At 45.4% G+C, this 57,671-nt stretch carries 36 protein-coding genes and 4 pseudogenes (1 of these 40 running past the window's edge); 30 read left to right on the top strand and 10 right to left on the bottom strand.

Going from position 1 to position 57,671, the window contains the following annotated elements; translation table 11 throughout:
- The 6 genes from JSQ80_RS29550 to JSQ80_RS21865 all read left to right on the top strand — a co-directional run.
- On the top strand, positions 1-15,748 hold the 3' portion of the coding sequence (locus JSQ80_RS29550; protein WP_418888879.1) for an SDR family NAD(P)-dependent oxidoreductase. The gene continues 8,687 nt to the left of window position 1, outside the view; the window shows 15,748 of its 24,435 coding nt (coding positions 8,688-24,435); the start codon falls outside the window, past its left edge; it ends in the stop codon at positions 15,746-15,748.
- 31 nt (positions 15,749-15,779) lie between these two features.
- Positions 15,780-20,750, top strand: a complete 4,971-nt coding sequence (locus tag JSQ80_RS21845) for a type I polyketide synthase (protein WP_206096664.1) — start codon at positions 15,780-15,782, stop codon at positions 20,748-20,750.
- Between the two features lie 610 nt (positions 20,751-21,360).
- Positions 21,361-21,591, top strand: a complete 231-nt coding sequence (locus tag JSQ80_RS21850) for an AbrB/MazE/SpoVT family DNA-binding domain-containing protein (protein WP_206096665.1) — start codon at positions 21,361-21,363, stop codon at positions 21,589-21,591.
- Positions 21,592-22,332, top strand: a complete 741-nt coding sequence (locus tag JSQ80_RS21855; protein WP_206096666.1) for an ATP-binding cassette domain-containing protein — start codon at positions 21,592-21,594, stop codon at positions 22,330-22,332.
- A complete protein-coding gene (locus JSQ80_RS21860) occupies positions 22,319-23,047 on the top strand; it encodes an ABC transporter permease (RefSeq protein WP_240463747.1) in 729 nt (242 codons plus the stop codon). Before JSQ80_RS21855 ends, JSQ80_RS21860 begins: the two co-directional genes overlap by 14 nt.
- Before the next feature lie 800 nt (positions 23,048-23,847).
- Entirely contained in the window at positions 23,848-24,399 is a 552-nt protein-coding gene (locus tag JSQ80_RS21865) for a hypothetical protein (protein ID WP_206096667.1), read from the top strand.
- Positions 24,400-24,697: 298 nt separating this feature from the next.
- Here JSQ80_RS21865 and JSQ80_RS30045 read toward each other — a convergent pair.
- A pseudogene (locus JSQ80_RS30045) lies at positions 24,698-25,054 on the bottom strand (transposase); the annotation flags it as partial.
- 397 nt (positions 25,055-25,451) lie between these two features.
- Here JSQ80_RS30045 and JSQ80_RS21880 point away from each other — a divergent pair.
- A complete protein-coding gene (locus JSQ80_RS21880) occupies positions 25,452-25,667 on the top strand; it encodes a hypothetical protein (RefSeq protein WP_206096670.1) in 216 nt (71 codons plus the stop codon).
- Positions 25,668-26,096: 429 nt separating this feature from the next.
- Here JSQ80_RS21880 and JSQ80_RS30050 read toward each other — a convergent pair whose 3' ends face one another.
- On the bottom strand, positions 26,097-26,249 hold the full coding sequence (locus JSQ80_RS30050) for a hypothetical protein (protein ID WP_418888907.1): 153 nt from the start codon (positions 26,247-26,249) through the stop codon (positions 26,097-26,099).
- A gap of 90 nt (positions 26,250-26,339) precedes the next feature.
- On the opposite strand from JSQ80_RS30050, the gene JSQ80_RS21890 reads away from it, so the two are divergent.
- The gene (locus tag JSQ80_RS21890) at positions 26,340-26,492 is read left to right on the top strand and encodes a hypothetical protein (protein WP_206096672.1); all 153 of its coding nucleotides are present in this window, start codon (positions 26,340-26,342) and stop codon (positions 26,490-26,492) included.
- 391 nt (positions 26,493-26,883) lie between these two features.
- Here JSQ80_RS21890 and JSQ80_RS21895 read toward each other — a convergent pair whose 3' ends face one another.
- Complete coding sequence (locus JSQ80_RS21895; protein WP_206096673.1) at positions 26,884-30,708, bottom strand: serine-rich family protein; 3,825 nt, start codon at positions 30,706-30,708, stop codon at positions 26,884-26,886.
- Positions 30,709-30,961: 253 nt separating this feature from the next.
- On the opposite strand from JSQ80_RS21895, the gene JSQ80_RS21900 reads away from it, so the two are divergent.
- The 7 genes and pseudogenes from JSQ80_RS21900 (at position 30,962) to JSQ80_RS21925 (ending at position 37,586) form a co-directional block, all read left to right on the top strand.
- Positions 30,962-31,303 (top strand): hypothetical protein, encoded by a 342-nt coding sequence (locus tag JSQ80_RS21900; protein WP_206096674.1) that lies wholly within the window; start codon positions 30,962-30,964, stop codon positions 31,301-31,303.
- A 450-nt stretch (positions 31,304-31,753) separates the two neighbouring features.
- Positions 31,754-32,446, top strand: coding sequence for a hypothetical protein (locus tag JSQ80_RS29205; protein WP_240463748.1), 693 nt, complete (start codon positions 31,754-31,756; stop codon positions 32,444-32,446).
- An 82-nt stretch (positions 32,447-32,528) separates the two neighbouring features.
- Positions 32,529-33,212, top strand: coding sequence for a response regulator transcription factor (locus tag JSQ80_RS21910; protein ID WP_206096675.1), 684 nt, complete (start codon positions 32,529-32,531; stop codon positions 33,210-33,212).
- A gap of 291 nt (positions 33,213-33,503) precedes the next feature.
- Positions 33,504-33,731: pseudogene (locus tag JSQ80_RS30055) on the top strand (histidine kinase dimerization/phospho-acceptor domain-containing protein); the annotation flags it as partial.
- A 168-nt stretch (positions 33,732-33,899) separates the two neighbouring features.
- Positions 33,900-34,214 (top strand): annotated as a pseudogene (locus tag JSQ80_RS30060) (sensor histidine kinase); the annotation flags it as partial.
- Positions 34,215-34,308: 94 nt separating this feature from the next.
- Positions 34,309-34,992 (top strand): ABC transporter ATP-binding protein, encoded by a 684-nt coding sequence (locus tag JSQ80_RS21920; RefSeq protein WP_206096677.1) that lies wholly within the window; start codon positions 34,309-34,311, stop codon positions 34,990-34,992.
- Entirely contained in the window at positions 34,989-37,586 is a 2,598-nt protein-coding gene (locus JSQ80_RS21925; protein WP_206096678.1) for an ABC transporter permease, read from the top strand. The genes JSQ80_RS21920 and JSQ80_RS21925 overlap by 4 nt, the downstream gene beginning before the upstream one ends.
- Positions 37,587-37,657: 71 nt before the next feature.
- Here the strand turns inward: JSQ80_RS21925 and JSQ80_RS21930 are convergent, their stop codons facing one another.
- Together JSQ80_RS21930 and JSQ80_RS21935 are read right to left on the bottom strand one after the other, a co-directional pair.
- On the bottom strand, positions 37,658-37,810 hold the full coding sequence (locus JSQ80_RS21930; RefSeq protein WP_206096679.1) for a hypothetical protein: 153 nt from the start codon (positions 37,808-37,810) through the stop codon (positions 37,658-37,660).
- Positions 37,801-38,145, bottom strand: coding sequence for an MFS transporter (locus JSQ80_RS21935; RefSeq protein WP_206096680.1), 345 nt, complete (start codon positions 38,143-38,145; stop codon positions 37,801-37,803). The genes JSQ80_RS21930 and JSQ80_RS21935 overlap by 10 nt, the downstream gene beginning before the upstream one ends.
- A 51-nt stretch (positions 38,146-38,196) precedes the next feature.
- On the opposite strand from JSQ80_RS21935, the gene JSQ80_RS29795 reads away from it, so the two are divergent.
- Entirely contained in the window at positions 38,197-38,844 is a 648-nt protein-coding gene (locus tag JSQ80_RS29795; RefSeq protein WP_336245798.1) for an ABC transporter substrate-binding protein, read from the top strand.
- A gap of 118 nt (positions 38,845-38,962) precedes the next feature.
- On the opposite strand, the gene gltS is transcribed toward JSQ80_RS29795, so the two are convergent.
- Together gltS and hutG are read right to left on the bottom strand one after the other, a co-directional pair.
- Positions 38,963-40,150: a sodium/glutamate symporter gene (gltS, locus tag JSQ80_RS21945; RefSeq protein ID WP_206097688.1), complete on the bottom strand. Its 1,188-nt coding sequence runs from the start codon at positions 40,148-40,150 to the stop codon at positions 38,963-38,965.
- Positions 40,134-41,114, bottom strand: coding sequence for a formimidoylglutamase (hutG, locus tag JSQ80_RS21950; protein ID WP_206096681.1), 981 nt, complete (start codon positions 41,112-41,114; stop codon positions 40,134-40,136). Before hutG ends, gltS begins: the two co-directional genes overlap by 17 nt.
- Positions 41,115-41,233: 119 nt before the next feature.
- On the opposite strand from hutG, the gene JSQ80_RS21955 reads away from it, so the two are divergent.
- From JSQ80_RS21955 to JSQ80_RS22020, 14 genes and pseudogenes are all read left to right on the top strand, one after another.
- A complete protein-coding gene (locus JSQ80_RS21955; protein ID WP_206096682.1) occupies positions 41,234-42,151 on the top strand; it encodes a LysR family transcriptional regulator in 918 nt (305 codons plus the stop codon).
- 417 nt (positions 42,152-42,568) lie between these two features.
- Positions 42,569-43,210, top strand: a complete 642-nt coding sequence (locus JSQ80_RS21960; RefSeq protein WP_240463749.1) for a uridine kinase family protein — start codon at positions 42,569-42,571, stop codon at positions 43,208-43,210.
- Positions 43,211-43,408: 198 nt separating this feature from the next.
- On the top strand, positions 43,409-43,858 hold the full coding sequence (locus JSQ80_RS21965) for a GNAT family N-acetyltransferase (RefSeq protein ID WP_206096683.1): 450 nt from the start codon (positions 43,409-43,411) through the stop codon (positions 43,856-43,858).
- Between the two features lie 317 nt (positions 43,859-44,175).
- Positions 44,176-44,946, top strand: a complete 771-nt coding sequence (locus JSQ80_RS21970) for an HAD family hydrolase (RefSeq protein ID WP_206096684.1) — start codon at positions 44,176-44,178, stop codon at positions 44,944-44,946.
- 209 nt (positions 44,947-45,155) lie between these two features.
- Entirely contained in the window at positions 45,156-45,755 is a 600-nt protein-coding gene (locus JSQ80_RS21975) for a hypothetical protein (RefSeq protein WP_206096685.1), read from the top strand.
- Positions 45,756-46,179: 424 nt separating this feature from the next.
- The gene (locus JSQ80_RS21980; protein ID WP_206096686.1) at positions 46,180-47,061 is read left to right on the top strand and encodes a tyrosine-type recombinase/integrase; all 882 of its coding nucleotides are present in this window, start codon (positions 46,180-46,182) and stop codon (positions 47,059-47,061) included.
- Positions 47,062-47,254: 193 nt separating this feature from the next.
- Positions 47,255-47,515: a hypothetical protein gene (locus JSQ80_RS21985; protein ID WP_206096687.1), complete on the top strand. Its 261-nt coding sequence runs from the start codon at positions 47,255-47,257 to the stop codon at positions 47,513-47,515.
- A gap of 434 nt (positions 47,516-47,949) precedes the next feature.
- Positions 47,950-49,017: an IS21 family transposase gene (gene istA / locus JSQ80_RS21990; protein ID WP_206096688.1), complete on the top strand. Its 1,068-nt coding sequence runs from the start codon at positions 47,950-47,952 to the stop codon at positions 49,015-49,017.
- 26 nt (positions 49,018-49,043) lie between these two features.
- On the top strand, positions 49,044-49,352 hold the full coding sequence (locus JSQ80_RS21995; protein ID WP_206096689.1) for a hypothetical protein: 309 nt from the start codon (positions 49,044-49,046) through the stop codon (positions 49,350-49,352).
- Between the two features lie 84 nt (positions 49,353-49,436).
- A pseudogene (gene istB, locus JSQ80_RS22000) lies at positions 49,437-50,163 on the top strand (IS21-like element helper ATPase IstB).
- A gap of 183 nt (positions 50,164-50,346) precedes the next feature.
- Positions 50,347-51,531: an HNH endonuclease gene (locus tag JSQ80_RS22005; protein ID WP_206096690.1), complete on the top strand. Its 1,185-nt coding sequence runs from the start codon at positions 50,347-50,349 to the stop codon at positions 51,529-51,531.
- Between the two features lie 246 nt (positions 51,532-51,777).
- Entirely contained in the window at positions 51,778-52,827 is a 1,050-nt protein-coding gene (locus JSQ80_RS22010) for a hypothetical protein (RefSeq protein WP_206096691.1), read from the top strand.
- A 419-nt stretch (positions 52,828-53,246) separates the two neighbouring features.
- Positions 53,247-55,175 carry a DUF262 domain-containing protein gene (locus tag JSQ80_RS22015; protein WP_206096692.1) on the top strand — a complete coding sequence of 643 codons (1,929 nt, stop codon included), beginning with the start codon at positions 53,247-53,249 and terminating at the stop codon, positions 55,173-55,175.
- 408 nt (positions 55,176-55,583) lie between these two features.
- Positions 55,584-56,153, top strand: a complete 570-nt coding sequence (locus JSQ80_RS22020; protein ID WP_336245851.1) for a metallophosphoesterase — start codon at positions 55,584-55,586, stop codon at positions 56,151-56,153.
- On the opposite strand, the gene JSQ80_RS29560 is transcribed toward JSQ80_RS22020, so the two are convergent.
- From JSQ80_RS29560 to JSQ80_RS22030, 3 genes are all read right to left on the bottom strand, one after another.
- Entirely contained in the window at positions 56,134-56,670 is a 537-nt protein-coding gene (locus tag JSQ80_RS29560) for a phosphotransferase enzyme family protein (RefSeq protein ID WP_272491146.1), read from the bottom strand. The two genes, JSQ80_RS22020 and JSQ80_RS29560, sit on opposite strands and share 20 nt — an antisense overlap.
- Complete coding sequence (locus JSQ80_RS29565) at positions 56,667-57,185, bottom strand: phosphotransferase enzyme family protein (protein ID WP_272491147.1); 519 nt, start codon at positions 57,183-57,185, stop codon at positions 56,667-56,669. Before JSQ80_RS29565 ends, JSQ80_RS29560 begins: the two co-directional genes overlap by 4 nt.
- Before the next feature lie 175 nt (positions 57,186-57,360).
- Entirely contained in the window at positions 57,361-57,627 is a 267-nt protein-coding gene (locus tag JSQ80_RS22030) for a CD3324 family protein (protein WP_206096694.1), read from the bottom strand.
- Positions 57,628-57,671 lie beyond the last annotated feature (44 nt).

Below are 57,671 nucleotides of genomic sequence, written 5' to 3' on the forward strand. Positions count from 1 at the left end.
AACCAAGAATCCGGTCCTGATCTTGGCGAGCCGGTCAGCACTAAAGGAAAATGTTGCGGCTCATTTGCGAGAGCTGGAAGCGGGCGGCGCTACGGTTCGATACAAAGAAGCCGATGTGACGGATGAACGCTCGGTCAATGACCTTGTTCAAGGAATCATACAAGAGTTTGGAAGCATTCAAGGTATTATTTATTGTTCGGGTGTCATTCGCGATAGTGTGATCTTAAAGAAGAACGAGAGGGAGCTGCGTGAGGTTCTGGCTCCAAAAGTTATGGGACTCGTCAACTTGGATCAAGCAACAAGAGAACTGCCCTTGGATTTCTTGATCCTCTTCTCCTCCATGGCAGGCGTTACAGGCAATATCGGTCAATCCGACTATGCTGCCGCAAATGCTTTTATGGACCATTTTGCCGTTCGCAGAAATCAGTTGGCAGCGATGAGCAAGCGTTCCGGGCATACGCTATCGATCAACTGGCCGCTATGGCGCGACGGGGGAATGAGGATGGCCGTTGAAATGGAAAAGCTGATCCGGGAAGGCACTGGCCTTGTTCCGATGCGCAGCACAACAGGAATGGAGCTGTTGTATGCGAGTGTTGCATCCGGCCAGACCCAAGTAATAGCGCTTGAAGGCCATGCTGAGAAGATCCGCAGTTATATGTTCAACCGTTTGCCTGATTCCGCAGACACAGGGAATCAATCGTTGATTGCGGAACAAACTTCTTACACGCCCTACGATGAAGAGAGCATTCAGGAACAGTGTGTCAACGTATTGAAGCGTATGCTTTCCTCTGAGCTCAAGCTTCAAGCTGAACGAATCGACGCCCGTGTTCCATTGGAAACATACGGAATCAATTCTGTGTTGATCATGCAATTGACCAGCCAACTAGAAAAGACCTTCGGTTCCCTGCCCAAAACATTATTTTTCGAGTACCAGAGCCTGACGGAATTATCGAGGTATTTTTATGAATCCTATCCCGAACGCGTGAGGACGCTGTTAGGCATTAACCCAGATCCGGCTTCATCTCAGCCGATGCAGCCTAACGCAATCGTGGCGGCAAAACAGGCTGAACCAGGACATAACATGAAAATCCCGCTATGGAAGGTTAGAAAATTCTCTCCGTTTCTTTCCGGTAGTACAGAGGAGAGAGAATCCACAGGGTTGGATCTGGCCATTATCGGATTGGCGGGACAATATCCCCAAGCGGCAAACCTTGAGGAATTCTGGAACAACCTGAAGGAGGGCAGAGATTGCATCACCGAGATTCCCAAAGAACGCTGGGATCACAGTCACTACTACGACGAAGATAAGAAAAAGCAGGACAAGACCTATGCGAAATGGGGCGGTTTCGTCGATGGTGTCGATTATTTCGATCCCCTCTTTTTTAATATCTCGCCGCGTGAAGCGGAAATCATGGATCCTCAGGAACGATTGTTCTTGCAGTGTGTGTACCATGCGATAGAGGATGCCGGCTATACCCGCCATACGCTTGGGAGGAATATGGAGTTCGAACTCACGGGTAATGTCGGCGTTTTCGTGGGTGTCATGTATGAAGAATACCAGCTTTATGGGGCGCAGGCTCAACTGCAAGGCAACATGTTCACGCTTAATGGCAGTCCGGCATCGATTGCCAACCGTGTTTCCTATCTCTGCGGTTTCCATGGGCCGAGTATGGCGATTGATACGATGTGCTCCTCGTCGTTGGTCGCGATTCATCTTGCCTGCCAGAGCATCATGAACGGAGAGTGTGAAGTGGCGGTTGCAGGCGGGGTCAACCTATCCCTTCATCCCAACAAATTTCTGATGCTTGGCCAAAGCCGATTCATGTCACGCAAGGGAAGGTGTGAAAGCTTTGGGAAGGGAGGAGACGGCTATACACCGGGAGAAGGTGTTGGGGCAATCCTTTTGAAACCCAAGGAAGAGGCGATTGCCGATGGAGACCATATTTACGGCATCATAAGAGGATCGGCAATTAATCACGGGGGCAAAACAAACGGGTACACGGTTCCTAATCCTGGGGCCCAAGCCAGTGTTATCAAAAGAGCGTTGAAGCAGTCCGGCATAAATCCAAGAACCATTAGCTACATTGAAGCTCATGGCACCGGTACCTCGCTGGGCGATCCGATAGAGATCTCCGGCCTGAAAAAGGCTTTTGAAGACCAAACTGAAGATCAACAGTTCTGCCGGATCGGTTCCGTAAAATCCAATATCGGCCATTGTGAAAGCGCCGCAGGACTTGCCGGGGTGACCAAGGTGCTCTTGCAGATGAAGCATCGGCAGATTGCTCCTTCTTTACATTCAACGGAGCTCAATCCCCATATCGATTTTATCCATAGTCCGTTTACCGTTCCCCAAGAACTGACGGAATGGAAACGTCCCTTGATCAGCCATAATGGCGAGAACAAGGAATATCCGCGAATCGCTGGGATCTCATCCTTCGGGGCAGGTGGCGCCAATGCGCATCTCATCATCGAGGAATATATTCCACAAGAATCATCACTGCCCGAGGTTGTTGTTTCTAGTCGACAACTCGTCATCATTGTTCTCTCTGCTAGAAAAGAAGATCAGCTTAAGGAACAAGCAGAGCAATTGCTAACATGGATTCGCAAAGAGCTACCGGCAGCTGCAGACTTGCGCAACCTGGCATATACGCTTCAGGTCGGACGGGAGGCAATGGAGGAGCGTCTTGCGTTTACCGTAACTTCGGTTGCCGATCTGGAGGGGAAATTGAACGAATACCTGGAAGGAACAAACGGAGCAGGAGTTATTTATAGGGATCAGGCAAATAGCTTCAACAATGTGCTGAGCGTGTTTGATTCGGACAAGGAACTTCAGGATGCATTGGGAAAATGGTTCAAGCAGGGCAAGTATGGGAAATTGCTTGAGCTTTGGGTCAAGGGCCTGTCTCTCGACTGGAACGAACTGTACGGAGAGAACAAGGCCAAGCGCCTCAGCCTGCCGACCTATCCTTTTGCCAAAGAGCGGTATTGGATGCCTGATGATGTGCTCTCTCAAGGCACGTTCGTGGTTCAGAACAATTCATCCTGGATTCATCCATTTTTACAGCAGAATACCTCTGATTTTACCGAACAAAGGTATAGCTCTTTGTTCACCGGCACGGAATCCTTTTTCTCAGACCATCTGATCAATGGGAACAAGATCTTGCCTGCAGTGGTCTGCATCGAAATGGCTCATGCAGCGCTTATGAATGCGGTAAATAACGGATCTCGGGAACTTCCGAATGTGCGGTTTAAGGAGGTTGTCTGGATTAGGCCTTTAATGGTTGCCGATCAACCGATTCAAGTTCATATCGGACTCACCCCGGAAAAGAATGGGGAGGTAGCCTTCCGGATTTACAGTATGCCTGAGGGAGTCCAATCAGAACCGTTCATATATTGTCAAGGCCATGCTTGTTTAGAAATCGGAAGTACTATGCCGAAGGTTGACCTTAGCGATCTGCACGCTCAATGTGTTCAAGGAAATCTTGATTCTGGTACGGTTTACGATAACTTCAAGTACATGGGGATGGATTATGGCGCCAGTCAGCGAGGCATTGCATCCATCTGTCTGGGAGAGAGTCAGCTTTTAGCTCATCTGATGCTGCCGGATTCCTTGGCAAATACCATCTCTCAGTTCACTCTGCATCCCTGCATGATGGATTCAGCCCTGCAGGCCTCCATCGGGATTACGGCGGATGCCAGCCAACCGGGTTTACCCGCCGGAACGGTTGCGGCAACGCCGAAAATTCCTTTCTCGATACGGCAAATGACCGTATATAGAGGCTGCTCTTCCAAGATGTGGACCTGTATACGGCCAAGCAAGGATCATGGACATGGGATGACCGGAGGGGAAACCCTGGATATCGATCTCTGTGACGAAGCGGGGAATGTCTGCGTTCGGATCGAGAATATGCATTTCCGTCCATTGAAAATGGATGAACCGGTAAACAGTGCGAGTCTGACCGGAGACGATCGAAATGATAAAAAAACAGTCGATTCCTTAATGTTCAGTCCGGTCTGGAAAGATCAGTCCGTTCCCCCTGGGAGCAGTTTCCCTCCATACGCCAAGCGGATGGTAATTTTGTGCGAACTGAACGGGAATATAAACAATAAATTACAGGCCGGGTTGAATCATGCGCAATGCATTGTCTTGCAAGCGGGATCCGGCGGAACTGTGGCCGATCGTTTCCAGGCTTGTACGGCCAATGTATTTGAACTGATTCAAAAGGAGATGGCTGATAAGCCGCAAGGGGATCTGTTGATCCAGGTCGTGGTTCCCGTGACGGCTGACCGCTGTCTGTTCCTGGGATTGGCAGGGTTGCTGAAAACCGCGCACTTGGAAAATCCGCATCTGTGGGGCCAATTGATCGGTGTGGACAATGAAGTAAATGCCGGCCAAATGATCGCGAGACTTGATGAGAATGCCTGCCGTTCCACCGACAGCCCGGTGCTCTACCGGAACGGAAAGCGCTCGGTATTGAGGTTCGAGGAAGTCAGCCTTCCCCCTACAGTAGCGAAGCTGGTTCCATGGAAAGACGGGGGAGTTTATCTCATTACCGGAGGCATGGGTGGACTGGGCCTGATATTTGCCCGGGATATCGCTAGCAAAGTAAAGAATGGTGTACTGATTTTGACGGGACGGTCCGCGTTGTCCGGGGATCATGAGACTCGGTTGCAGGAATTGATTCGCCCTGGATTAGAGGTCGTGTACCAGCAAGTGGATGTCTGTGAGCCGGAAGACGTGGAAACGCTGTTCCAGACAATTCGGCATGAGTTTGGCGGCTTGAATGGGATCATCCATTGTGCTGGCCTGACGCGGGACAATCTTATTTACAAAAAGACACGGGATGAAGTACGTGAGGTGCTTTCTCCCAAGGTTCAGGGCGTCATGAACCTGGATCAGGCAAGCAAAGAGATGGATCTCGACTTGTTTGTGCTCTGTTCCTCCCTGTCGGGAATTACGGGCAATATGGGTCAGGGCGATTACGCAGCGGCCAATGCATTTATGGATGTTTTCTCCACCTATCGGGAAGAACTGGTTCAGGCGAATCAACGCAAGGGCCAAACCCTTTCGGTGAATTGGCCATTGTGGCGGGATGGTGGAATACAACTGGATGAAGAGTTGGAAAGAGCGATGACCAAACGTTCCGGAATTACGGCCATGTCTACGGATACGGGCTTGAACCTCCTCTATTATTCGTTAGCTCTAAAACTAGCCCAAGCCATACCGCTCGAGGGAGATGCGGAAAAGATCCGCACCCTGTTCACCGAAGTGCCGGATGCTCCAGAGCAATTGGCCGGCAAATCCATAAGTACGACAGAAGAGGACAGGAGCAAGATCTTTGATTTCCAAGCGAGCTCGCTACGTGAAAAAGCGGTGTTGGCGTTGAAGCAGATTTTCGCCGCCGAGCTCAAACTGCCGGCTCAGCAAATTGGTGAGAAGGTTCCAATGGAGAAGTATGGAATAGATTCTATCCTAATCATGAAATTGACCGAGCAACTGGAAAAGACTTTCGGCCCCTTGCCCAAAACTTTGCTCTTTGAATATCAGAATATCTCTGCGGTCACCCATTATTTTTCTAAAAATTTTCCGAATGAGCTTGCCAAACTGACGGGCGTAACCGGGGAGGCGGCATTAACAAGACCAGTGCACCAAACTTTACAGGCCGAAGATCCGAGGAAATTCCGGAACGAGCCGGTGAATAAGGCTAAAATGCCCGTTCCCGGTATGTTGCCCTCCCGCTTCTTGCCGGCGCATGTGGAATCCGAAACGGGGCGGGAATCATCGGCAACAGAAATCGCCATCATTGGACTGTCCGGCGCTTTCCCCGAAGCGGAAAATTTGGAAGAGTTCTGGGAGAATCTGCGGCAGGGAATGGATTGCATTACCGAAATTCCAGCATCACGTTGGGAGCATAGCAGCTATTATCACCAGGATAAGAATCATCCGGGAACTACCTATACAAAGTGGGGCGGTTTCCTGAAAAACGTCGACCTTTTTGATTCCATGTTCTTCAATATATCGCCACGGGAAGCAGAGATTATGGATCCCCAAGAGCGGCTATTCCTGCAATGCGCATATGCAGCCATCGAAGACGCCGGATATACCCGGCAGGAGTTCGGTTATGAGCCTGGTTCAGCCGTGCGGCGGAACGTGGGTGTTTACGTTGGCGTGATGAATGAGGAATACCAGTTTTATGGTGTTCAGGAGCAGATGCTCGGCCGACCTATTGTACTTTCGGGCAATCCGTCATCGATCGCCAACCGAGTTTCCTATTTCTGTGACTTCCACGGTCCGAGTCTGGCCATCGACACCATGTGTTCTTCTTCCCTGGTTGCCATCCACCTGGCTTGTCAGGCGATCAAAAACGGGGAATGCGAGATCGCCCTGGCAGGCGGAGTGAATGTGTCGATTCATCCTAACAAATACCTAATCCTCGGCCAATCGAGATTCGCATCGTCCAATGGCAGATGCGTAAGCTTTGGACGCGGGGGCGACGGGTATGTTCCGGGAGAAGGTGTGGGAGCAGTGATTCTCAAGCCCAAGGGAAAGGCCATTGCGGACGGGGATCATATCTATGGGGTCATCCGGGGAACATCCATTAATCATGGCGGCAAAACAAATGGGTATACCGTGCCCAACCCCGCGGCACAGACTGAGGTTATCGCCACAGCCTTGAAAGAAGCCGGAATCAATGCCCGGACCATCAGTTATGTGGAAGCACATGGAACCGGAACGGCACTTGGGGACCCGATCGAAATTGCCGCTCTGAACAAAGTATTCGAAGAGTATTCGGCGGACACCCAGTTCTGCGCCATTGGATCGGTCAAGTCGAATATCGGCCATTGCGAGAGCGCCTCGGGTGTTGCTGGACTCGCAAAAGTTCTGCTCCAGATGAAGCATCGGCAGATTGTCCCATCCTTGCATTCCCGGGAACTGAATCCGAATATCGATTTTATTCACAGTCCCTTTTCCGTACCGCAGGAGTTAATGGAATGGAGACGGCCCGTAGTAGACATCGACGGTGAAGTCAAGGAATACCCAAGAATCGCCGGCATCTCTTCTTTCGGCGCTGGCGGATCTAACGCCCACATCTTAGTGGAGGAATATATCAACGAGGGCGATCACGAGCCGACAACCACACCTGATCTGTCAAGACCGGCGGTGGTGGTGTTATCTGCTAAAACCGGGGAGCGTCTCTATGAAGCGGCAGAGCGTTTATTAGCTGCGGTTAGCAGCCAGAAACACTCGGATCTGAATATCATCGATATCGCCTACACACTTCAGGTTGGGCGAGAGGCTATGGAGGAGCGTTTGGCGTTCCTGGCAACATCTCCGGAAATGCTCGCAGATAAGTTGCGGGCTTTCATCAGCCAGAAAGCGACCGGAGACCTCTACCGCGGACAGGTTCAAGGGGTTGACAACCTCATACAAGCCTTGGAAACAAGTGAAGAACTGTTGGAAGCGGTAAATAAATGGATAGAGCGAGGAAACTATGAGAAACTGTGTGAACTCTGGGTCAAGGGATTAAAGTTCGATTGGAGCAGTCTCTATGGTGAAAATAAGGCTCGGCGCGTGAGCCTGCCGACCTATCCTTTTGAGCGCGAAAGACACTGGGTATCGCTCAGTTCGACACCGGCATTACATGGTCAAAGTGAAACCAGACAGGGGAATAAAATCCATCCGCTCGTGCATCAAAATATCTCGAGCTTCTATGAACAGCGTTTTTGTTCCAGCTTCTCAGGACATGAGTTTTTCCTGACGGATCACTGCCTGGGAGAGCGGAAGATATTGCCCGGTGCAGCGATTCTGGAAATGGCGCGGGCAGCCGGTGAGTTGAGTGCCGAAAAGAAGATACCCGTAATCAAGGATGTCCTCTGGCTCAACCAGATCGAAGCGAAGAACGATAACTGTAACGTGTATATTCATCTTTATCCGAGTGGCAGTACTGCTGATTTTGAGGTGAGTGTTGTTGACGAAACCGCACAGATGCGTGCTCTTGCGGAGAGTGAGCGGATCATCTGTACGCAGGGGAGACTGGAGTATGAGGACGTCCCGCTGGCCGAAGCCGGTCCGGTGCCCCTTGATACGGCGGCGATTAGGGAACGTTGTCCCTTCCTAATCAAGGGCGCTGAATGTTACGATTCCATGAAGGCTAACGGTCTGATTAATGGGCCGCAATTTCAAGTGATACAGGAGCTGTATCATAACAAATCCGAGGCGTTATCTTTCTTAAAATTGCCGCCTGACCAGCAGGATAACATGATTGGGCATGCGCTTCACCCGGGCCTATTGAACGGGGCATTCCAAACTGTGCTCGGTCTGATGAAACAAGAAGATCATTCCGCTCCTACTGTCTTTATACCATTTGCGCTGTCTGAGATCCGGATATTCGCACCATTGACAGAAGAATGCATCGCGCACGCAACATGGTCAGGCAACCCGAATCCAGCGCAATCCTCAATCCAGAAATTCAACATCACCATCACGGATGGTTCAGGCAAGATATTGACCGTCTTGCGTGATTTTACGTTGAAGTCTTTTATGGTAGACGATTCATCCTTGGACGATAAAATCAATCAAACTGGTCTTGCGGATGCCGTCTCTAATATAGAAAACGGGGCTGAAATCGGGATCCAGTACTATACGGCCGTGTGGAGTGAATTGCAGAATGACAGAGCCTCTGACCGGTTAAAACAGCGTGCAGGTGGTACGGTTCTGGTGTTCGACACAGATGAAGAGCTTTTCAATTTAATAGAGACGCGGCTTAAAGACGAGAGCGATGAGTCCTCTGTCGTTCTGGTGAAGCCAGGACAAGCCTACCGTGAACTGGGCAATGGCGTTTTCGAGATGAATCCCTCGCTACAAGAGGATTACCAAAAACTGCTGCATGGACTCAGCCGCCAGGGCTTGCGGCCAGAGAGAATTATCCTCTTCAGGAATAGCAGGCACATGGCAGAAACGGAGAAGGAGCTGGATATCCATCTTGAACAGGGGGTTTATTCCCTCTTTTACCTGAGCCGGGCGCTGATGGATCAAAAGCCTGATTTCCAGATTCGGTTACTCTTTGCGTTCGTCAATGACAAGGAAGATGGCATACCTGAATACAGCGCCATGAGCGGATTCTCCAGAATCATTCGTATGGAATACCCCTCCTTCCTCTATAAAACGATCGAAATACAGCGGCCGCGAACTTCAGCCGAGGGACTGCTCGGGTGTTTAGACGCTGATCTGCTCTTAGACGAGTTCAATAAGATGGATGCAGCGATCGAGATACGATATGAGGGCAGCACCAGACTGGTTAAAGAAATGAAGGAGATTGTATCGAACCTCGAGCCTGTATCAAGCAGCCTGATCAAAGATGGAGGCGTATATGTTATCACAGGCGGACTGGGTGAGCTGGGCATGATATTTGCCCGTTATCTCGTCCGGAAGGCAAGAGCACGTCTGGTGCTGACCGGCCGAAGCGACCTGGACGAGGAAAACCGCGCTAAGCTTAAAGAGCTGGAGGCGGCAGGGTCGGAGATTTTATATGTAAAGGCCGATGTGTCCAAGCGGAAGGATGTTGAGGAGCTTGTATCCAAAGCCAAAATCAGGTTCAAAAGAATTGATGGGGTTATCCATTCCGCTGGGGTGATCAGGGATGCCTTTGTGCTGAAAAAACGGGCGGAAGAGATTGGCGAGGTACTGGCCGCCAAAGTATACGGGACGAAGCACCTCGATGAAGCGCTCCGGGATGAGCCCCTCGATTTCATGGTGCTCTTTTCGTCGGCGGCAGCAGTGCTGGGCAATATAGGGCAGAGTGATTACGGCTATGCGAATAGTTATATGGACCATTTCGCGCAGTGGCGGGAAGCTCGGCGTGCAGCCGGCAAGCGGTTCGGCAAGACTCTCTCCATCAACTGGCCGTTATGGGAAGGAGAGGGAATGACCGTTCACGAGGAATCGCTAAGGTTAATGAAAGAGTGGATGGGGATGCTGCCCCTGTCCAGTGAAGATGGCATTCCGGTCTTTGAACGGGGGTTGCAGCTGCCGGTTGCGCAGATCTTGGCGATTAAGGGGGATGGAAACAGGATCCGGACAATATTGAAGGCACCTTCGAACCTGGGAATGGCAGCAACCGGGGAAGAGTGTGTAGCTCAATCTGAAGCGAAGACCAGCCTCCCTAGGGCCAATCTAGAGATTCTGCTTAATCAGACCGAAAACTACCTGAAAGATCTGGTGTCCCGAACGACCAAAATCGCCAAGGGGAAAATACGAATTGACGAATCCTTTGGCAAGTATGGGATTGATTCCATTTTAATCATCGGGATGAACAGATCCCTGGAAGCGGACTTGGGCGAGCTTTCCAAAACACTCTTCTTTGAATATGGCAATATCAAAGAACTAGCCCACTACCTGCTGGAAAATAAACAAGAGAGCCTGCTGAAGCTCTTCGGTAAAAATTCCGGAAGCCGTCCGGCAAAATTGGAAGATGAGGGCATTGTCCGGATTCGGGAACAGGAGCAGGTTCGCGCATCCCGGTTATCGTTGCTGCAGCCCGAGCGGTTTGCTCCACGAGAAGGAACGCTCCCCGCGGAAGAGATTGCGATTATCGGGGTGAGCGGACGTTATCCTATGGCCCGAACGCTCGATGAGTTTTGGGAAAATCTGAAAGCAGGAAGGGATTGTGTTACAGAAATACCTGATGAGAGGTGGGATCACAGGCGTTACTATGATCCTGAGAAGGGGAAGCCGGGCAAAACTTATAGTAAGTGGGGAGGATTCATTGGAGATGTGGAGATGTTCGATTCCCTCTTCTTCAATATCCCGCCCGTCGAAGCTGAATCTATCGATCCTCAGGAGCGGTTGTTCCTGGAGACGACCTGGCATGCCCTTGAGGATGCCGGTTACCCAAGGAGTACGCTGGAAAAGGAGAAGGTTGGGGTATTTGTCGGAGTCATGTACGGGTTGTACCAGTTGCTGGAAACCGAAGCCAACGGGAACCGGATTTTTGCCCGCTCCTCTTACGCATCCATTGCCAACCGCGTTTCCTATTTCTTTAATTTTCACGGTCCGAGCATCGCCTTGGACACCATGTGCTCATCATCGTTGACTGCCATACACCTGGGTTGCGATAGCATCCGCAAGGGTGAATCCGATGTGGTCATCGCCGGAGGGGTCAACTTGGCGCTTCATCCCAATAAATACCTCCAGTTGAGTATGGGGAATTTCGTTTCCAGTGACGGGCGGTGCAGAAGCTTCGGTGAAGGCGGAGACGGATATGTTCCGGGTGAAGGTGTAGGCGCAGTTGTATTGAAGTCACTCGCCAGAGCCATTGCAGACGGGGACCACATCTATGCGGTCATTAAGGGAAGCTCGATCAATTCAGGCGGTAAAACCAGCGGTTACACGGTCCCGAATCCTAACGCTCAGGGAGATCTGATCAAAGATGTGCTTCAGAAGACCAACATCCATCCAACTACGATCAGCTATGTAGAGACTCACGGGACAGGCACTTCGCTGGGCGATCCGATCGAGATTGCCGGCCTTTCGAAGGCCTTTGGCGAGAATACGGACGTTCGCCAGTATTGCTCCATCGGATCGGTAAAATCGAATATCGGTCATCTGGAATCAGCATCCGGGATTGCGGCATTAACCAAAGTCTTGCTCCAGATGAAGCATAAGCAGCTGGTTCCTTCCATCCACTCGGAAGCGCTGAATCCTTATATCGCTTTCAAGGATACGCCATTTTATGTTCAGCAAACACTCCAAAAGTGGGAACCGCCTGTTGTCTCGACGAATAACGGGGAACATCGCTATCCTCGAAGGGCTGGCATCAGCTCCTTTGGAGCGGGGGGCGCCAATGCCCATATTATTCTTGAGGAATATGAAGAACCCGTATCGCCTTTACCGAACAGGGACGATTTTCCCCAGCTTTTTGTGCTCTCTGCCCGAAATGAAGACAGGTTAAAGGCCTATGCCGAACAAATGCGCTCTTTCCTTAATCGATCGGTGTCTCCTAATTCTGCCGGTCCATTATCGGAAGCAAACTCTGCAGCATTATTTGACCGGATCGGATCGATTAGGCAACAGGTCATCCAAGAGATAGCTGAGATGCTCAGTATCGACCACACAGAGGTGAATGCCGACGAACTATTTACCGACTATGGATTTGACCAATATAGCCTGACGGTTTTCAGTGAATGGCTGCAGCAAAAATGGGGAGCTGAAATTCCCCGGGATGTAACGCTTGAGCATTCCACCGTCAATCGGTTGGCCCAATATCTGGCCTCGCATTATGCTGATGAAGCGCCGGACGAGCCGGTGGCTGAGCATCAACCTGAAGCTGCGGATGCGGATGCGATTTCCCTTTCAGATTTGGCCTATACGCTTCAGGCCGGGCGCGAGAGTATGGAAGAACGGCTTGCCATTATCGCATCCAACCTGAATGATTTACGGAAGGGATTGGCTGATTACTGCAATGGCAAGCTGGATAATCCAAACCTGAAGCATGGAAATACCACCGAATTCAGGGAAAAACTCGATGTTCTCTTAAATGGCGAGGTGGCGAAAGAGCATCTGAAAAAGCTTATGAAAGAGGGTGACCTCGCGGCAATTTCCGAACTTTGGGTCATGGGAGCTGATGTTGCTTGGGAAATACTGCATGGCAACCGGAAAACTAGAAGGCTCTCTCTCCCTAATTATCCTTTTGTGCGGGAGCGCCATTGGATTATTCCAGCCGGAGGAGATGGAAGGCTTGTCCCAGATGATCGGTATCCCGAAGCAGTTGCAGTATCGCCGCCGGATCGGAGCGAGGCGCCTGCTTTAGGCCAAGGCCAAGTATTCTTGGCGGATGGCGACACGAACGATGACCGGATATTGAGCGAGGCCGTGCTCGATTATTTGAAACAGGCCTTCTCTACGATACTGAAAATCCCGGTTAGCCAACTTTCAGCCACGGCAGATTTTGATGCTTATGGAATTGATTCGATCCATATCAATCAGATCAATAAATATTTTGAAACGGTCTTTGGCAAACTGCCATCTACCCTGCTCTTTACCTATAAGAACCTGAAAGCCCTCAGCCGGTATTTTGTGGAGCAGCAGCGGGAGAAATCAATGTTAGCCATCAAATTTCCTGACAACCACCGGTTGAAGGATCCGCCTGGTAATGAGACTGGGAATGTGTCTCCGGCTTCTGCAGCCGCTGCTGCGCCATCACCCGAAGAATGGGACATTCCCGAGTCTGAACAGGGAATCGCGATTATCGGCGTGAGCGGCATGTTTCCCCAGGCCGGGAACCTAGAAGAGTTCATGCAAAATCTAATGGCAGGTAAAGATTGTATTACCGAGATTCCCAGGGAGAGATGGGATTACCGGCAATATCCGAACATTGCTTGTAAATGGGGCGGTTTTGTTAAAGATGCCGATAAATTCGACCCTCAGTTTTTCAATATTGCGCCCATCAATGCCGCGTTTATGGATCCGCAAGAACGCTTGTTCCTTCAGGCTGTCTGGAGTTGCCTGGAGGATGCGGGGTATACGCCCAAGGCGTTGGAAGATCCGGATGCCGGCGACAATAGGGGCAATGTGGCAGTGTACGCCGGGGTCACCTTTAATGGATATGGGCTGTTTGGCGCAACCGAGATGGCCAAAGGCAATGCCTTGCCGCTCAATTCGCAGATTTTTTCAGTGGCCAACCGCGTTTCTTATCTTCTGAACCTGCGCGGTCCGAGCCTCTCGGTTGATACGGCCTGCTCCTCGTCCCTTTATGCCATCCACCTCGGATGCGAAAGCCTGCTTAAGAATGAATGTGACATGGCTATAGCAGGGGGGGTTAACCTATCACTGCACCCGAGCAAGTATATCACCTTGGACTGGGCGAAATTCTTGGCCTCGGACGGCCACTGCAGGAGTTTTGGCGAAGGGGGGGACGGATATGTTCCGGGTGAAGGCGCCGGAGCCGTATTATTGAAGCCATTGTGGAAAGCCAAAAGAGATCGGGACCATATTTATGGCGTAATCAAGGGCTCGGCGGTCAATCACGGCGGAAGGACCCACGGATATACCGTGCCAAATCCCGTTGCGCAGGCCGAGGTTGTCAAGAAAGCGCTGGAACAGGCAAGCATCGATCCCCGGACCATCAGCTATATCGAGGCGCACGGTACAGGAACTTCTCTTGGCGACCCCATTGAGATATCGGCATTGACCGATGCGTTCGGTGCTTATTCGTCCGATAAGCAGTATTGTTCGATTGGCTCGGTCAAATCGAATATCGGCCATCTTGAGGCAGCGGCGGGGATTGCCCAGGTTGCCAAGGTGCTGCTCCAGTTCAAGCATAAAGTGCTGGTGCCAACCTTGCTCAATGCCGAGCGAACGAATCCGAATATTGATTTTGCCAATACTCCTTTTCGGGTTCAGCTGACAGCCGAGGAATGGAAAAAACCGGTGCTGGACCAGAACAACCAAATCGAGACGCCAAGACGCGCAGGTGTTAGCTCGTTCGGAGTCGGAGGGGTCAATGTCCACCTGATTATCGAGGAATATGAAGCGGAAGCCGAACGTCCACAGCGGAAGAGTGCTGCGCCGGTACTTGTTCCTCTGTCGGCCAAAAGCGACAAAATTCTAAAAGAATACGTCATCAATTTGAAAAATTACCTGACAAGCAGCTTGCCTGAAATGAGCGGGACCCCAGCAGGAGAAAGGGAAAACGATGCAGCGCCGGCTGATCTCAGAGATATAGCGTTTACACTGCAGACAGGCCGTATTGCCTTGCCGTACAGGGTTGCTTTTGTTGCCTTCGGATACGAGCAGCTTATCCAGTTACTCGATCTCTATCTGAGAACGGATGGAAATCCAAATCCGGAGAAGATGAAAGGACTCTATACCGGAAAGACAGCGTTGGCGGCAAACAGGGCACAACCGGAGAATCCTGCCGGGGAGAATGAGCATCTGACGCCGGAAGACAGGATTGTCGGTCTTGCTGAACAATGGGTACAGCGATCGGATATTCATTTGGCCGACCATTTGACCGAACTTTATGCCGGTTATCTTCCTTATCGCATCTCCTTGCCCGTGTATCCCTTTGAAAAAGAGAGACACTGGCTCTATGGTACTCATGGAGAGCCTTCATCCCCGGTTGACGTGACAAAGGCTGTGGAAGAAGTTGCTGTATCCTGGATCGATGAGTCTCAGACAATACCGCCAGCCATCTCCGATATCACAACCGACACGAGGCTGGAATCTTCCAGCCCGGCCAATACCAACGAGGCTGATGGCGCTGATATGGAATTTCTATATCAACTTGCCGATTCACCTGATGGCGAGCACCAGGGATTGATGGTCACCTATGTCCAGAAAATGGTCGCTTCATTACTGGTCTTTACGGAAGGCAGACTCCCTGATATCGAACAGGGATTTTTTGAGCTGGGCCTGGAGTCCATCGTCTCCGCACAGTTCAAAACCCTTCTCGAAGAGCGATTTCGTCTGGAGCTGGATAACCAGGTGCTGTTCAACTACCCGAATATCATCGAGTTATCGGGCCATATTCTCTCGCTGATTCAATGGGATGAGCTGGAAATATTCCTTGAAGCAGAGCAAACAGCGGGCTTGCCTGGGTTCGAAAATGTGGGACAAGAGGACAATAATGAGCTCTCCGCGGATGAACTGGATTGCCTGAGCCAGGATGTTCTGCCGGAAGAGATTGAAAATATGGGGGAAGCTGAACTGATCGCCCGGTTGCTCCAAGTGATTAGCGAGGAAGTATAAAAAAGTGAACGGAGAGGAGTTTTGAGTTCTGATGACAGTGACCAATATTGATCCAAATAAATTGCTAAAACAATCGCTTTATACCATTCAAAATTTACGCAAACAGCTTGACGACAGCCAACAGACGAGCAAGGAGCCAATCGCCGTGATTGGCATGGCTTGCCGGTTTCCCGGGGGATGCAATTCCCCCGAGGAATACTGGGAATTTTTAAAGGCAGGAGGTGAAAGTGTCATCGATGTCCCGCAGGAACGATGGAATGCCGCGGAGCATTATGATCCGGTTCCGGGGAATTTCGGCAAGAGCTATGTCCGCCAGAGTAATTTCCTCAAACGTAACGTGGCTGAATTTGATGCTAAGTTTTTTAAGATATCTCCGGCGGAAGCCAATGCAATGGATCCCCAGCAGCGCCAATTGCTTGAGGTCTGCTGGGAGGCGTTAGAAAATGCCGGTCAGAATCCAAACGCCCTGAGGGGAAGTCAAACGGGTGTCTTTATCGGAATCTTAAGTAACTGCGAGTACACCTTGCTGCCGCGGGACATTTCAAAAGTGAACCAGTACGTCGGGACCGGAACAACTTCCAGTATCGCTTCCGGCCGGATTTCCTATGTCTTTGGATGGAATGGGCCCTCGCTATCGATAGATACGGCCTGTTCGTCCTCCCTTGTCAGTACGCATCTGGCAATAGAAGCCCTGCGCAGGGGGGAATGTGACATGGCGGTTGCCGGCGGAGTCAACCTGATGCTTTCGCCCATTGCAATGTCTTCCCTCTGTATGATGAACGCCGTTGCTGCAGACGGGCGATGCAAGCCCTTCGACGCTACCGGCAGCGGTTACGGAAGGGGCGAGGGATGCGGCATTCTGGTCCTGAAGCGGCTTTCAGACGCCGAACGGGACGGGGATACGATCTATGCCTTGCTTCGGGGCGGAGCCGTCAATAATGACGGAGCGAGCAGCGGTCTGACGGTTCCCAACGGCAAGGCGCAGAGGATGGTTATCAATACGGCGCTGGAAGCCTGTTCCCTGAAACCGGAGGATGTCAGTTACCTCGAAGCCCATGGCACCGGAACCCCTTTGGGTGATCCTATCGAGATCGATGCCTTATCAAAGATCTTTGGCCAAGAAAATGGTGTAACCAAAGAGCAACCCTTGGTCATCGGTGCAGTTAAGGGCAATATCGGGCATCTTGAAAGTGCAGCCGGTATCGCGAGTCTTATCAAAGTGGTGCTCTGTCTTCATCACAAGGAAATACCGCGGATTGTCAACTCAGACACACCCAATCCCAGAATCAATTTTGAGAAGATCCCTGCAATGGTTCCACGCGAGCATATGCCGTGGAACATTGCTGACGGAATAGAAAGAGTCGCCGGGGTAAGCTCTTTCGGATTCAGCGGCACCAATGCCCACATCATTTTGTCCGAAGCTCCGGCAAAGGCACTGCCGGAGAATAAAGCCGGCCTTCCTTCCTCTATCTTATTCCTGAGCGCAAAGGACGAAAAGACACTGATCGAGTTAATCAGGCGCTATGACAGTCATTTTGAAACACATCCGGACACGGATATGGAAGACGCCTGTTATGTCACGAACGCCTGCCGGCCGGATTATATGCACCGGGCTGTGTTTCTGGGCACTTCTCTGGAGGATTTCCGTTTCGGGTTCAAGCAGGTCCTGCGTGAGGCGGAAAAAGAACAAACGATCTACTCTAACAAAAACCGCTTGCTTGGCAACAGCCAGGGGAATTTCCGCACCGGCGCCACCCGAGCCCTGTTCGCTGAACTGAATGACAGTACGGTCTATACCTCAAAAACCGACGATCAGATACAGCCTAAAATGGTCTTTTTGTTTAACGGCGATGCCGCTGAAATTCTAGAAAGCGCCAGTGACCTGTATGAACTATTTCCCATATTTAAGCAGGAACTCACCGCATGCTTACAACAGTTCGATCCGTATTATGGTCCGGCGCTCATCGATAAGCTTCTTAATATCCGGACGGCTGTCCCGGCTCAGGATATCCGGCAAGCCTGTCTTTTTTCGATCGAATATGCCTTGATGCGGCTTTTTGAATCATTCGGGATTAAGCCAGAAATCATTTTCGGTGAAAGAACGGGCAATTATATCGCCGCAGTGACAGCCGGGATTATCAGTATTGAGTCGGCAGTAAGACATTTCATCCAAGCTCAACGCGTGATGAAACAGGGGGGAAATGTAATATACGCAAGAGTTTTTCAAAAGAAAGAGGAAGCTGAGAAGATCGTAAAAGAGTTTGAAGGAGAAATTTTTCTGTCAGCGGTGTATTCCCCCTCGGAGATCGTGATATCAGGTCGAGGTACGGTGATGGAGAGCGTAATGCAAAGGTTAAGCCGAGAGGGTGTCAAGGTCACCAAGGAAGAGGGGGAGGGCTGGCCGTCCGGCTTGTACCAAGAACGAGCCAGAGATTTTAGGGGGAAATTGGAGGCGGAGGTGTATGCAAGGCCTAAATATCGCTATGTATCCGGCTTGTCCGGGGAATCGATCCGGAATTCCGAAAAAATAACCGGTGATTTCTGGGAAGAAAATCTGGTTTCGCCTATCCAATATGACAAGGCCGTGGAATTCCTTTATCAACAAGGCTACCGTTTTTTTGTGGAGGTGGGATCTTCCCCCTGCCGCGGTGAGAACGGGTTTCCCGTTTATGCAAAGGATGATCTGGTCCGTATTCCATTGCTTCAGAAGGAAAACAGCTTGCGGGGGATTCTCCAGGCCATGGCCAAACTCATTTGCCTCGGTTCCAGCATTCAATGGGAAAACTTTTATAAAGGATATGCATACCGCAAAATCATTCTGCCCAATTATCCCTTTGACCAAACACGGTATTGGATAACGCCACCATCTGTCGATTCTACAACTCCGGGATCGGATAATGATTTATTGGTAACACATCACGGCGACAGTCTTAAAGGCCGGGAGATTAACCTGCCGATAAGGCAGAAACAGTATGAGTTTGTCTTTACTCGCAATAATCTTCCTGAATTAAGGGATAACTCCGGGGTCGTCCATGTGGGATACTTTCTGGAGATGTTGGCGGGTACGATCATGAATCTTCACGGTGAGATTCAATATGCCGTGAAAGAGATGGAATTTATGAGTCCGATTATTATCCTCGAAGAAGAGATTAAGGCCATCCTGCTTGTTCTGGAGCCGGGTGATGATAACGATGTCAAGTTCCAGTTCCATAGCAGGAACCGGAATCAAAAAAACTGGAATCTTCATGTGCAGGGGGGGATTCACCTACAAGGCAACCAAACGCCATCAAAGCAAATATTCAGCTCCATCGACGGTATCAGGGATACCTGTAAGGAAAACAGGTCGGGCGAGGCTTTTTACAAGACTCTGGAAGAGCGTGGATTCCATTTTGGACCGAGTGTATGTTGGATCGATGAGATATGGTTTAATGAGAGTGAAGCCATAGTTCGCTTTAGGAATAAAACGAATAGTGAAGGCAATCGGGAGTATGCCCTGGGATGGCATCCGGGAATCATGGACAGCTGCGCGCAAGTTTTTAATTTTCTGTCGCAAGGCTGTACCGAGAAACAAAAAAAATATATGGTTGTCAATCTGGATGAATCAGCATTCGACTTTGCCAGCCATAGTGTTCCGCTTTACGCCCATATCCAACTTTCCCAACACAATGAGGCAGAAAAAGAGATCAGAGGGAGTATTCAGGTTGTAGATGGAAATGGTAATTCCGTTACTATCATTGGCGGCATCAGTCTAAAGGAATTCGATGAGGAAAAGATCGGAGCCCTGAGGGCGATTATGGAATCGGTATCCTCCTTGAAAGAGGGAAGAGACAGGGATTTCTTGAAGATATATAGCGAAACGAATCCGGAGCAGAAGTTGGCGCTTTTAACGGAGTATGTGCGGAATATCATGGCAAAGGCAATGGAGATCGAGCAACAGGATTTAAATGTCGATGAACCGTTGGCCAATCTGGGGATAGATTCTCTGATTGGATTACAGTTCCATAATAAAATCGTACAGTTGCTCTCAGTGGAGATCTCGATGTTTGAACTGATTCAATGCGGAACCGTAGCAAAGACAGCCCAAATGCTGTTAAAGCTCTTGCCTGGCGGAGAGGTGTTTGCCGGACAAATGGATGAAAGCCTTGAGTTGGCCGAATCCAAGCAGGGGGCTGATCTGTGGATCTATAATTTCAAACCCAAGAGCGAAGCAAAGATAAGGATTTTTTGTTTCCCGAATGGATATAGAAGTGCAGATATGTATGGGGAATGGCAAGATAAGCTTGGGCCTGAAATAGATGTTTGCCCGATTAAGTTGCCTGGCCTAGATTTCGAGCGTATGAAAGAAAAGACTCCCACTGATATCGATGAGCTCATGTGTTCGATTGAGGGTGTATTATCAGAATCGCTGTTTGATATTCCATGTGTATCTTTCGGCCATAGCTGGGGGTCCTTGTTTGCCTACCGGCTTGCATACAGACTCTCGAAAAACCCATCTGCCAATTTTATCAAGCTGTTCGTATCCGGTTATACGGCCCCTATTTTGCCAAATTCGGCGCTGATAAAAATTCTTGAAGAATTAAACCTGCTCGGATTTAACGGAATACCTAATTACGAAGAAATTAAGGCTAAACCTTCCTCCCATGAAATGGTCATCAAGGCTATTTCAAAAGCATGGGAATATGAGGAGGAGGGAGTCAAAGTGACCTTGCATTTATTGCTTGAGGCATGTGGTCTCATTGATAGATTTAAATACAACGATGATGAGGACTTCAATATTCCGATTGTTGGTTTTCACGGGATAGACGATTACGTAGTAACGTTGGATGAGATGAATGCATGGGAACACGTTACATCTGAATCATTTAGGCTTCATACAATGGCAGGGGATCATCAGTTCATTAACAAAAGCCAATCTGAGGACAGACTTTTGAAACTGTTGAAAGAGAATTTATTCCATTGTATAAATGATATGGAAATAAATCATGAAAAATATACAAAATGATTATACTGATGTGGTGGCGAAGCTAGCATTTCGGAAGAAAGGGAGCTGCTTTCACCGGTTTGAATTCTTGTATTACATGCATTCGAAAGATGCTATATTCAGGATAATATTGTGCTTGTCAACATTAAATGTAATAAAATATAAAAAAAGAGACATTATTGGATTCCTGTGTAAAATAGAAGTGCGGCCAACCACTCTATGCAGAGGAGAACAAGAAATGTCTCTTCGTGTACGTTAGCACAGCATTCCACTTGCTCGTGTAATGATTAAGCAAGTACCTACATATTCTAGACAGAAGACCTATATGCTGTTGTCCTTCTTAGTTAAGAGACGGAGATGGCTTCGACCCCCAAAGTGATTATTGGAAAGTACAGTATAATCTTAAAGCATTTCATAAGTTCTGTTTTTCAAAATAATGTAAAATGAAGATTAAGATTAATTTAATGAAAATGGTAGTTATTATAATTGAATTGAGCCAACAAATGGAGTCCTTTTTATTTTGTTCCTATTGATTTTTTAAATGAATAAAAGTATATTGAAAATGGAAAGTATAACTAATCATACTAGTAATACAAATCATACAAATTATACTTTTGTGAGAGGGGATAAAATGAAAGGACCAGATGGCAAATATATTTTCGGGACAGTAAAAGTAGGGGAAAAAGGACAAATCGTGATTCCTAAAGAAGCAAGAAAGATTTTTGATATTAACCCTGGAGATTCATTGCTCATATTAGGCGATGAAGCACAAGGAATTGCGATTGTAAAAAAAGACGCATTTTTTAAATTCGCGCAGAATATTTTAAGTGGACAAGAAATACGGGAGGATGGTGAAGAATAAGTGCTAGCTATTAAATTAAATAATCTCACGAAACAATATAAAGACCGTACTGTTGTGAATTCCCTTGATTTTTCCATTGAGAAAGGTGAATTTTTTGCTTTGCTTGGAGAAAATGGCGCTGGGAAAACAACCTTGATAAAAATGCTTTGCTGCCTTTTAGCTCCTACAAATGGAGACGCTCTTGTGTTGGGAAATAGTATTCGTACAAATGCTGAAGCCGTTAAACGAAAAATAAATATTTCTCCGCAAGAAACAGCCGTTGCACCGAATTTGACGATTCGAGAAAATCTAGAGTTAATCGCCGGAATTTATGGCAGCTCTAGAGGGGAAGCCAAAAAACTTGCAACGAAAATGCTTGAAACATTCAATCTGACGGAAAGACAAAAAGATAAAGCAAAAGCGTTGTCGGGCGGTATGCAGCGACGCTTAAGCATTGCAATGGGGCTTATTACGAATCCGCAAATTTTGTTTCTTGATGAACCGACACTTGGGCTTGATGTTCGTTCAAGACGTGAATTATGGGCAACGCTTTCCAAATTAAAAGGGAAAATGACGATTGTTTTAACGACGCATTATTTAGAAGAAGCTGAGGCACTTGCAGACCGTATTTGTATTTTACAAAAGGGCACGGTAAAAGATCTTGGTACAGCAGAAGGTTTGAAAAGTAAGACGAATACGACTTCGTTTGAAGAGGCATTCCTTGCTATTTGTGATCAAGAGGTGAAATATGAAAATGCTTAATTTTGCAGAGAGAAATCGAAAAGAAATTTTTCGAGATCCATTATCCATCGTTCTAGGTACGGCGTTACCATTAATTCTGTTAATTGTATTTACAAGGATTGAAAAAAACGCGCCTCTCGATATGTTTAAAGCCGAAAATTTAACACCAGGTTTGATTGTATTCAGCTTTTCATTTTTAACGATGTTTTCTGCCATTTTAATTGCGAAAGACAAAAATAGCGCGTTTTTAACAAGACTATTTGCTTCACCATTAACAATCATGGATTATGTATTAGGCTATGCGTTACCGATGATTCCACTTGCCTTATTACAAAGTATTGCTTGTTTTGTATTGGCAGTGTTTCTTGGTTTATCTTCAGGTCTAGTTAATATACTGCTCTGTATTTTAACGCTTGTGCCAATTGCAATTATGTCTATACTTCTTGGCCTATTTTCTGGTGCAATATTTACGGAAAAACAAATTTCAGGAATAGGTACAATTTATATTGCAGCAGTGTCCTTCTTAGGCGGTGCATGGATGGATATTAGCTTAATGGGTGGCACGTTTGAAAAAGTAAGTAATGCGCTTCCTTTTATTCATTCGATTCAATTAGCACGTGATGTTTTAGCGGGGAATTATGACACGTTTAATTCTCATATTTGGTGGAGTGTTGGCTATATGGTTCTTGCTTTAGTATTAGCAGGTTTTGCATTTATACGTATGTGTAGGAAATAATGTATTTTAAAGATTCATCCACCGAAATAATCAGCCTTTTTTATAAATTGAAAAGAAAATTCAAAACAAAGCAACCATTCTGATCAATATTTTTATACATGGTTGCTTTTTTCGTATGCTACTGCATAACTCTTACGGTTGCAACGTTTAGTGAAAGCAGAAACCGCAAGAACGTTATCTGCAATAGCTGCAATTCATAATTCAATGAGGTAAGAGGAGACATGGATGATTAAAACTAACAAATATTACTCTTACTTCCCATTCGGTGGAGAGGTTGGTTTTGGCAGTGAGACATGATCATCGATCATCAGAATAAAGACCTATTTGAAGATAGAATTTGAATCATTTATTTACCAGGAAGATATGGAGAGTAGATGGAATGAATAAACAGGTAAACTACATATATAAAGGCGATGATGAGAGTTGAGTCGAAGAAGGCAGCTACAGCAGATCCCGCCTGGTGATTAACCACTGTAGAAAGAGAGCCGCCAACTAGGGAAAATGTTCGTACCCCTACAAACAAACCGAAAGGTGACGTCTCCATGAAAAAGTCTATTGAGGCATATATAATATTTGGAGCGTTATTAACGAATTTATGAAAGATAAAGGACTAATTGTCGAAATATGCTTGTTTTATAAAGAAAAGTTTCATAACCCTTCCTCCTCTCCTGTGGACTTGGGGATAGTTGTATTCCAAAAACTGTATGCAGGTTGTTTTAAATATCGAATACAATAATACAAATGAAACTACTCTTTCATATGATTGACTGCTTACAAATAATTTGCCTCGTGACTATCATTTGAATAGTGAACATAACGATGATGCCAAAGTTGCCCCGTTAGACTTAACAGATTCAGACATCACACTTTATGCCGATGCATATGAAGTGACAAGTGATGTTTCCGGTAGTAAGAAAATCTTTATTTATGGGACATATAATTGGAAAGTCAAACCTAATTTCGCTTTTACAGATAAGATGTCAATTGGATATCCAGTAACAAATGAATGGTACTTGAAAACCTCAGGAGGGAGCATCTTAGAGCATTACAGTCAAAATTGCAACTATAGTGGAAAATGGTATTGCGATGAATCAAGAACGCCATCTGATCATGATATTGGTCAAGGAGTCGCAGCAGCATATGATATATGGCTAGACTCAAGTTTGAAATCTGGTGAAACTCAGCAGTCTGTATACACCACTAAGATGAGTGGTAAATCAAACATCTTATTGAGATACGGTCACAGGTATCTGACCGGAACTCCTTCTATAGGGGTGTATCCTAGTGGATTAAGTGTAACGCCGGAGTTTGGCACCGAAACATTAGACTACAAAATTACAATATCGTGGTAATATAATTTAATATACGGGGGGGATTCCCCTCGTATATTATCATGAGGAGCTGAATTATGAAGATATTTGGATACACTTTATTATCTGCTGTAGTCTCGTTTGTTGTATTTCATATTATACTTGCACTTTTGAAGGCATCGACTACTCAAGACGTAATTATTTCAATAGTAACTACCATTTCATTGCAACTTTCTGTGATATTAGGAATATTATTAACAAAAAAGAAATAGATTTAATTTTGAAAAGCATGAAACCAACAATCGACTTAAGTTACAAAATAAAATATAAATAAAATGTATTTGTCGCTGTATGTTTCTAACGTCTTTTCTACCAACAGACGAGCCGTTTCCAAATCTGGGGCATCCAGAATTATGGATAAAGTGCTGAAGAATAGCCCGCACAAGGCCTCCAAGCTGGTCAGAGACCATGTAATCTACACCCCGTAATCCACGCTGTTTGAGTTGTTGGAAGAACGCTCCCCAAGTCTCTTCATATTCCGAGTCACCGAGCATATGACCGAGCACTTCACGTATCCGTCGTTATTTACTCCTATCGCGATTAAGAGCCCACGAGAACGCACACGACCGTCTTCTTGCACCTTCAAGTACATGGCATCTATCAGCATTAACGGAAATTGGCTGTCACCCAGCGGACGTTTCCTCACTTGAATTCTTGTCTCATGTCATTCATTTTCTAAACGTACATTTTAAAGTTCAGAATTTTCAGTTGGTTGTTGCGACTTTTAATGAAAGAGCAAAAAAAAGATATGAGCGCTGCTGGATTTATGAAAGGAGTATCTTTTACAAGCAAGGTAGGTGATCAAGAAATTGAGTTCCTATCGATGAAATATTCCTTGAAAGATGAATAAGGCAATATGGTTAGAGTCCATGATCCGAAAGGTATGGATATGTTTCTGATCGAAATAGGACATCCATCCTTATCGATCAAAGATGAAATGGAAGGATTTTGAACTAAATTTACTCATTCCTGGTCTTATTTTATTTGTTCAACATATAATGATGGCAGATTGCATGGAAAGGAGTGAAATTTCTATGGGTAATGAACATAACACCGACGATGAATTGGAGAAGAAAAAGCGTGACGAAGAAGCTTTGGAGAAAAAGCAAAAACGTGACGAAGAAGCTTTAGAGAAGAAGAAAAAACGTGACGAAGAAGCTTTGGCTAAGAAGCAAAATCGCGCTGATACTGACGAAAAAACTGACGATGATACTGACGAAAAAACTGACGATGATAGTGATGATGATTAGATCGATAAATAAAACGCGCTTGGTCCTTTGAACTTCGACTCTAAATGCAGAATACCGAATTAAATACCTACGCAGTGAAGAGATGGCTCCTGAATTCATCAGGAGTCCTCTTATTTATGTCCACAGGTATCTTTCTGAGTTGGAGTACTTGATGTGCTCGTTTATTATGGTTTCGGTTCGTTTCGTTGATTAGCTCGAAACGCTCTGATGGTGTCAATGTTTTCCAGCTTCGCTAGCTCTCCAGTGCGTTGAGCTTTTTTAGGAGATCATTTTCCGCTTCTTGGAGTTTGATTCTTACCCTCGTTTTAACTTTTCCTCCCGCGGCTATAGAGGCTCACGCCAGCAGCCATAGACGTTCTCCTGACCGCCAACGTAGTAGCAGAGAGTCTGGCGGTGTCCTTCCTCGTCGATGCCCGTGGCAAAACACCGCTACCGTGCCGCGTTAACTTTGCTTACAGACCGTCCAGGTAAGTGAGGCATACCGTTTCTGCATGGGACTTGCCAGTTCTTGAAAACTTCAAACACAGTAGCGCTGATACTGACGGTGGTGGGGGAGTAGTGGCTGCCAAATATATTCTCGATGAATCGGGCGACATCGCGGGTCCCCATGCCGCTTTTATAGATCTGGATGACGGGTCCCTCCAGCCATCCGCCTTGTAGGGCTCATAATCCTTGCGTTTGGAACTGACCGTTACGGTCAAGTGGAACTTCGAGCTTCTTGATATTGACGTATTTGATGTGCAGGCCACGGTATCCTTTGCGGTTGTTACGCTGCTCTTCCTGTTTGCCCTCCATGAATTGCTTATGTACAACTTTAACAAATAATTACAGGTAATATTCAACAATATACTATACAACATTTTTTACATAGATTGGATAGCATGTTTCCGAATAAAGTAGTTATCGAGTAGAGTCCTCTCTTGGTGATCTCGCAATCCAGAGTATACCCTACTTTTTTTGTGCCTTACTAGGCTCCAATTCATGGTACAAAAACTACTATCAGAACCTTGATTCACCACTACGAATGAAACACGAATTTCATTCGAACGAGCTCGTCAATCATAGCTGCACCATAGTGCAACATAATCAGCTATACTTTGATGACTTCGCCCTGAACAAGCAGAGACATCGCTTAATATAATAATCTTGTAGTAGAGAGGAGGAGAATGTTTTGGGGAGAAAAGACGATAAATGTGACTTGAATAAGGATATATCATTATATAACGGTAATGACGCTGACGCTGATGCAGATGCAGATGCAGATGCGGACGCTGACGCCGACGCCGATGTGAAGACCTATGCGAAAGCTGATGCGGATGCTAATGCAAAAGCGATAGCCGATGCAGATGCCAAAGCTGATGCAGATGCGGATGCCGACGCCGATGCCGATGCGGATGCCGACGCCGACGCGAAAGCTGACGCTGATGCCGATGCCGATGCCGATGCGGATGCTGAATCTGATGCCGACGCTGATGCCGATGCCGATGCTGACGCGGATGCGGATGCGGATGCCGACGCGAAAGCTGAATCTGATGCTGACGCTGATGCCGATGCGGATGCTGAATCTGATGCCGACGCCGACGCCGACGCCGACGCCGATGCGGATGCGGACGCCGATGCCGATGCGGATGCTGAATCTGATGCTGACGCTGATGCCGATGCGGATGCTGAATCTGATGCCGACGCCGATGCTGATGCGGATGCCGATGCGGATGCGGATGCGGATGCGGATGCCGATGCGGATGCGGATGCGGATGCGGATGCGGATGCCGATGCGGATGCTGATGCGGATGCGGATGCGGATGCTGACGCCGATGCCGACGCGGATGCTGACGCGGATGCCGACGCGGATGCGGATGCTGACGCCGATGCCGACGCTGATGCGGATGCGGATGCTGACGCTGATGCGGATGCTGACGCTGACGCCGATGCGGATGCTGACGCCGATGCGGATGCGGATGCCGATGCTGACGCTGATGCGGATGCGGATGCGGATGCGGATGCTGACGCCGATGCGGATGCGGATGCGGATGCGGATGCTGACGCTGATGCCGACGCCGACGCCGACGCGGATGCGGATGCTGACGCCGACGCGGATGCTGACGCTGATGCGGATGCGGATGCTGACGCCGACGCGGATGCTGACGCTGATGCCGACGCTGATGCGGATGCTGACGCCGACGCTGATGCGGATGCGGATGCGGATGCTGACGCTGATGCTGACGCCGATGCGGATGCTGATGCTGACGCAGATGCCGACGCGGATGCGGATGCGGATGCTGACGCCGACGCTGATGCTGACGCCGATGCCGACGCCGATGCGGATGCGGATGCTGACGCTGATGCCGACGCTGATGCGGATGCTGACGCCGACGCGGATGCTGACGCAGATGCCGACGCCGACGCCGATGCGGATGCTGACGCCGACGCGGATGCTGACGCCGATGCTGACGCTGATGCGGATGCTGACGCTGACGCAGATGCCGACGCCGACGCTGATGCTGACGCCGATTCGACAGCTTGTGCGGATGCGAAAGCCGACGCAGATGCCGACGCGGATGCTGACGCAGATGCTGACGCCGATGCTGACGCCGACGCGGATGCTGACGCCGATGCCGACGCCGACGCCGATGCTGACGCCGACGCGGATGCTGACGCCGATGCCGACGCCGACGCCGATGCGGATGCGGACGCGGATGCTGACGCCGATGCGGATGCTGACGCCGACGCTGATGCTGACGCCGACGCGGATGCGGACGCGGATGCTGACGCCGATGCTGATGCTGACGCTGATGCTGATGCTGATGCGGATGCGGATGCTGACGCCGACGCGGATGCTGACGCCGACGCGGATGCTGACGCCGATGCGGATGCGGACGCGGATGCGGATGCGGATGCTGACGCCGACGCTGATGCAGATGCTGACGCTGATGCTGATGCTGATGCGGATGCGGATGCTGATGCTGACGCAGATGCTGATGCTGACGCTGACGCCGACGCTGATGCGGATGCTGATGCGGATGCTGACGCCGATGCGGATGCTGACGCTGATGCGGATGCGGACGCCGATGCCGATGCGGATGCTGATGCGGATGCTGACGCTGATGCGGATGCAGATGCTGATGCGGATGCGGACGCTGATGCGGATGCTGACGCTGATGCGGATGCGGATGCTGACGCTGACGCAGATGCTGATGCGGATGCGGACGCCGACGCCGACGCTGATGCGGATGCTGACGCTGATGCGGATGCTGACGCCGATGCGGATGCTGACGCCGATGCTGATGCTGACGCCGATGCGGATGCTGACGCCGATGCGGATGCTGACGCCGATGCGGATGCTGACGCAGATGCGGATGCGGATGCCGATGCTGATGCTGACGCCGATGCTGACGCTGATGCAGATGCCGATGCCGATGCTGACGCTGATGCGGATGCTGACGCCGATGCTGATGCGGACGCTGATGCCGATGCGGATGCGGATGCTGACGCCGATGCGGATGCGGATGCAGATGCTGACGCTGATGCGGATGCTGACGCCGATGCGGACGCTGATGCTGACGCCGATGCTGACGCTGATGCGGATGCTGATGCGGACGCTGATGCGGATGCGGATGCGGATGCGGATGCTGATGCTGACGCTGATGCGGATGCTGACGCCGATGCGGATGCCGATGCAGATGCGGATGCGGATGCTGATGCGGATGCCGATGCGGACGCCGATGCGGATGCTGACGCTGATGCCGATGCAGATGCTGACGCTGACGCTGACGCTGACGCTGAATCTGACGCCGATGCAGACGCTGATGCAGACGCTGATGCAGACGCTGACGCTGAATCTGACGCCGATGCAGACGCTGATGCAGACGCTGATGCTGACGCCGATGCGGATGCTGACGCTGAATCTGATGCCGACGCCGATGCCGATGCGGATGCTGACGCTGACGCCGATGCGGATGCAGACGCTGACGCCGATGCGGATGCAGACGCTGACGCCGATGCGGATGCAGATGCAGATGCTGACGCCGACGCCGATGCGGATGCGGATGCTGACGCCGACGCCGATGCGGATGCTGACGCCGATGCGGATGCGGATGCAGACGCTGACGCTGAATCTGACGCCGATGCGGATGCGGATGCTGACGCTGAATCTGACGCCGACGCCGATGCGGATGCAGACGCTGATGCAGATGCAGACGCTGATGCGGATGCTGACGCTGAATCTGATGCCGATGCTGACGCCGATGCGGATGCCGACGCTGATGCGGATGCGGATGCAGATGCGGATGCGGATGCCGATGCGGATGCAGATGCGGATGCAGACGCCGATGCGGATGCAGACGCTGAATCTGATGCCGATGCTGACGCCGATGCGGATGCCGATGCGGATGCAGATGCGGATGCTGACGCCGATGCGGATGCTGACGCTGAATCTGACGCCGACGCTGACGCTGACGCTGATGCTGACGCTGATGCGGATGCGGATGCCGATGCTGAATCTGATGCCGACGCTGATGCAGACGCCGATGCGGATGCAGACGCTGACGCCGACGCCGATGCAGACGCTGAATCTGACGCAGATGCCGACGCAGATGCGGATGCTGATGCAGACGCGGACGCGGACGCCGACGCCGATGCGGATGCGGATGCCGACGCCGACGCCGATGCAGACGCGGACGCCGACGCCGATGCAGACGCTGACGCCGACGCTGATGCAGACGCTGACGCTGATGCGGATGCGGATGCTGACGCTGACGCTGACGCTGAATCTGATGCCGACGCTGATGCAGACGCTGATGCGGATGCCGACGCGGACGCCGATGCCGACGCCGACGCCGATGCTGACGCCGATGCCGATGCGGATGCGGATGCTGACGCCGACGCGGACGCTGATTCCGATGCGGATGCTGACGCCGACGCGGACGCTGATTCCGATGCGGATGCGGATGCAGACGCTGATGCGGATGCGGATGCTGACGCTGATGCGGATGCGGATGCTGACGCTGATTCCGATGCGGATGCAAAAGCTGACTCTGGGCACAATACTTTTACAAACGGGAACAATACCATCATCAACTACACCGATAATACTGGTGCATATATCGCTATGACAATGTATGCAATTACTATGTTGGAAGCCGTAAAGGGAAGCCACAATTCAAACAGGATAGATGCCCTAATCTCCAACCTAACTAATACACTGAATGGGTTGATACAAGGAGAAAACGGTAATCGCAAAGTTATCCTTGATACTATTAATTCTCTCAAAAAAGAGAAAGATTGAGGGGGATTGTATGACACGAACAAATGTCTCACGCTGTACGATTCCTACGAATAAAGATAACGACAGCCTTTATGTGAAAGTTAAGAACAATAACGGAAAATCTAGTCGTCAATTCGAAATGAATGTATACGATAAAGATTCTTCAACAAAAGAATCATTACCCATATATGTAGATGACCAACTTACACTTACCGATACCCTGGAGCCGGGAGCAGAAAAAGTCTATAAAGTAGACGTATCGAGTGTGGATGGAAAGGTTATTTTCGAGATTATTCAAAAAACGGGCGGCTCAGGTATTAAAGTTTCCAGAAATAGCAAAAATCCATCTACTTTAGAATTGAAAATTAAATAAACTCTCATGACCCGACCGGGTCAAAGGCTATGATGAATAATCATAGCCTTTTTTACGCGCTTGGCAGCAGCGTTTAGCTGTCTGATAGTGCAATGGCCCCGGAATCTCTTTTAAATAAGCGACATATGGATCGAGCTCTGTTGGTTTTCCAACAGCCGTTATGTTTGCTAATTCTGTAGAGTCGATGTGAATTCAACTGTGATGGACATGCTTCGTTAAGTGGAGGTAATCTTCCTGCGCGTGCTACCGGTTACGCTACACCTGAAAGTTGGAAGAGACGATAGCTTAATTAATATGGTGAGTATTTCTAGGAAGTCGCTGACAACCTATAACACCGTATTCACGCTACAGGGCTACCGCCTCTTGGTTGACAGTTGTATAATCGTGGGAGAAGCTCAGTCAACAAACGGCCCAGCCTAAGATAAGAGCTATTCTAAGGCTGGGTGTTTCGTGAATACAAGAACTTTATGCGTAATGCCTGAAAGAAAGCAATTCAAGAGAGGTTCAATCCAACCGGATAAACATTTTTGGGGCTTGGTTCCTACAAATGTTGATTGGCTAAGTGATCAAAAAGAAAAAGAGTTGGTAATGAAACGATTTAACTCGGATCGAGAGATAGAGATTTTGCCAATATTAATGTGTCCAGATGATTGTGATTTATGGTCCACTGTTATTGTTGCAGAAGTAGTTACTTGTACTAAGTACGTAATGTGGAGACGAATTGGGGGATATATAATGAATAAAATGATTGAGTATGGTTTTTTGTGCACTAGTAAGGATGAAAAGGCATTAATGAATGCTCTTTACAAATTTTTAGAACCACTAAATAGAACGTTCTCAAAAACTAACAATAAAGGCATGTTGACTGCGAGATTGCCATATGTTTATAAATATTTTTATTGGAATTTGAATAAAGAAAAGCAAGTATATGTAGAAATGTACCCAAATAAAGATTTAGAAGGAAAATGTAAGTTTTCAAATGAAGACGTTGGGTGGGTATTGTTTGCTAATCTAAAAGATCAAGCGCCACCATATCATGTTCCTTTCGAGGAACAAGAAAAATATCTTAATGATTTACTAAGTTCATCGAATTTTGATTATGTAAAACTATATGAATACAGCGATGGAGAAGAAAGACTATAAGTTGCATGTGCTGTAGTGAGAAAAATCGTAATTATAGGATCCGGAGGAGCTTGAAAATCCACATAGTTAGGATGATCATCGGATGAAAATTTTGCTCGTGGAAGATGATAAAACGATCGCGTCTGGCCTTGAATATTCGCTGCAGCAAGATCACTTTGCTACTGTTCTTTGCCACGATGTTGCATCTGCAGAAAAGGTGTTAGCTGAAGATATCGATCAATTCGCTTTATGTTTGTTTGATTTATCGCTTCCGGATGGAAGCGGCTATGAATTGTGCAAAATGGTGAAAGATCGAAGAGATATTCCGGTCATCTTTTTAACGGTGATCGACGATGAGGTCAATGTCGTAATGGGGCTTGATATGGGAGCCGATGATTATATTACGAAGCCCTTTCGTATTCGTGAGCTTCTCTCACGGATTAAATCCGTCTTGCGGAGATACCATAAGCAGCCTCAGACAAAAGCGATCATTGAGATAGAAAATGTCCGCATTAATACGCTTGAAGGAAAGGTTTCTAAAAATGGCGCTGAAATTCCGCTCACGGCTTTAGAGTATCGCTTGCTGCTTATTTTTGGCAATCATATTGGACAGGTGCTGTCAAGAACTCAGCTGTTAGAGCAAATTTGGGATGTGGCAGGGGACTTCGTGAATGATAATACATTAACGGTTTATATAAAGAGGCTGCGGGAAAAGCTGGAGGATCATCCGCAAAATCCGACGCTGATCAAAACCGTGCGCGGTCTAGGATATAAGGTTGGTGATTAGATGCTGCGTAATCGGGAGATTCAAATTCTATTGCTAGCCATGTGTTCGATCAGCTTAGCGGCGATCTTTGCTGGAGCTTTGATTTCGTCTGTCGCTGCGGTGCTCGTATTCATTACTTCTGCCTTGCTCATGGGAAGTAGTCTCATATTTACGAGGTGGAGATATCGCGAAATCGAAAAGCTGTCTATCTATTTGCGTCAAATTAGCAGTGGTAATTATTCTCTTGATGTCCGTGATAATCAAGAAGGCGAGCTTAGCATTTTAAAGAATGATATTTATAAAGTGACACTTATGCTATCAGAGCAGAGAGCACTTTTGCAGCAAGACAAAATTCAGCTGACGGATGCTATTTCTGATATATCTCATCAGCTCAAAACGCCGCTTACTTCCATGACGGTGATGGCCGATTTGTTAAGTGACCCTGAGCTGCCTCTAGCGAAAAGAATGGAATTCACTCGCAATATTCGTATTCAGCTTGAACGAATCGATTGGCTTGTTTCTTCCTTATTAAAGCTTTCGAAAATGGACGCAAAGACGATTCAATTCAAAAAAGATCAAATAACGGTGAAAAAGCTTATCCAAAAGGCGTTAGAGCCAGTTCTCATTCCGATGGATATAAAAGAAATAACGGTTTCGATCAAGGGTGAAGACAACGTCACTTTTCTTGGCGATCTCAATTGGACAGCTGAAGCGGTCATCAATATTTTGAAAAACGGTGTGGAGCACACACAAGCAGGCGGAGTCATCGCCATTTCTTTTTCCGAGAACGCGTTATTTACGGAAATTATTATCGAAGATAGCGGAAAAGGAATTCCGAAGGAAGATTTGCCCTATGTTTTCAAACGTTTTTATAAAGGGAAGAATGCGGGTGAAGGCAGCATCGGCATTGGTCTTTCGATGGCTCACAGCATTATTGCAAGTCAAAACGGAGTGATTGACATTGCGAGCGAAAGGGAAAAGGGGACACAGTTTCGGATTAAATTTTATAAACAGGTGATTTAAGCCCAAGTGACTAAATTGTCATTTTAGCAGTCACTTGAAAGTCATTTTAGACAGATAAAATGATATCCATCAGCAAAGCTATGGAGGTTTTACAATGGAAATTTTAAAAATAGAACATCTGTCTAAAATTTATGGAAAAGGCGAATCAGCGGTAAGGGCGCTTGATGATGTTTCTTTTTCGGTCCAAAAAGGTGAATTTGTCGCGATTATTGGTCCGTCCGGATCGGGGAAATCAACGCTTCTGCATTTGCTGGGCGGTGTGGATCGGCCGACCAGCGGACAAGTCCTCGTTGATAACACGGACATGTATAACTTGAATGAAACCCAGCTGGCCATTTTTAGACGTAGGCAAATCGGCTTGATTTACCAGTTTTACAATCTGATTCCCGTCTTAACGGTGGAAGAAAATATTACGCTGCCACTCTTGCTCGATAAACAAAAGGCAGATAAGAAGCAGTTTGATAATCTCGTGAAGACTTTGAATCTGCAACATCGTTTAAACCACCTGCCTAATCAACTATCCGGCGGACAGCAGCAAAGGGTCTCGATTGGCAGAGCGCTCATTAGCAATCCTGCGATTATGCTGGCTGACGAGCCAACCGGTAATCTGGATAGTAAGAATAGCAGTGAAATTATGGACTTATTAAAAATGTGCAACAAAACCTATCAACAGACCCTGATCATGATTACCCATGATGAACGAATTGCTCTGCAAGCTGACAGGGTCATTTCGATTGAAGATGGACGGATTGCCAAGGATGAGGTGATCCACCCATGAATATTGTCAATAAACTAACAGTTAGACATTTGAAGCAAAACAAGAAACGAACGCTTGTGACCATCATTGGTGTCATGATTTCGGTTTCTATGGTGACAGCTGTTGCAATACTTGGTTTTTCTTTTTTGGATGTAATGAAAAGGCAAACAATCGCGGATAAAGGGGAATGGCATGTCCTATACAAGGATGTAAACAAGGAACAACTTGAAGCGATTAAAAATGATGACGCAACAAAAACAGTTGTGATCACAAGAGATCTTGGCTATGCCCCTTTAAAGGGGGGACAAAATACAAACAAGCCCTATTTGTTTATCAAGGAGTATAGTACACAAGGTTTTACCAAATTTCCGATTGAATTGAGTAAGGGGCGTCTTCCGAAAACAGACAATGAAGTCGTTATTTCAGAGGCCATTGCTGCGAACGCAAAGGTAAAATACGAGATCGGCGATCATATAAGCCTTCAGGTTGGCGAACGATTCAGGGAAGGCAACGATCATTCGCTGGATCAATCTGAACCATTACGAATCGAAAATGGTAAAATAACTGAAACCTTAAAAAATGTGACCACAAGGGACTACACGGTTGTAGGCTTCATCAAACGTCCCACATGGGAACCGACCTGGGCGCCGGGCTATACAATGATTAGCTATGTGGATGAAAGCATAATGGGAGCAAATGATAAAGTCAATGCGGCGGTTATTTTAAAAAAAGTAAATAACTCATCGTTTGCTCATGCGGAACATGCAGCAGAGAAGAACAAAATCGAATCCATCCAATTTAATGATGATTTGCTTCACTATTATGGCACGATCAATAAATCCGGCTTGCGCAGCACCGTTTTTCCGTTATCAGCCATCATTATGGCCGTGATTATGATTGGCTCCGTTTCGTTAATCTATAATGCGTTTGCGATTTCCGTCTCGGAACGTTCTCGACATTTAGGAATGCTTGCGAGTGTAGGGGCTACAAAAAGCCAGAAGAGAAATTCGGTGTTTTTTGAGGGTGTAATCATTGGCTTGATCAGTATTCCCGTTGGCATCCTATGTGGTCTTGCCGGGATCAGTATTACCTTTCAGTTCATTAACTCCATGATGCAAGGGGCTTTAGGAATTACTGAAAAGTTAACAGTAATCGTTACACCAGTATCGCTTGTGATTGCCTGTGCTGTTTCCATGATGACAATTTTCATTTCAACGTATCTCCCAGCCATAAAAGCATCTAAGCTCTCCGCCATTGATGCGATTCGCCAAACAACCGATGTGAAGCTTACGGGGAAAGCAGTGAAAACGTCGAAGTTCATTCGCAAGCTCTTCGGAATCGAAGCGGAGATAGGATTGAAAAACTTAAAAAGAAACAAACGGAGATACCATGCAACCGTATTTTCACTCGTCATTAGCATCGTTCTGTTTCTAGTGGTATCATTTTTCACCTCCAACTTGAAAGAATCCTTGGAACTCTCACAGGATGGTGTAAATTATGATATTCAAGTATCGAACGACAATGAAAAAATAATCGATGATCAGCTGGTTCAATCGATTGCATCCCTTAATGACGTCACGGAATACAGCGTGGTTAACGATTTATATGTGAACGCTTGGATTGAAGAAGCATCCATCGCTGATGAATTGAAAGAGATGGTAAAGAAGGATAAGAGCAGGCTTAAGGACGGAAAATATCCCTACTATATTCGAATAAATGCATTAAACGATTCTAACCTGAAGGCTTATGCAAAAGCGGTTGGTGCGGATTACGAACAGCTAACGGACCCGAAACATTTGGCGGCAATCGGGATTGATACCATCCATTATAAAGATATGGAAACAGAAAAATATGTCGAAACGAAGGCCATTCATACGAAAGTTGGCCAAAGTATCGATCTAACCTATACAGATATAGATGGGGACTCAGAAAAAGAAATAAATTTAAACAAAGTGAAAATAGCTGCATTCACCGATCAATATCCTATGGGGATTATTTCAGAAGGGGTAGGCGGGTTAAATATTATCGTCTCAGAGCGAGTCATGGATCAATTGATGAACGATAAGGTGAAGGATGACATTCAGACGTACCTGTTCCTGAAAAGTACGGATCCGATGAAAACACAACAGGAAATCGAAGAAATGAAAGAGACGAATTTGTATGTTCACAATATGTATCAATATCGAAAACAGAACGAACAGAAGATGATGTTAATGTCCGTATTTTCTTATGGCTTTATCGTATTAATTTCAGTGATTTCGATCGCGAATATTTTTAATACGATCTCAACGAGCATATCCCTGCGCAAGCGGGAATTTGCGATGCTGAAATCCGTTGGAATTACGCCAAAAGGCTTTAATAAAATGATGAACTATGAAAGTGTTTTTTATGGAATCAAGTCGCTGCTTTACGGGCTTCCCATCAGCTTAGTCGTGATGTATTTGATCTATAGGTCAATGATGAACAAATTTAGCTATGGATTCGTATTTCCTTGGATAAGTATTATTTATGTCATTGCTGCCGTATTTGTCATTGTTAGTTCGGCAATGCTATATTCCAGCGCAAAAGTAAAAAAGGAAAACATTAGTGATGCATTAAAGCAGGAGAGTATATAGGATTGAAACAACCTCTATAGATGATTATTCTAATAAGCGTAAACATGACGAGAGCATGTTTACGCTTATTTTTACGCGGCCGATTGAAATGAACCCTTGGCTAAATAGATGGCCAGGAACGCGACAACGGCACTGGAGATCAGGAACAGACAGGGGATCGGCAGATGCTCGGCCCATAGGCCGGACAAGAGCAAGCCAAGCGGCAATACGAGCTTCATGAACATCGAAGAAGTGCCTGCGACGCGTCCCAGCAAATGATTGGGGGTAGATTCCTAGCGAATCGCCAAATAAATGATATTGATGATAGCATGGCATGGAAAATGGCGCCTCGCTTCCATTTTTTACGCAGCATCTTCAGGCCCTTCGCGCCGGCAATGCCGCCGAACGCGGAGACGGAGAACATCCAGCCCACCTCTTGCGGCGACGATCCCAGCCCATCTACGGCATAAAATATAAGCACGCCGATCACGAGACTCGTTGCAAAATTGGTAAATAGAATGGTTAATGTCGGCGGAAGCAGCGTCTGATTGCCGAACAGCTCGGCAATCCCTTCCTTCATATCTTGCCACAGGGTCTGCCCTGTCTTCTGTTGAAAAAGGGGCTGTATGAAGTGATTCGCCTTTATTTTCAAGCGCTGTGGCATAAAGACGATTTTCAAAAGGCGTTTCAGCTCATTGCGGAGCATGATATGTTCCAAGACGAGGAGATCAAGCGGCTGATCGAGGAGGCGTATGGCCTGCACCATATTATACATAATGCGAAGCCATTGGATGTGTTCCGCTATCCGTATCCGAATACGCGCGTCGTGCTCGATCCGCTGCACACGATTTCGCGGCATGATGTCCATTTCGTTGAACAGTTGTTCGAACCGCTGATTCGGTTCGATATGGAGCTTCAACAGGCGGTATCCAATCTTGCGCAAGCTGTCGGCAGCGATGACGAAGGATTGCGCTTCCATGATGGCTCTGCCGTTACAAGCCAAGATGTCGCAGCTACATTGAGGCGAGCCGTGAACAGGGGCAGGATGTTCGTCACTATCGAGCGCATTACGATGCAGGATGACGGCTCCTTGGCGATACAGCTGAAGGAATGCAACTACTTATTCCCGAGAATATTGTGCAGCCCGAAGCTGTCCATTGTGCCGTTCCGTTGGATTGAGGATGGCGAAATCGGTATCCCCGCAGGAGCGGGGCCATTCCGTCTGGCATCCCAAACGGATACGTTGATCAAGCTGGAGTGGATGCCAACGGGAAAATAGACTATCGTGCCATCGTGAAGAGCCATCATTCATCGCGCCAATGAACCAAGGGGAGCCGCTAGAGCTCCCCTTCGATAATCTTCGTCAAATAGTCATCAGGATTATTTTTTAGTTGAGACTATTTAAATAAATTCAGCGTCGTAATAATGATTGGCACGGCAAACACATCGATAAGAAAGGCGCCTACAATGGGAACGATCAGATATGCTTTGCGGGAAGGCCCGAAGCGCTCCGTTACCGCAGCCATATTGGCCATGGCATTGGGCGTGGCGCCGAGGCCATGGCCCGTAAAACCGGCGACCATCACGGCGGCGTCATAGTTTTTGCCCAGCATCTTGAACAAAATGAAAATCCCGAATAGAACGATAAATAGGACTTGTACCAGCACGATGGCGAGAATCGGAAGCGCAAGATCGGCTACTTCCCATAGCTTGATGCTCATGAGCGCCATAGACAGGAAGATGCCAAGCGTCACGTCACTAACCAGGTTGATGCTCTTCATGTCGATGGCATTCGGATTGAGTTTATCCACGATGTTGCGGACGATAACGGCCACAAACATGGATCCGACATATCCAGGAAGGACAAAGCCTGTCGCTGACGTGAACAGCTCTCCCAAATATGACCCTATCGCCATACAGAATGTAATGAGCAGCACTTGGATGAAGAAGGTATTTGTCGTTATCGGTTGAACGTTTTCTTCCACGTCCGCTGCTTCTTCTTTTGTTTCCGTCGGCTTCAAATTGTATTTAGCCATTAAATATTTTACCGTCGGGCCGCCAACCAGACCGCCGGCGATAAGACCGAAGGTAGCTGCCGCGATCCCAATAGACAATGCCGAGTGGATTCCCATATCTTCAATCGTTTGTCCAAATGCGCTTGCCGCTCCATGTCCGCCTTCCATAGATACGGCTCCTGCCATCATCCCGATCAGCGGATGAATGCCGAATAATGAAGCGAGGGAAACCCCGATCACGTTTTGCGCTAAAGCCAGGAATCCGCAGGCAAGCCAGTAAATGACGAGCAGCTTGCCGCCTAATTTGATGAGTTGAAAGCTTGCGCCCAATCCTACTGTGGTGAAGAACGTGAGCATGAATAGACTTTGGAGCGAGGTATCCAATGCAATTTCCAAAAGACCCGCCGTTTTCAGGATCGTAGCCAGGATGGCAAACAGCAGACCCCCGACAACGGGCGCCGGAATACAAAACTTTTGCAGTACTCCCGATTTTCTGACGATGACGGTTCCTAGTACGAGCAGGGCTACGGCCAAAAATATCGTATTCACTTGATTAAGTGCCAGTGTCATCATTGTTCCTCCCCATAAATGCCATAATGGCTTCATTCGTCAAGTATGCACCTAGCTTTATGGTTCTTCCGTTCTCGTCAACAGCCGGATTCACCTCGCAAATATCGAAAGAAAGCGCTTTCTCGTGAGAAGCGACAGTGCGGATAAGGGCACGAACAACCATCGGCGTTAACCCGAAAGGAGACGGAGCGCTGACTCCCGGCGCAAATGCCGCATTGAGAACATCGGTACAAAGGGTGAGCATGACATAATCCTGTTGCTCCATGAACGCTAGTAATGCAGAAGTGATGTCATCCATCCGTCCTTCATGCATCTCTTCCTCGCAAATATAGCAGGCACCGAGCTCGTCCGCCTTGTCAAACAGCTCCTGTGTATTTCCGAAACGCTGGATGCCAAGCACAAAATAGCGGCTATTGCTGTCTTGTTCCAATATTTGTCGGAACATCGTTCCTGATGAAGGCTGATTGTCGTAGGGGCGCAAGTCGAAATGGGCGTCAATGTTGATGATTCCTAACGAAGCATCTGGTCCTATATGTTCCCGGACACCTAAATAATGTCCATACAGCGTCTCATGTCCTCCGCCTAAAAGAATGGGAGTCGCGGATTTTGAAAAGAGGTCAGAGACGGCATGGCCCAATGCTTCCTGGGCTTCTTCAAGCTTTTCGTAGGGACAAACCACATTGCCCGCATCGACAAGGCGATGGCCTTCCGCTGCTCTCCAGGGGAGGCTTGCGAGCGCTTGTCTGATTGCATTCGGAGCGTTCCCTGCGCCTAATCTTCCTTGATTGCGCCGAACGCCTTCCTCGCATTCAAAACCGATGATGGCGCAAGTGTTAGTAGAGGAGGTCTTCCATGGTGTATCCAGCTCCACCCGTTCCACGATTTGATGGTAGCGAAAGCTGCTTCTTCTTTCCGTATGATCCGTTCGGCCGGTCCATACATCGGCTCCAATATGTTTTCGCAATGTCCCCACCCTTTCTGCATATTCTGTTGTTTCATTATATGATGACATTCTTATAATTTAAAATATATAATATAAATAAATTAATAGCTTTAAGTTATAAATCGAAGGGGAGATCGGTTTTGGACATCAAACAATTACATTATTTTGTGACGGTCGCCGATCAGTTGAGCTATTCCAAAGCCGCACAAAAACTGCATATATCACAGCCTTCTTTAAGCAATGCCATTAAAAATTTGGAGCATGAGGTCGGCTCGCCGTTGCTTGAACGAAGCACGAGAAAAATCGAATTGACGGACGCCGGCAACGTATTGTATCAAAAATCGATTCGGCTTCTTTCCCAAATGAACATTTTGAAAAAAGAGATGGAAGAAGTAAAGCTGACAGGCAGCGGGGAGCTTGTGATTGGCATGATCGAGTCCGTGAGGCAGTGGGTTCCGAAGGTGATCCGTGAATATCAAGGCCGCTTTCCTTCGATTCATATTAAGCTGATGGAGGTGCTGAGCAGAAAGGCGGTAGTCGATTCATTGCGGAAATACCATACCCATCTCATCATTACAAACCAGTGCATCCACGCAGACGATATTGAATCGATCCCTTTATATGATGAAAAGTTAGTCCTCGTGCTGCATCGGGATCACGCTCTATCCCGGAAGGAATCCATTACATTCAAAGAGTTGGAAAGAGAACCCTTCATTATTAGCATGGAAGGATTCCAGACGAGGGAAGATATTTTGAAAGCCTTTGCGCTCGAGCAAGCGTCTCCGAACATCAAATTTGAAATTGAACGGTTTGAGACCGCTTTGACATTGGTAAGAGAAAATCTTGGGGTCGCCATTATCCCTGAAAATTATTTAGTTGAACCGAAGGGTGTATCGATTGTCCGAAAAACGATGGATTCACCTGCGTTGGAACGAACGGTCTATTTGACGTTTATGAAAAATCGGTATTTGGCTCCTGCGGTCCAATGCTTTTTGGAAGATATTCAACGCAACTTTGCGCCGGGACAAAAAGCAACGGATGTTATAGATGAGAGATGAGTCAGCCTAAGTGATTTCCAGCAAAAGCGCATGAGAATCGTCAATAAAAAGGGTGTTCGCACATCGTTTTCTGAAAGCATCGGAGACACTTCAATCTGCCTATAGGCGGAGGAGGTTCTCTTTTTCTATGTAAGATGATATTTCCAATATTACACACTGTAGGTATACTTGGGGGAGAATGAGCGTTGTGAGTATGAATTTTCCAAATGTTCTTACCGAGCAAGAAGTAATGCGAGTCTTGAAACCCGTTGACTATATCAAGCATAAAGCGTTGCCGGTTCTGATATATTCGGCGGGGTTACGTGTAGGTGAGGTTTCCCGGTCAGGATAAGAAGCGGCATTTGACGGAACGAACGGTTTAGAATGTATTCGAACAGGAAAAGGCAAGGCATTGGTATAATAATGGGAGGTAAAAAAATGGAAGGTATTAACATTAAAGATATATGCGAAGATATTCTTCGTGAGAGAAAGATAAAGAAGAAGTCGATGCTCATTGGAATTGATGGGTGTGGAGGTGCTGGTAAAAGTACCCTTGCATCGAAATTAAAAAATGAATTTGATTCAATAAATATAGTATCTATTGTTCATATGGATGATTTTTATTTGCCTTCTAAGCAAAGGAAAGAAGAAATAAAAGACCAAAATTTAATTGGAAGAGATTTTGATTGGAGAAGATTATTAGAGCAGGTCTTAAAACCAATCTACAATGGAGTAGAAGCTTACTATCAAAGATATGACTGGAATCAAGATAAACTTATAGAGTGGGATAAAGTTCCTTCAGGGTTGGTGATAATTGAAGGTGTTTATTGTCTTAGAAGTGAGCTTTACGACTATTTCGATTATACAATTTGGATAGAAACAGACTATGGAACTCGGTTGGCTAGAGGAATTGAGCGAGACGGTGAGAATATGAGGGATACATGGGAAGAAATTTGGATGCCTGCGGAACAGCAATATGTAGAAGTGGAAAAACCATATAAGAAAGCAAACTTAATTATTGACGGATCTGGTAAAGGAGATCATTTAACGGACTATATAAGAGTAGTAAATAAAGATTAGTATTGGTAACTCAAGAAGTTCGGGACAGCGAATAACACTGCATTCACGCATCGGCTAAGCGCATCGTTCCCGGCCTAGCATCCTTAAGTCGGTGAGGGTTCGTGAATGCAAGAACGTTAGATGAAACCTGTGCAAGATAAAATAATAAAAAACAAAAAAGATAATTTAATATAAATCACATTAATGGAGGTGTATCAAATGTTGATACTAGAACGAGCAATAAAAAATGATGCACAAAAACTTGCTGAAATACAAAAGGCCAGCTTTGATGAAGAATCAAAACATTTCAATAATAACGAAATCGGTGGTCCACTAGGATATGATTCCATAAGTTGGCAAGAAGAGATGATGCAAAATTGTATATATTTCAAGGTGCTCTTTAATGGAGAAATAATAGGGGGGGCTTTGATATTTATAGAAAGCAATCAAGTACATAATCTAGGAAGAATTTTTATTGATCCAAATTTTCAGAATCAAGGAATCGGTATGAAAGTAATGAACGAAATCGAAATAAACTTTCCGGATAGCACGAAATGGTGGCTTGATACTCCTAGTTGGAGTGTCAAGAATCATCATTTCTATACCAAGTGCGGGTTCACCAAAGTTAGAGAAGAAGATGACCTATACATTTTTGAGAAGACTTTATAGACTTATTCTTTTATGGCGTTTTCAGGGATGGCACAGTCATCGTCTAACAACGTATTCACGCTGCGAGACCTGACGGTTCCTTGGTCTGCATGAGGTTTTTCGGAGAAGCGGATCAGCAGACAACCCTGAGAGGCTAAGTGGCTTAGCCACTTAGCCTCTCGGTTTCGTGAATACAAGAACGTTATACGCAAGTTCGTTAAAGCTTTTATAAAACAACTACGTTCTCAAAATCTTTTTTTAAACTAGGTATATTTATTCATAAAAGATAAAGGGAGAGAGACAATAGGAAGACCATTTATAAGATGGATTTTCATTGAATGCCTACAAGAACGTTAGACGAAATAACTTCAGAAACTATAAAAAAAACAGAAAGAGTGAAAAATATGAAAATAAAAGCGATACTTTTTGATTCAGGACGAGTTTTGAATCACCCCAGAACAGGACATTGGTTTATTCCACCCAATTTTTATAAATATATTGATAAACCTGTATTTGAAAAGCAAGGAACTGATGTATTACAAAAGGTGTTTCAAATTTGCTTAAAGAGATTAGATGAGCAAGATTATGTTTTAACTGAACAAGAAGAATATGAATTGTTTGTAGAATTTTATAGTGAATTTGCTGATCAACTTCCACAATTACAACTAACAAAAACAGAAATAGAATGTATCGCGTACGATACAGTGTATAATGACGAGAAATTCTTATTCCATGATGATGTGTTTGATGTTATCCCAAGATTAAGTGCTGCCTATAAATTAGGTGTTGTTTCGGATACATGGCCTTCATTAGAAAGGGTTTTTGTTAATCTAAATTTACGGAATTATTTTTCATCTTTTGTTATGTCGTCCATATTAGGAGTTAGGAAACCTAATGAACTTATGTATATGACTGCTTTGAAGGAACTGAATGTTAATCCCAATGAGGTTATTTTTGTAGATGACAACATTCATAACTTGGAAGGCGCGAAGAAGTTAGGTATACATACTGTATGGCTTTTAAGAGGCAGTGAAGAAGTTATTAATGGAGATTATAAAAGTATTAAGGATCTATTTGAATTTGAGAGATTACTTGAAGGAACTTTGTAATTGATATTCAAGAATGTGAAGTTACTTCGTATAACAATGTAACTACGCTGCGGGCTTTGCCCTTAGTTCGCGAGGAGTAATAAGAAAAGAAGATCGGCGAACAACCCTGCGAGGCTAAGTCCGTCGGACCCGGTCGCTGGAGCTCCCTTAAGCCTCTCGGGTTCGTAGATACCTGAACGTTATACGACATATGACAAGGGAGTTTGGAAATGAATCAATACATATTAGATACAAAATTTGCTGCCGAAGAATTAATAAAACTTATTCGATATGAAGAAAGTCAACTTTTAAAATTAGAAGAATTGTATGTGGAAAGAAAAAAACATCATGATTTTCTTCATGATGATTTTAGAAGAAAAGAATTTGATCCAGATGATCACTTCAATGAATTCCAAATGATGCACGCTTTTAATAAACAAGCTGATTACCAACAAAAGGTTTTACAACCTATTTTAGATGAAATTAAAATCCTTGAAGATTCAATGGAAAATAAGAAATACTCTATTAGTTCTCTTTCTGGGTCACTTCTACAAATTGCAAAACAAGGGATAAGTTTCGTCCATCATGGTTTAGTTAATTGTAAAGATGGTAGACAGATTCGAAATGATGTTTTGAAGAATGTTATTTGGCAAGGCAGAAATCAGTCTATACATTTTGAAGAAGGGAACTATAAAAAACCTTTAAGAGATTGTTTTAATAATTTAGGATATACAACTGTTCCTTTGAGGAATTTGGGAAAAGAAATTATTGATATCTTGGGCTGGACGAGCTATCAAAAATATGAAAATGACATGAACTCATTATTATAATAAGCAATTTGTTGCATCTCAAAGAAGCGTCATACGTCATATAACAATATGTTCACGCATCGGGGGACAAGCCTCCTCGGTCCCGGAAGATCAGTCGAAGATGTAGTTGCCGGGACACATCCGCACCACATAACCCATCGCGGCCGGCCCTATGGGCCTTAGGGTGGTAGGGACGTCGTAAACACGGTAACGTTATCTGAAATCCACGCAATCAATGTCAATGAGGTGAAGTGAACTGAAGGAGAAAACACCGTATTCACGCTGCGTCGCTGGCGCTCCTTGGTCTGTCAGATGAAATATAGAAAGCGGTTTCGGACAGACGACCCTGCGAGGCTAAGTCCGTCGGACCCGAGCGACAAGCGCCCATCCTCTCGGGTTCGTGAATACAAGAACGTTAGATGAAATTGTCGTAAAGGAGAAAAAAATGTATCAGCATCTTAATGAAGTACAACAACTCCTCAAAAATTACATTGAAACAATACCTAATACATTTTCGAAGGTTTTTTACCAAAGTAGAATAAATCGATTTTTCGAAGATTATATGTCCAAGAGTTATAATTCCGCTAGACCATTAAATACAATCAATTTTCATGATATTAATACTTTTATTGAAGACCTGGATTCTTCAAATGCGGAGAAAATGAATTATTATTATGCCTTCTCTGGTTTCTTTAAGTATACTTATCATACCGATAGAATACCAACGGACGTTATGAAAGGAGTTAACAAGCCACAGGTTATTTTAAAAGAAAAGAAATATATAGATAATAAATCAATTAATAAACTAAAAGTATTTGTGAATGAAACTACAGAACCCATCGAAGATCGGCTGCTAGTTGGATTATTTTTATATAGTGGACTGAGCAGAAAGTATATAGCTAATCTAACACAATATCAGATTAGTTTTGGCAATAGGTTTATTTCATTATTTTTTGACTTTGGAGATATTACTCGTTGTATTCCTCTGAATACTAATCTTGCGACATTAATTAAGTCATATTTCGAGAGTCTTGATATTATTAACCCTTACGAGAAGATCTTTAAATTAGATGAAAACTATATTAGTGAGAAAATAAAAATATTAAGCAAAAATATTACTGAAAAAACTTTTACTCCGACAGATTTTTCAAATACATTCATTCAACATGCATTACAAGCAGGTAACGATATTTTAACAATAAGTGAATTGACAATGGAATCTGTTAGTACAATTATGAAGCATGTCGCAATTGATGAAGAAGAAATAATAAATAAGCAGATACAAATCCTTGAGGGTATATTCGAAGGGGACGACAACATCACCTAACACCATATTCACGCTACGGGGCATTTGCCCCTTGATTCGCAGGATACGATAAGCAGAGAAGTTGAATCAGCGAACAACCCTGCGAGGCTAAGTCCGTTGGACGCGGTCGTTGGCACTCCCTTAAGCCTCTTGGGTTCGTAGATACAAGTACGTTATCTGAAACCGGTGCATTCGTAAAAGAGGAGGTGATTCATTGAAGTATGAAGATCTGATGGATCTTAAGGGCATTTTTTTCTTAGGTCTTAATGAACCCACTTGTAATTCATTGAGACTCTATTTTAGTAGGAGTAAGTTAAGTGACACCCCAGAACCCTTGGTGGTTGCCGATAAGAACTTTGGTGATAGTTATTCGATTGATATAGATGAACAATCTTCAATTATTCAAATCTATTTTGAAAGATATATTGGTTATTCAGTATTGAATGAGTTGTTCACTGCATGGGACAACTATTAAGAGTTTTCAGGGAAAGCTTTTAGAATATATACCAAATCAAGATATCTAGATTATATTTCTGTCGGGACTTTTGCATCTGAAGATTTTCCGGGATCATTCAAGCACTATGGAATAGTTTGTTATGATCACATAATTGATGTGGTATCAAGCGTCCAGCGATACCAGAAGTAAGAAGAGACTTGTTTAAGTAATTCGAAGAAGGCACTGCATCAGAAAACACCGTATCTACGCTGTGGGCTCCGCTCTTGGTTCGCAAGTAGTGGTGAGCATAGAAGTCGATTCAGCGAACACCCCTGTGTTTATTGCATACTAAAAATGCCGAAAATTGCAGCGTAAAAATGCTCAAGTGAAATGCAAAAAAGAGGCACTTGCCAGCACCCCAATATCCTCCTATCGTTAGGTTTGCTGAGAACATGACGAAGGAGACTGGAAGGATGCTGAAAATGCCCCAACAAGAGTATATCAAATTTTTACGCGAAGCAGAAGGCTGCTCAGTGAGCGAAATCGCAAGGCAGGTGGGCATTCACTGGCGAACGGCCAAACGTTATGCCGACCAGGACGACTGGAACGCCGCACTTCGCAAGCGCAAAAGCCACAGCCCAGTAATGGGCCCGTTTATGGAGGTGGTCGACACCTGGCTGGAGGAAGACCGGCTGCTCCCCCGCAAACAGCGGCATACCGGCGTTCGGATCTTCCAGCGACTGCAGACGGAATATGCATTTGCAGGCGGACAACGAACGGTGCTCGCCTACGTCAAGCGACGCAAAAGCGAAATGGAATTGGAGCGCGCTAAATCTTACGAGCGGCTGGAGCACCCGCCCGGAGAAGCACAGGTGGACTTCACGACCATTCAGGTCAGCCAGCATCAGCAATTGCTGACCTACAAGCTACTGGTAGTGTCGTTCCCTTACAGCAACGCGGCTTTTGTGTATCCCACACCGGCGGAAAACCAGGAATGCTTTCTGGAAGGCATGAAGCAATGCTTTCAGCAAATAGACGGCGTTCCCCGGCGCATCTGGTTTGACAATCTGTCAGCTGCGGTGGTGCATGTAGAGAAGCATGGCGAGCGGCAACTGACGGAAGGCTTTCAGCGCTTCTGCGCTCATTACCGGATGGAGGCGGTGTTTTGCAATCCCTACAGCGGCCATGAAAAAGGACATGTAGAAAGCAAATGCGGCTATGCCAAGCGCAACTGGGCAGTGCCGATTCCGGCCTATGAGAGTCAGGAGCAACTGGCGGCCACCCTTGCCGAGCAAGCTCGGCAGGACCGGGAACGCGCTCATTATGCCAAGGGAGAGCGAATCGCCGACCTCTGGGGGGCCGACCGCCGAGAACTGCTCACCTTACCGGAGACGGGCTATGAAGCCTTCCGCATGAGCGCGGCGATGGTGAACAAGTATGGAGAAATCCAAGCCGAAGGCACGACGATTCCATTGGCGGGACTGGTTCCGCCAGGCCGTGAGGTGCTGATCCAGACGTTTTGGGACGCTTGGTCATCCTGACCGAACAGCAGCAGGTGGTACGGGAGGTGCCGCGGCCGTATACGGGGCGCACCGCCGAGATTCCGTGGGTGCAGGTGTTTTCCAATCTGCTGCGCAAACCGCGCAGCGTCACCCATTCGCAGTTCATTCGCATGCTGCCGGAGTCGATTCAGCGATACGTCGGGATGACCGACCTGACCGTGCGCAAGGAACGGCTGCAGGCGCTGGCTCACTGGTGTGGCGTGTATGCAGTAGAGCAGATTCAGCAGGTGCTGGAGGCGTCGGACAGCGAGGCAACCGTGGCCCAGTTGACGGCGGCTTTGAGCCTGAAGCAAGCGATCGGGATATTCCGGTGACGTGGACGGAGACGCTTTCGCCGCCTGGCACGCAAGGCGGCCCATCCCTGCAGTGCTATGACCGCCTGATGGGGGTGAGCTGATATTCGGACCGATCTGGCAGAATTGTGCCGACAGCTTCGACTGGCCCATGTGGTGGAGTACGTGGCGCAGCACCAGGACGATCAGATGAACGAACTGGTGGAACGGTTGCTTCTGGCGGAGCGAGAAGGACGGCGACGGGCCAAGCTGGGGAAGCTTGTGCAGCAAAGCCGGATTCCCGCACCTGAAGACCTTTGACGGATACGTGGACACGCACATTACGTTTCCCGGGGAGAGCACGTTGGAGCTTTTGCGGGAGATGGCATGGTTGAAACGCAAAGGAAATCTGCTACTCATGGGTGCGGTGGGGACGGGCAAGACGCATATGGCGACGGCGCTGGGGATTGAGGCTTGCCAGCAAGGGCATGCGGTGCAATTTTACCGTGCCTCCGATCTGGTCGCGGTGCTGCAGGAGAAGTTCGCAGCCGGCACGCTTAGCCGCTTTCGGGAAAAACTAAAAAAGATGGAGCTACTCATTCTGGATGAGGTCGGTTATGTCCCTTTTAGCCAGACCGGCTCGGAGCTCCTGTTCAACGTTATTGCCGATTGCTATGAGCAGCAGAGCGTGATTGTAACCTCAAACCTGGAGTTTGGCCAATGGACCTCCATATTTGGGGATACTAAGCTCACGTCAGCCTTGGTCGACCGTCTCGTGCACCACGCGCATATTCTCTCGTTCACAGGCGAGAGTTTCCGCCTCAAGCAGGCAATGGAACGCATTCCGCAGTAATGCTTTGGCTGGCAAGGGAGCCTGGCACTTTTCGCAGCAAAACTCAGCATTTTTCACTTGCAAAAAACACCCCTGCGAGGCTAAGTCCTGCGGCCCCAGTCGCTGACGCTCCTTTAAGCCTCTTGGGCTCGTAGATGTACCTGAACGTTATAAATCGGCGTTAAAAACAAGGAGTTAAAGATTATGAAGTCAACTTACATGGCATTAATCCGGAGACAGGTAAATTCTTACTTAGCAAAAAAGCTAATCTCAAAGGGATTTACATTAAGGAAACTTAAACAAACAAGCAAAGAGGAAATGATTAAGCTTGGTCTCACTATGGAATCTATTGAGCTATTATTAAATGAACCAAGACCTCCAATTCCAGAAAATACAACTAGGAAAATTTTGTTTGAATCTAAATACACATGTTGTATATGTAGGGACAATTCAAGGTCGATTATTATCCATCACATAGTCCCATGGGAAATATCTAGGTCACATTCTGAAGAAAACTTAGTGGTTTTGTGTTTAGAACACCATGGTGAAGCGCATAGCAAACATGAATTGAGTATAAATTTATCTCCAGAGCGAATTCGTGATGCAAAACAAAAGTGGTTGCAACTTGTTAAGGATGTAGATGTTAAGACGGTTTTAGATATTCATAACACAGATGGTGCATTCTATGATTTTTTTAACGTCGGTAGAATTATTGAATTAGTAGACACTTTGAATATTAATCCTACAGAATCTAAATACTACCGATATGCACTGGTACATGGTTTTATTAATGATGAGGGACTTATTAAACCGATTGAAAGTTGGTCAAAAACGAGAATCGAGGATAAGGATTACTGGTTGGATTTTTTTGAAGGAACATATCTGTATCATTATCTAAAGAATTTATTCTTGATGGTCATAAATAAAAGACCTTTTATTCGGTTGAACCGGATATGGAATAGGACAGCAATTACATCAATTATTAAGCCTGGGGATTTTGTATTATTACAAGGGGTTTTCTATTTCAAAAGTAAAACAAAAAAAGTGAAGGGGAATCAACAAATAAAATTATGTTACCGAAAGGCAAATGGGATTAAAGTAGAATTTGAAATTGACGTTTTTTATTGTAATAGCGATAGTTCTAGAAGTCATTTATCCGGTAGGAATGTAAAAACTGCCTATTGTTTAGTAAGATCCATAAAAAACGAAAGGGATTTTCTTATTCTTTCTTGTACTGCTCTTGCCCTTGGTACAGGATTTAATAGGCCTGATTATTTCGCTACTTACCCTGAATTCACGTATGAAGAGGAAAATCTACAAGATACTAGTTATGAGGATGAACCGGAAAATGGAATTATTGATTATTCAGTGATGTCGCCAAATTCCTAAAACACCGTATTCCCGCAGCGGGGCATACGCCCCTTGGTCCGCCGAAGCGAATTCACTACGGGGCCGGATTTAGGTGCAATACGATAGCGTAAACCCTGCGAACCTAACCGCGTCACGGTCGGCACTTCAGCCGGACAATCCTGCGAGCTTAAGTCTGACGACCCGTTCGCTGACGCTCACTTAAGGCTCTCGGATTCGTGAATACAAAGACGTTATATGAAACAGGCGATATAAAGGAGAATATAAATGCTTAGTTACTCAGCATATATTGAGCCGGATCAAGACAAACATAGTCTAAAGAATGCACTATTTATCAACGATTATGAATTGAGTGATATTGGAAAGCATTCAATGGAATTATTAAGTGATAAGTCATTATCTGATCTACATAATGAATTTGCATGGTTAGTACAATCAATTTGGGAGTATCAGGACATGCAAGGAGGACGATTCTTACCTAATGACTTATGGATGAAACAGGGATATTGCTTTTTTGAGGCTATTAATACATTAAGGGAATCTATCTTAGCTGGTTTAAATTCGTATTTACATGTTTCTATAGGTGGATTGAGGTCAACATTAGAACTTGTATTATTACATCTATTCTGGGAATCAACGAAAGATGATTCATCTGAAATGTCGGAATTTGATGACTGGATATATGGAAGAGTTTCAAAGCTTCCATTCAAAAGATTAGTTATCAATATTAACAATAAATTCCTGTTTCCTACAGATTGGGAGCTTACTAAGAATGTTGAATCGATATATGGAGCATTATGTTCTTACGCCCATACCCCGAACCTAAAAGAAAGTTTTACTCAAATCAAGAATACTAATATGCCAGTTACGACTCAAAAAGCATTAATATACTGGATGAAACTATACATACGAACTTTAAAGTGGATACTACATCTATTAATAGCATGCTACCCGATGTCGTTATTTCCTGTAAATAGTATTCTGAAGTTCGGGTTTAATCGACCAATGGGATTGTTTTTTGATCAAATGAATATCAGACCTATTTTAAAAGTACTTGGTATAAGTAATTGGAAAGTATATCAAGGATGGTATCTTAAGAATGATAATAATATAAAAAATCTACTCGAATGGCATAAAAACCATCCAGATAAGACGCTAAAGCAAATTAAAGAAACATGGAATAAGGAAGAAATGCGCTCTAAAGAGTATAGAAAGTTAAAGAACATTAAATCAATCAAAGATCCGGAATTAGAACTTCTAATGTTTTTAGTCAAGATTAAGATAAGGGCTATTCAATTGAGCTTTGTTTATAAGTGATTTAGTTTATATTTCAAAGTAGTCGCCTGAATCATGTAATACTACATTCACGCATCCTTCGCAAACGCGCAACTCGGTCCCAATGGAGTATGAAACAGGGAAAAAGTTTCAGGGGACAACCCTGCACATCCTAATCATTTCGCGACCGCTCACTTTGTTCGCTTAAGGTAGTGAGGTTTCGTGAATGCAATGAAACAACGTTATCGAAAACCCTTATAAGCATTAAAACAAAAAATTGGAATTAAATCGCTGGTAAACTCTTTCGGATTGTAATAAATGGAATAATTAAAAAAATTGATATCATTCATAATGACACGTAAATCAGATGTATATACAAATTTCTGTAATTCTTAAATCATTTGAATGATAGTAATGTGTTATAATTATACATATATTAGTAAGTGAAACGGGAGGAAGAAATGATAGATTTAGATACATCATTGTATACTAGGACAATAAGTCAAGAAGAAAAGCAAGCATATATAAATTTGAAATCATATGATAATGGAATCTATAACATTAAAAGCAATGTAAAAATACAACATATATTAGATTGTGAAATTGTTTATCCAAAATTCAATTCTAGGGAACTAAATATTACCAAGCAAGAAATTGAGTCTTTTATACATTATGCTCAACTATTGAACATTAAACATTCTGACTTTAATCCTGGAATGTATGTTGAAAGAAGTTCATATGAATCTTCATTTGCGAAAAAAGTTTATTTTGCAAATGAGATGGAATTTATAATTAGTCTATTCATTTCTCATCATAAAATTCATGCGTTTACAGATGGAAATAAACGAACTGCATTAAATCTTTTTATAGATTTAATTGATAAATATACTAATTTTTACATAGAAAATATTATAGTTATTCAGGATTCTCAAATACTTTTTCTAGAAAAGGTTATAAATGAAGAAGAGTTTAAGAAAATTATTTACTTTGAGGTGAAAAAGAAAGTGTTTAAAACCAATCTAAAATGCAACTTAGAGCACCTAATACCTAGAAGTGAGGTTGATGCTTCAAATAATATCCAAATTCATTCTCAATCTGATAGAAGAAGTAGTTTTAATTTAACGGATTTAGAAAAAGGGCAGTTTTTCTATCAACAATTAAAAAAACCAATATTTCAAAGAGACACTAACCAATGGACTGTTGAGAGAGTAGAAAAACTAATTAATACTTTTCTAGATGATGGCTTAATCCCTGCTATTATTCTATGGGAGGATTCTGGGGGGGACATTTATATAATTGATGGTGCCCATAGAATTAGTTCCTTGATAGCGTGGGTTAATTCTGATTACGGCAAATCAAATGAAATGAATGACAGTAATCATCTAGTGATAGAAGAATATATGAATAAAAAAATTGGTAGTTACATAGAGATTAAGAATTCTGTTGATGAAAAAGACAAGTATGCTAAACAAATAATTGCAAAACGTTCAATTGCTGTACAATGGGTTACAGGTAATTATGATAAAGTAAAAGAATCATTTATTAGAATAAATGAACAAGGAGTAGTAATTTCTGAGGATGAGAAGGAATTGATTGAAAATGACCAGTTACCTATATCAAAATTAAGTCGAGCTATACTTGGTCATGGATTAGGCCAGTCATCTAAGAATCAAAATGAAAGAACCAAAGAAATATTTAATAGGTTCTTTATGCCATTTTTATCTCATCAACTCAAAAATTATCCACTAGCTGGTTCGTTAAACGAGGATTTCATAATTTCTAAAGTTTATAATGCGGTGAAAATTATTGATAATAATGAAGTATTGAATCTTGAAATGTTAGAAGCAAAAGTGCTTAATCTTTTAACCTTTATTCAAGATGAATTAAATATTAGCCAGAAGGCTTATTTTTATGGTGCAACCAAGCAATTTAAAACTAATACTTTATATGGATTTTTAAGATTTGCTTTAAAGTTAAATGAAGACACAAGATTATTAGATTTGTTTATTAAATCGAGGAAAAAATTCGAAGATTTTTTAATTACAAATGAAAAACATATTCAAAATATAGCTAGGAAAAAAAGACAAGCAAAACGTGCATACGAAGAAGTGAGCTCATATTATGAAATATTATTATGTTCATGTGAAAATGATGATTTCACTGAGTTGAGGTCTAGATATTATTATCTCGATTTTACTGAAAATCAACATCAGACTCAAAAAGAAAAAACGATTCAAAAAAACTATGAACTATTTATTTCAGAGATTCCCCGTTGTCAAGTTTGTGGTGGTTTTATTGATGGAAATATACAAGAAGAAAAAATTCATAATTGTTGTAAAGTAATTGATACAAGATCCTTGAATATTGAAATCGCAGAATACCAATTATAGTTAAGCGATAAATAAGTCTGTCGATCATTTTCGACAGACTTATTTACTAGATGGTGTCGGAGCATTAAGAATACTCGCATTAAAATTGTTTTAATTAAATAGGTTTTGTAATAATTCTATTATCGATATGAAAAGTAATGATGAAAATCATAACAAGAACCAAATAAATTAATTTAATACGATGGAGGTAAGGGCATTCGATAACATCGTATCTACGCTATGGGCTCCGCCCTTGGTTCGCGAGATAAGGAAAGCGGAGAAGTAGATTAAGCGAACAACCCTACGAGGCTAAGTCCCCCGGACCCAGTCGCTGGCGCTCCTTTAAGCGCAGATACAAGCACGTTATGCGTAATTACCGCGGGGGTTACACATGGAGTTATTAATGAGCATTGGAACAGTCGTAAACAGATCTTAGTGCAACTTGGTGATTTATTGGACAGAGGGAAGTTCTCTCCTGAGACAATTTTATATGCGATCGAATTACAAAAAAACAATCCCGATAAAGTTTACTTTCTTAAAGGAAATCATGAGTTTGAAGTTATTGTGCATGTAGAAGAAGGAAATGAGAATTGGTTAAAACAATGTGGACAAGAGACATTAAAACAATTTGAAAGAAAATCATTAGAGCTAGTTAACTATATTTCTTGGTTGGAATCGCTACCTCTATACTATGAAACGGACTATGCCTTTATTAGTCATGCAGGTATTTCTTTGACAGCAGAAAATCCATTTGAAGAATCTCATCCAGAAAGTGTCTTGTGGAATAGGGGACAACTAAAAAATATTGGTAAACTGCAGATTATCGGGCATACTCCTTGTAAATCAGGTAGGGCGGAATTTGATAGTGAAAGCAATACTTTGAATATAGATACAGGGGCATATTTGCCTAAAGGGCTTACAGCTGTAAAAATTAATGATGAAGGCAAAGTAGATGAAATAATATTTGTACCAACGCTATCTATTGATGTAACAGTTTGAAAAGAGCGGCAGCAGAACAGTCCATGCTCACAGGCTCAATTCTCCGAAATAAAAACGATGATTGTTGTAAAAACTTTTGCAAATACGCTAATGCGAAAGGTTGTTCTGATATGAGATTGTTCGTCTCTTCCGGGTTGGAAGCATGATGACAGCCGTTCTCGATCATGAACATGACGAAAAAGCATTCTACATCCCGAACGTAGTCCAGGGGCAGCTTTCTCACGCTCTCATACCCTTCAATGAAATGCTCCCGCTGCTTCGGGCCAAGCTCTAATAAGGCACCCGCCATATCATAGAGATAATAGCCGTAACCGCACCGTCCGAAATCAATCGGACAAGGCTCATCTCCGTTAAATACGATATTCCCGGAATGTAAATCCGCATGGATCAGACCATAGTTATCCTCATTTTTCTTCATAACAGAGATATGCGAAATGATTTTTTCTGCGGCAGCTTGGTATATGCTCCATGTTTGTTCGGATAAAAAACGATAATAATAACGCTCCAGCTTCTTCATCTCACCTGCAAAGCATCCACTCCCCATTCCGGACGAGTAAAGCCGGGAGGCAGCGTAATCCTTGCTGCTGCCTCATGAAGACGTCCCATCATCGCCCCCATACGATAAATACGGTTGTCCGTCATTTCACTAGCGTGTTCCCCTTCTACCCAGCGCATTAGCGTTACATAGGGCCGGCGATATCCCGCTTCCGTATCGATTGCCATGACATAGGAGCCATCCTTGCTCGCTATCCCTTCCGGAACGATCAGTCCTTCGGATTGATTCAGATCCTGAAGCAGCGCAAGCTCTGAGCATATCTCTTCTTTACCGCAGCGCTCCGAATGAATACGAAGCAAATAGCGCTGCTGCATGCTCGTCTCAATCTTATACGTAATCGTATCCGATAACTGAATGAACTGTATTCGTTCCCATTCGATGTCATACCGCTGCAGTGCGGTGAGAGCTACATTTCTCGCTCGCGCCAACAGTAACCTTCTCTCTTCATCCGTGTCAAATTGAAAGAAATCGAACATTTGTTCTCAACCCCTATTTTGAGCATTTTTTATAACCTTTCGTCATCAGGTTTCACACCAAATCATGTATCGCACCTGTTGGTATTATTGTAAATAGAGGCATACAATCCGGATATAAAAACAAACATTACAAAAAAGCTGCACCAGATGATGCTCTGATGCAGCCTAACAACCTCTATGATTTTGCATACACGATCTTTTTGATGCTTTCCTGCGACAGGCAGTACTGTTCAGCAAGATCATCAATCGTTGAACCTTCTTCGAATTGATTGCGGATATCCGTGTTTCTCCGGTTCAACAGTTGTCTGCTGCCTGTATTCTCGCCCCACTTCTTATGCAGCGACTTGGGTGTGGGGACGTACACCAATCCGCCTTGGATATATTTCTGTATTTCCCTGATTAATGCCTCTGGGAATACATGATTTGCGTTCACATATTTCATTGTCGCTCTGCTCCTTATATAAATACTGATTAAGGAAGCAAAGT

Origin of the sequence: Paenibacillus apiarius (assembly GCF_017052585.1) — a bacterium.
Classification (GTDB): domain Bacteria; phylum Bacillota; class Bacilli; order Paenibacillales; family Paenibacillaceae; genus Paenibacillus_B; species Paenibacillus_B apiarius.

What these genes read in the sequence shown, in the direction of transcription:
- JSQ80_RS21845 (WP_206096664.1), top strand. Translation starts at nt 15,780, where the DNA reads ATGACAGTGACCAATATTGATCCAAATAAATTGCTAAAACAATCGCTT.
- JSQ80_RS21850 (WP_206096665.1), top strand. Translation starts at nt 21,361, where the DNA reads ATGAAAGGACCAGATGGCAAATATATTTTCGGGACAGTAAAAGTAGGG.
- JSQ80_RS21860 (WP_240463747.1), top strand. Translation starts at nt 22,319, where the DNA reads ATGAAAATGCTTAATTTTGCAGAGAGAAATCGAAAAGAAATTTTTCGA.
- JSQ80_RS21880 (WP_206096670.1), top strand. Translation starts at nt 25,452, where the DNA reads ATGGGTAATGAACATAACACCGACGATGAATTGGAGAAGAAAAAGCGT.
- JSQ80_RS21900 (WP_206096674.1), top strand. Translation starts at nt 30,962, where the DNA reads ATGACACGAACAAATGTCTCACGCTGTACGATTCCTACGAATAAAGAT.
- JSQ80_RS21910 (WP_206096675.1), top strand. Translation starts at nt 32,529, where the DNA reads ATGAAAATTTTGCTCGTGGAAGATGATAAAACGATCGCGTCTGGCCTT.
- JSQ80_RS21920 (WP_206096677.1), top strand. Translation starts at nt 34,309, where the DNA reads ATGGAAATTTTAAAAATAGAACATCTGTCTAAAATTTATGGAAAAGGC.
- JSQ80_RS21925 (WP_206096678.1), top strand. Translation starts at nt 34,989, where the DNA reads ATGAATATTGTCAATAAACTAACAGTTAGACATTTGAAGCAAAACAAG.
- JSQ80_RS21930 (WP_206096679.1), bottom strand. Translation starts at nt 37,810, where the DNA reads ATGTTCATGAAGCTCGTATTGCCGCTTGGCTTGCTCTTGTCCGGCCTA.
- JSQ80_RS21935 (WP_206096680.1), bottom strand. Translation starts at nt 38,145, where the DNA reads ATGAAGGAAGGGATTGCCGAGCTGTTCGGCAATCAGACGCTGCTTCCG.
- gltS (WP_206097688.1), bottom strand. Translation starts at nt 40,150, where the DNA reads ATGACACTGGCACTTAATCAAGTGAATACGATATTTTTGGCCGTAGCC.
- JSQ80_RS21960 (WP_240463749.1), top strand. Translation starts at nt 42,569, where the DNA reads ATGGAAGGTATTAACATTAAAGATATATGCGAAGATATTCTTCGTGAG.
- JSQ80_RS21965 (WP_206096683.1), top strand. Translation starts at nt 43,409, where the DNA reads ATGTTGATACTAGAACGAGCAATAAAAAATGATGCACAAAAACTTGCT.
- JSQ80_RS21970 (WP_206096684.1), top strand. Translation starts at nt 44,176, where the DNA reads ATGCCTACAAGAACGTTAGACGAAATAACTTCAGAAACTATAAAAAAA.
- JSQ80_RS21975 (WP_206096685.1), top strand. Translation starts at nt 45,156, where the DNA reads ATGAATCAATACATATTAGATACAAAATTTGCTGCCGAAGAATTAATA.
- JSQ80_RS21980 (WP_206096686.1), top strand. Translation starts at nt 46,180, where the DNA reads ATGTATCAGCATCTTAATGAAGTACAACAACTCCTCAAAAATTACATT.
- istA (WP_206096688.1), top strand. Translation starts at nt 47,950, where the DNA reads ATGCTGAAAATGCCCCAACAAGAGTATATCAAATTTTTACGCGAAGCA.
- JSQ80_RS22005 (WP_206096690.1), top strand. Translation starts at nt 50,347, where the DNA reads ATGAAGTCAACTTACATGGCATTAATCCGGAGACAGGTAAATTCTTAC.
- JSQ80_RS22010 (WP_206096691.1), top strand. Translation starts at nt 51,778, where the DNA reads ATGCTTAGTTACTCAGCATATATTGAGCCGGATCAAGACAAACATAGT.
- JSQ80_RS22015 (WP_206096692.1), top strand. Translation starts at nt 53,247, where the DNA reads ATGATAGATTTAGATACATCATTGTATACTAGGACAATAAGTCAAGAA.
- JSQ80_RS29560 (WP_272491146.1), bottom strand. Translation starts at nt 56,670, where the DNA reads ATGAAGAAGCTGGAGCGTTATTATTATCGTTTTTTATCCGAACAAACA.
- JSQ80_RS29565 (WP_272491147.1), bottom strand. Translation starts at nt 57,185, where the DNA reads ATGTTCGATTTCTTTCAATTTGACACGGATGAAGAGAGAAGGTTACTG.
- JSQ80_RS22030 (WP_206096694.1), bottom strand. Translation starts at nt 57,627, where the DNA reads ATGAAATATGTGAACGCAAATCATGTATTCCCAGAGGCATTAATCAGG.